Raw genomic sequence first — 45,690 nt, forward strand, 5'->3', positions numbered from 1 at the left:
GTCGTGGTCGGGGCGTCGTCGGCGGTGGCGTCGTCGGCGGTGGCGTCGTCGGCGGTGGCGTCGTCGGCGGACGCGGACCTGTCGGACGGGGTGGTCTCGGCCGGGCCGCCCGGGCTGACCGGCTTGTCGACCGCCTGTCCCGGCGACGTGGCCAGGTGCGGTGCCAGCTCGCCACGCGCGACCCGCAACACCTGGTCGTCGTCCAGGGGGCCGCTGCGCAGGATCTTGGGCTCGCGGCGGGTGAGGTCGACGATGGTGGACGGCTGGCTGTCGGCGCGGCGACCCGCGTCCACGTAGACCCGGACCTTGTCGCCCAACTGGCCGCGGGCAAGGCGGGCGGTCGTCGCCGCCGGCTGGCCCGACAGGTTGGCCGAGGTCACCGCGAGCGGGCCCACCGAACGGATCACGGCCAGGGTCACGTCGTCCATCGGCATCCGCACGGCGACCGTGTCCTCGTTGCGTCCGAGGTCCCAGGCCAGGTTCGGGTCGGTCCGCACCACGATGGTGAGCGGGCCCGGCCAGTAGGCCGCCATCAGGTTCTCGGCCGCGTCCGAGACCTCGGGCACCAGTCCCATCAGCTGCTTGGGGCTGCGGATCAGCACGGGCAGGGGGAAGCGCCGCTGGCGTCGCTTGGCGTCGAAGACCTTCATGGTCGCGCCGGGGTTGAAGGCATCGGCCGCCACGCCGTAGACCGTGTCGGTGGGCAGCACCGCGAGCTCCCCGGCCCGCAGGGCGCTCGATGCGGCGGCGACCGCGTCGTCGAGGTCGGCCGTCGCGTCGACGACCTCGGTCGTGGGGGTCTCGTCGCTCATCACTGTGCTCCGCTCGGCGGGTGCTCGGGTGACCGGTCGTGGTCGGTGCCGGCCCGGCGGGCCACCACCGCGCGGTCGCGGCCGGCGAGGTCGACGACCAGTGTGGCGTCGACCAGGCCCGCCGCGCCAGCCGCGGCCCGGGCATGGTCGCCGCGGCGCTCGTCGATCTCGACCACCACCGTGCCGCCCGGCGCCAGCCACGCGGGGGCACCGGCCAGGATCGCGTCGACCACCTCGTGGCCGTCCTCACCCCCGACCAGCGCGGCGTCGGGGTCGTGGTCGGCCACCTCCCGCGCCCACGTCCCGCGATCTGCGGACGGCAGGTACGGCGGGTTGGCGACGAGCACCGCCACGCGACCACGCCACGCACCGGGCAGGGGGTCGAACAGGTCGCCCCCCAGCACCCGGACGGAGGCCTCGGGGGCGAGGTGGTCCCCCGGCCGCCACGGGGACGGTCGGGGCCGGTCCACCAGCCGGGCCACGTTGGTCCGGGCCAGGTCCAGCGCGTCCACGTCGCGTTCGACGGCCACCACGTCCACGCCCGGCACCTCGCTGGCCACCGCCAGGGCGATCGCCCCGGTCCCGCTGCACAGGTCGACGACGCGCCGGTCGGTCATCGGCCACGCCGAGCCCGCGTCGATCGCCACGCCCGCCACCACCTCCGTCTCCGGTCGTGGCACGAACACCCCCGACCGACACGCCACCGTCACGAACCGGAACGCGGTCTCCCCGACCACCACCTGCAGCGGCTGGCCCGCCGCTCGCCGAGCCACCAACTCGTCCAGCCGCACCCGGTCGAGCCGACCGTCGTCGTCGGTCGCCGCCTCGACCAGCCAGTCTGCCTCACGTGGCACGGCGATCCCGGCCGACGCCAGGCGCGCCCGGACCTCGTGGACCACGTCGTCGATCGACCCGACCCGGCTGGACGTGGCCGCGGACGCACGATCGGAGGCCTCTTCCGGCCGTGCGCCCGGCGGGCCGGGCCGTCCGACGCCACGGGCCGGGTCCTGCACCTGCCCATCGTCACGAGCACTGCCGCCGGCCCTGCTCATCCTTCGAGTCGGTTGGCGCGTTCGACCTCGCGGAGGGCGCCGGTCACCTCGTCGAGGTCGCCGCCAAGGACGTCGGCGAGGTTGTGGACGGTCAGGTTGATCCGGTGGTCGGTGACCCGGGACTGCGGGAAGTTGTAGGTGCGGATCTTCTCGGACCGGTCGCCGGTGCCGATCTGGTCACGCCGCTCGCCGGCCCGCTCCGCTGCGGCCTTCTCCTGCTCGGCGGCGAGCAGGCGCGACCGCAGGATCCGCAACGCCTTGTCCCGGTTCTGGTGCTGGGACTTCTGGTCCTGGCACGACACGACCAGGCCGGTCGGCAGGTGGGTGATCCGCACGGCCGAGTCGGTGGTGTTGACGCTCTGGCCACCCGGGCCCGACGACCGGAAGACGTCGATGCGCAGGTCGTTGGGGTCGATCTCGACGTCGACCTCCTCTGCGGCCGGCAGCACCGCCACCGACGCGGTCGAGGTGTGGATCCGTCCGCCGGACTCGGTGACGGGCACGCGCTGGACCCGGTGCACCCCCGACTCGTGCTTGAGGTGGGACCAGGCCTTCGCGCCGACCAGCTCGAGGGTGACGTCGCGCACGCCACCGATGCCCTGCTCGGTCTGGGTCACGATGGCGGCCGACCAGCCGTGCCGGGACGCGAACCGCAGGTACATGTCGCGCAGTTCGGCGGCGAACAGCCCCGCCTCGTCCCCACCGGCCGCGGCGCGGATCTCCACGATCACGTCACGGCCGTCGTTGGGGTCACCGGGTGTCAGCAGGTCGGCCAACTCGGTCTCGGCCGTCGCCGCGACGAGTGCGGCGCGGTCGGCCTCGGCCTGCCACGTGACCCGGTCCTCGCCGTCGGCCTCGCGAGCCAGTTCGGTCGCGTCGGCCTCGGTCTGGCGTGCCTCGTCGAGCCGGTCGGCGACGTCCACGACCGCCCGCAGCTCGGCGTGTTCGCGTCCGAGGTCGGCGAACTCCTCGGGATCGGTCTGGGCGTCGGCCAGGCGTGCCTCGACGTCGGCCAGGCGGTCGCGGGCCATCGCGAGACGCTCGTGGACGACCTCACGGATCACGGCTGCCTCCCGGACGGTTCGAGCTCACCGGGTCGGGCGGGCGTCGCGACCGTCGGGTCGCTGGCCCGCACCCCCCGGACATGCGACCGGCGCCGACCCCACGGGGACCGGCGCCGGAACGACGTCGTCGGACTACTTGGCGTCCTGGGACTGCTGGAGACGACGCTTGAAGCGGTCGACCCGACCGCCCGTGTCCACCATCCGCTGCTTGCCGGTGTAGAACGGGTGGCACTCGTTGCACAGTTCGATGTTGACCGAATCGACGGTGCCGCCGGTGGTGAAGCTGTTCCCGCAGGAACAGGTCACCGTCATGGTCTTGTACTCGGGATGGATGCCCTGGCGCATGGTGATCGTCCTCGTCTCGTGGATGCGCGACGCCCGAAACAGCGTCGTCTTGGGTGCGGCAGCCGGACGAGCCGCCGCAGGAGTCCAACGTCGTGCCCCATGGGGATGTTCCCGGGACCGACGTGGCGAGTGGCCAGCGTACCCCAGGGGTCGAGGACGGGCCGCCGGGCCCCTCGGGGTCGAACCGCGGTGGTTGCGAGCGGTAGCATCTTCCCACCCGTCCGGAGGCTCGCCATGTCCGCGTCCCGTCCCGCTCCACCGGCCGCACCGGCCGCACCGGCCATCCCGGCCGCCCAGATGGGAGCCGCCGCCCAACGTGCCTTCATGGTGCGGGTCTACGCCCACCTGCTGGCCGCCATGGCCGCGTTCGTGGGGCTGGAGTACGTGCTGTTCACCACCGGCCTGGCCGAGGCCTTCACCGTCGCCATCGGCGGGGTCAACTGGCTGCTGATCCTGGGTGGCTTCATGGTCGCGTCGTGGGTGGCCCAGCGTGCCACCGCGTCGGGGAGCCGTGGGGTCCAGTACGCCGGGTTGTTCGGGCTGGTCGCCGCCTACGCACTGGTCTTCACGCCCCTGCTCTACATCGCCTCGATCGAGCAGCCGGGTGCGATCGGGCTGGCCGCGGTGATCACGCTGGCCGGGTTCGTCGCCCTGTCGGGCATCGCCATCACCACCGCGGTCGACTTCTCGTGGATGCGCTCCCTGCTGATGTGGGGCGGCGTCGCGGCACTGGGGCTGATCGTGGTCGCGGTCCTGTTCGGACTGGACCTGGGCGCATGGTTCTCGATCGGCATGATCGCCCTGGCCGGTGGCGCGGTCCTGCACGACACCCAGCGGATCCACCGCCACATGCCCGCCAACCGCGAGGTCGGGGCGGCGGCATCGCTGTTCGGCTCGGTCGCGATGATGTTCTACTACGTCCTGCGCCTGCTCCTGCGACGCTGAGCATGCTCGATCCGGCCACGCGGCAGGTCGCCGATCACGACCTGCTGGACCTCGACGTGCTGGAGGTCGCCGACGGGGACCTGCTGGCCGACTGGACCTTCGAACGCTGCCGGTTCGCCGGCGCCGACCTCCCGGGCCTGGTCACGCACCGGGTCACCTTCTCGGCCTGCGAGTTCACCAACACGGACCTGGCGGGGTCTCGTCACGACGGCAGCGCGTTCACCAACTGCCGGTTCCCCGGAGCCAACCTCGCCACCGCGTCGTTCTCCGGGTGCAAGCTGACCGGCACGGACCTCAGCGGGGCCCGGCTGCTTGCCCTGGAGGTGGACGGCGGCGACTGGTCGTGGACCAACCTGCGCCAGTGCGACCTGTCGGGCCGGTCGCTGGGCGGGGTCCGCCTCGCCCACGCCGACCTGGACGCGGCCGACCTGTCCGACGCGGACCTGTCCGGCGCCGACCTGTCGGACGCCAACCTGCGTCACGCCGACCTGTCCGGCGCCGACCTGCGCGGGGCCCGCATCGACCGAGCCGTGTTCGACGACGCGGTGCTCACCGGGACCCGGATCGACCTCGGGATCGCGGTCGCACTGGCCCGCGCACGGGGTGCCGAGGTCGACCCCACCGCGTAGACGGCCACGACACCGGGACGTGCTTGCCACGGCCGGCCCTCGCGGCGATACTCCACGACGGTGCAACGGCGCGGGGTGCCGGGGCAGGTGGCCGGGAGGTCGGGGATGTACCAGTTCTTCAAGTTCGTCCACATCGTGGCGGCGATCGCCTGGCTCGGAGCCGGGCTCACGTTCCAGGTGATGAACGCCCGTACCCGCGCGAGCGGCGACGAGGCCGGCATTGCGTGGTTGGCCGAGCAGGGCCAGTGGTTCGGCCGACGGTTCTTCTCGCTGGCGGCCATCACCACGCTGGTCGCCGGGATCGTCATGGTGGCGGTGTCCGACGGCATCGGCTTCGGCGACCTGTGGATCACGATCGGGTTCGCCGGCATCCTCGCCTCGATCCTGATCGGGGCGATCGCGATCAGCCGCACCACCGACCGGCTGGCCGAGGTCATCGAGACCGACGGCGCGACCTCGGCGACGGCGACGGGCCTGCGTCGGCGCCTGGACGTGCTGGGCTGGGTCGACCTCACCATCGTCTTCGCGGTCGTCGCCGTGATGGTCTACAAGCCCGGCTGAATCGTCGCCCGGGACTCATCAGCGGGTGCAGGATGGTGCGGAAGCCGCACTGATCTGCACCCGCTCGGGGTCGTCGACCGACCGGTCGGTGGTCGGTCAGGACGTGGGTCGGTCGTGGGGGTGGTCGAGGCCGGGGCGGACGGCCCAGGCGATCGGGAGGTGACAGGGACGATCGGAGCCGGGTGCCGGCACGGCAGGCGCCGTGGGCGGCTCGTCGGTGGACGGGGTCGCGGCGGGCTCGGGGCAGGTGGAGGTCGGCTGGTCGTTGCGGGCCAGCGGCGGATGGGTGGCGAGCGGGCTCGGGACACGTGCCATGACGACGTCCTTCGTGCGCGGGTCGCGGGGAGGGGCGGGGCGGACGGGACGTCCGTCCCGGCGGGGACAGCGTGCAGCGTCGGCATGTTGACGACGTCACGCGAGTGTTACGACCGGGCGAAGACTGCCGGACGGACGGTGCCGTCGATCGGACCCCGGCCACACGGCCCCTGCCCGTCGTGCCGGGCGGTGCTCAGTCGGCATCGAGCGCGACGAGGAAGTCCCGCACGAGCGGCGCGGCGGTGCCGCCGCCGGAGCCCCCGTCGGTGTCGGTGACCACCAGCGCGAACGCGAGGTCGTCGCGGTAGCCGGCGAACCAGGCGTGCTGGCGGAGGTCCCCGTCCTCGTCGCGGAAGTCGGCCGTGCCGGTCTTGCCGTGGACCTCGGGTCCGGGGAGGTCCTCCAGGGCTCGGCCCGAGCCGTCGGTGACGACCAGGCGGGTCAGGTCCTGGAGGTCGGCGAGCACCCTGGCGGGCGGCCCGTCGACCGGCTGGTCGTCGGTGGCCTCGCCGACGTCCGTGGCCCCGGGGTCGACGACCAGCCGGGGCAGCACGCGCTCGCCCTGCGCGACCGTCGCCATGACGGTGGCCATGGCCAGGGGGTTGACCAGCGTCCGTCCCTGGCCGAACGACGCGAGGGCGAGGTCGGTGGCGTCGGTGGTGGCGGGGACGTCCCCGGTGAACGCCGACATGCCCAGTGGCCAGGTGACCTCGGCGCCGATCCCGAACCTGGTCGCCGCGTCGTGCAGCGCCGTCGGCGGCAGGTCGCGCGACTCGTCGATGAAGACCGTGTTGCACGAGTTCGCGAACCCCTGGGCGAAGGTCGTCTCGCCCAGCGCCAGTGACCCGGCGTTGGCGATCGTGCGGTCCCCGACCTCGATCGTGTTGGGACACGCGACCGGGCTGTCGGGGGTGATGCCGGCGTCCTGTTCCAGCGCGGCGGTGGTGACCACCTTGAACACCGAGCCGGGCGGAAGCTGACCGGTCCGGGCGATGTCGAAGGTCGCGTCCGGCGAGTTCGCCAGGGCGAGCACGGCCCCGTCGGTGGGTCGGACCACCGCCAGGGCGGCCGGCGTCCCGACCTCGGCGAGCGCCTCGTGGGCCAGTCGCTGGACCCGGCGATCCAGCGTCACCGTGAGGTCCCGGCCGGCGGTCGGGTCGACCTCGTGCAGCACGGCCTCCTCGGCACCGTCGGCGTCGACCGCGAGGACGGTCCACCCGGGCGTGCCGGCCAGGTCCTCGTCCCGGTCGGCCTGCAGTCCCGATCGTCCGGCCAGGTCACCCGGTGCCCAGCGATCGGGCGACTCCTCGAGCTGCTCGGCGCTGACCTCGCCCACCGTGCCCAGCGTGAACGTGGCGAAGCCCCGGTCGGGACCCAGGAACAGGACGTCGTCGCGGAACGTCGTCCCGACGAGCGGGAACACGACCGGCTCGACCCGCCGGTAGTCGTCGTTGCGCAGGGTCACCACCGGCACGAAGTGTTCGGGGTCGGCCGCCGCGACGTCGGCCCGGATGGCGTCGGGGTCGAGCTGGACGTCGAGCGTGTCGTCCAGCTCGTCGACGAGGGTCGTCACCACCTCGTCGAGGTCGTCGACCCGGGCGGGGTGCAGGCCCACGACGGTGGCCCGCTCCGGTCCGACCAGCACCTCGCCGGACGCGTCCAGGATCCGGCCCCGCTCGGCCGTGGTGCGCCCGACCTCCAGTCGCTCCCCGACGGTGAGGTCCGGATGCACCAGCCGCGGGTCCCAAGCAACCTCCCAGTCCAGCGCCTCGTCGGCCCGCACGAGGGTCGCCGTGGTCCCGTGGGACCAGGTGCGTTCGGCGGGCAGCGTCCAGGTGACGGTGAGGTCGACCGCGACCCGTTGCTGCTCGGGATCGGGCTCGCCGAGTCGTTGGACGGTGACGGCCGGCGGATCGGCCAGGAGGTCGGCCGTGATGGCCGCGATCTCGTCGGGTGGTGGCGGTGGAGGGTCGGTGGCGAAGTCCACCGCGGCCAGGCCGGACGTCGACCAGGTCTCGGCCAGGGTCGTGGCCGCGAGCGCGGGATCCTCGATCCGCGGACGGGACTGCCACCACCAGGCGGCCCCCAGCAGCACGACGACCACCAGGGCCGCGAGCCACCCACGTCGGCCCGACGCGGGTGTCGCCGGAGCGTGATCGGGCGTGGGCGCGCGGGGCGGTGGCGGTGCTCCCACGACCTGGTCCGTGGTCACCTCAGCTCACCTCGCGTGGCCGCCCGAACGTCCCGGAGGTGACGATATCCCGGCTGCCGGACGATTCCCCGGAGGCCGGGCGCTCGCCCAGGAGCCACCCGGGAGGACGCCGACGCCATGTCGTGCGGTGGTCAGTCGGGGAGGTCGACCTCGCCGACGTCGCCCACGTCCGCCTGTTCGTCGGTCAGCCGTGCGCGCACCATCGCGACCAGCGTCGCGGCCCGGCCCGGGGTGTCCCAGTACTGCGCGCTGGCGGCCCGGACGTGCAGCAGGCGCAGGTCGGGGTCGGTCGGCCCGTCGGGGAACCACGCCTCGGCGGCGGTGTTCCACAGGTCGCGGGTCCGGACCTCGTCGGTGACGACCTCGACCCGGCCCGCCAGGGACACCCATGCGTCCGACGACGAGAACCCCAGGTTGACCCGGTTGTCGACGGCCAGGTCCTCGACCACCTCGGTCGTGGCGGACGCGAACATCCACGCGTCACCGGTGGCCTCGACCTCCTGGACGGTCATCGGCCGGCTGCGCAGGGACCCGTCGGTGCCGACGGTGGTCAGCAGGCAGATCGGCATGTCACGCATCAGGCCGACGACGGTGGCGACCGCCTCGGCGTCGACGGGGGCGTGGCCGGTGTCGTGGTGGGTCATCGGGCGTCCTTCACCTGGATTCGTGGTGGGATGGGACCGTACGACCGTCGGCGACACGGCCACTCCCCCCGTTCGTCCGGCAGACTGGCCCTCCGGCCACCCCCGGACCGGCACCCGATCCCAGGAGCGCCCATGGCCGACGACGCCACCCCACTGGACGTGCTCGTGTGGGGTGAGCACCGCCACGAGCGCGAGGAGCCGCAGGTCGCGGCGCTGTACCCGGACGGGATGCACACCACGATCGCCGCCGGCATCACCGAGCACCTCGGCCCTTCGGCCACGGTCCGCACCACCACCCTCGACGAGCCCGAGCACGGACTGACCCCGCAGGTGGTCGACGCCACCGACGTGCTGGTGTGGTGGGGCCATGCCGCCCACGACGAGGTCGCCGACCACGTGGTCGAGCGGGTCCACGATGCGGTCCTGGCCGGCATGGGGCTGGTGGTGCTGCACTCCGGGCACTGGTCGAAGATCTTCCGGCGGCTCATGGGGACGACCTGCGTGTTGCGCTGGCGGGCGGGCGAGGACCGGGAGCTGGTGTGGACGGTCGACCCGGCCCATCCGATCGCCCGCGGGGTGCCCAACCCGATCGTGATCGAGCGCCAGGAGATGTACGGGGAGCCGTTCGACGTGCCGCCGCCCGACGAGCTGGTGTTCGTCTCGGGCTTCTCCGGGGGCGAGGTGTTCCGGTCCGGTTGCACGTTCCGCCGGGGCCACGGTCGGATCTTCTTCTTCTCGCCGGGCGACCAGGGGTATCCGGTCTACCACCACCCGGACGTGCGCCGGGTCATCGCCAACGGGGTCGCCTGGGCCGGGGTCGAGGGCCCCCGCCGGCTCCCCCGGATCGAGCACCGGGAGGTCGGTGACTTCCGCCCGTCGGGCGACGACGTCTCGACCGGGCCACGGCGGTGACGCCGGGCAGCGCGACGAACCCGCAGCGGTCGGGCCGGCCGCCGACGCGACTGGTCCAGGTCGGCGTCGGCGCGATGGGGCGGACCTGGCTGGACGCGATCGCCCGCCACCCGGATGCCGAGCTGGCCGGGATCGTGGACCTCGACCGGACCGCCCTGGCGCAGGCGGCGACCGTCCACGACCTCCCGACCAACGCCACGGCCACCAGCCTGGCCGAACTGGACGTCGCCGCCGACGCGGTCGTCAACGTGACCGTCCCGGCGGCGCACCTGCCGGTCAGCGTGGCCGCGCTGCGTGCCGGACTGCCCGTGCTGTGCGAGAAGCCGGCTGCGCCCACCGTCGCGGACGCCCTGCGCATGGCTGCTGCGAGCCGGGCGACGGGCTGCCTGCTGGTGGTGTCCCAGTCTCGACGGTTCCTGCGGGGCGTGGCCGCGATCCGTCGGGTGCTGCCGGACCTCGGCGCCATCTCGAGCGTGTCGTGTGCGTTCCACCGGGCACCACGCTTCGGCGGGTTCCGCGAGGAGATGGCGCATCCGTTGCTGGTCGACATGGCGATCCACCACCTCGACCTCGCCCGACTGCTGGTCGACGATCGCCCGGCGACCGTGCAGGCGACGTCGTGGAACCCGCCCTGGAGCTGGTTCGCGGGGGACGCGGCCGCCGACGTCGTGGTCACGTTTGCTGCGGGCGCACGGTTCGACTACGCCGGCAGCTGGGTCGCCCGCGGTGCCCAGGGCTCGTGGAACGGGTCGTGGAGGATCAGCGCCGAGCACGGCTCGGTCACCTGGGACGGCGAGGACGCACCCGAGGTCGTCACTGCCGACGGCGAGCGCGTTGTCCCGACGCTGGGCGACGAGCCGGAGGAGGTCGACGGCTCGCTGGCCGCCTTCCTTGCCCTGGTCCGTGGCGAGACGGGATCCGAGGACGCCGGCCGGGGCGTGGTGCCCGCCAGCGACATCGACGACAACGTGACCAGTCTCGCCATGGTCGCCGCGGCCGTGACGGCGGCCGACACGTCTCGACCGGTCGACGTCGCGGACCTGCTGTCACGCAGCCGCGCCGAAGCCCTGGTCACCGAGCCCGATCCCGCCCTCCGCGCCGGGCTCTCTGACCCCTGAAGCCCTCGAGTTCCCCGACGCCGGGAGAACGAGCGGAGCGAGTTCTCCAACCCGCCCGAGGAACGAGGGCGGGCACTAGCCGATGTTGGAGTTGGCGATCGCCTGGAGGAACTGCTTGTTGGACCGGGTGGCCTTGAGCTTGTCGATGAGCAGCTCGAGCGCCGCCCCGGTGTCCATCTGGGCCAGCACGCGGCGCAGCTTCCAGATGACCTCCAGCTCGGACTTGCCCAGCAGCAGCTCCTCGCGACGGGTGCCCGACGCCTGGACGTCGATGGCCGGGAAGATCCGCTTCTGCTCCATGCGACGGTCCAGCCGCAGTTCCATGTTGCCCGTGCCCTTGAACTCCTCGAAGATGACCTCGTCCATCTTGGACCCGGTCTCGATGAGTGCCGACGCCAGGATGGTCAGCGAGCCGCCGTCCTCGATGTTGCGGGCCGCGCCGAAGAAGCGCTTGGGCGGGTACAGCGCGGCCGAGTCGATCCCGCCGGACAGGATCCGCCCGGATGCCGGTGCGGCGAGGTTGTAGGCACGTCCCAGTCGGGTGATCGAGTCGAGCAGGATCACCACGTCCATGCCACGCTCGACCAGGCGCTGGGCGCGCTCGATGGCGAGCTCGGCGACCTGGGTGTGGTCGTCGGCCGGCCGGTCGAAGGTGGACGAGATGACCTCGCCCTTGCAGGAACGCTCGAAGTCGGTGACTTCCTCGGGACGCTCGTCGACGAGCACCACCATGAGGTGTGCCTCGGGGTTGTTGGCCTCGATGGCCGCGGCGAGCTGCTTGAGGATGGTGGTCTTGCCGGCCTTGGGCGGCGAGACGATCAGCCCGCGCTGGCCCTTGCCGATCGGCGACATCATGTCCATGATGCGCATCGAGATCGGCGCCTTCTCCTCGGTCTCGAGGCGGAGCCGCTCGTTGGGGAACAGCGGGGTGAGGTCCTTGAACTGGGTCCGGGTGAGCTGCTTGTGCTCGTCGACCGACAGTCCCTCGATCTCGTCGACCCGTGCCAGGGCGGGGAACTTGTCGTTGCCCCGGTTGTTGGCCCGGATCGGACCCTTGACCTTGTCCCCACGCCTCAGGTTGAACCGCCGGACGTAGGACTGGCTGACGTAGACGTCGTGGTCACCGGTCAGGTAGCCGGTGGTGCGCAGGAAGCCGTAGCCCTCGGGCAGGAGGTCCAGGACGCCCTCGCGGACCTCGGCGTCCGACAGGTCCTCGTTGTTGCCCCCCTGGTTCTGGCCCTGGTTGCTGTTCTGGCCCTGGCCCTTGTTGCCGCCACCGCCACTGCTGCCGCGATTCTTGCCACGCCGCCGGTTCTTGCGTCGACGCCCCCCACCGCCGGAGTTGTTGCCTCCACCGTTGTTGTTCCCGCCCTTGCTGATGTCGTCGTCCTTGTCGCGGTTGCTGGGGTCGTCGTCGTTGGACCAGTCGTCATCGGACTGGTCGTCGTCGGACTGGTCGTCGTCCGACCGGTCACTGGGGCGCGCGTCGTCGTCGGACGACCCACCGGAGCGAGATCGCTCGCGGCGGCTGCGCGATCGGGCCCGGGCCGCCTCGCGGTGGTCCACCGCGCGGTGGGGTCCGGTCCGGGTGTCGGCGTCACCGTCGTCGGCCTCGTCGGCCTGGTCGGAGTCGTCGGCACGGGAGTCGTCGGCACGGGTGTCGGTGGCGTCGGTGGCGTCACCGTCGTCGGCCGAGGAGTCCTGGCCGTCGGCGTGCTCGACCGAGCCGTTGGCGCCGTTGCCGGTGCCGTGGTCGGTGTCGTTGTCGTTCTTCGGCGTCGAGCCGTTGGTCGAGGCGATCGCGGCACCGTCGGTGCCGATGATCAGGTCGACGAGGTCGGCCTTGCGCAAGCGCGTGTAGCCGGTGAGCTCGAGCGTGGAGGCGATCTCTCGCAGTTCCGCGAGGGCCTTCTTCTCGAGCAGGGAGCGATCCATCAGTGCTGTTCCTTGGGTCGGGCCATGTGCTGGCCACCGTGCCGTCGGTCGGAGACGGCGAGCCGTGTGAGACGGCGTGACGAACGTCGCGTCGGACGAGTGCGTGACAGGTGTCAGCGATCCGGAGCGACGAGCCATTGGATGGTCAAGGGCGCGGAGAGCGGCGAGGTGTTCCGTCCCGGCCCGACCGCGAGGTCGGCGGGGCGGCGCAGCCACTCACCACGTCCCCGCTGGCCGGAAGTCGGCTCACCGGTGTGGTGGAGCCTGTCAGGCCTGATCAGCCACGTGGCGGTTCCGGCGGCCGGAGCGGAATCGTGTCGGCGAGGTGCCGTACGGGTTTCCGGGTCTGGCCGGGAGGGGCCCGCGACCGATCGGTGCGGGAGACGTCCGCAATGATACTGCACGACGGGCGTGCGTTCCACCATCCACGTCACGACGAGACGTGGACGGGTCACCCGGATCGTGGCCGTGACCGCGCCCCGGCCAGGTCCCACGACAACGCCTCGACGTCGACGGCGTGGCCGGCCGTGGACGCGATCTCCCGCACGGTGTCGACGGCCGCGGCGATCCGGTCCGGCCGCGCGTCGACCAGCCCGACGACGGTGGGTCCGGCGCCGGACAGCACCGCGAAGGTCCCGGCCTCGCGCCAGCCCTCCAGCAGGTCGGCGGCCGCGGGCTGGCCGGCGGTGCGTGCCGCCTCGTGGAACCGGTCGCCCGCCAACGGCACCTGCAGGGGCCAGGCACCGACCAGCCCGCCCACGACGTGGGACAGCCGCCCGAGCTGGTCCACGAGGTCGTCGCGCCCGAGGCCGTCGGGCAGCACGCCGCGGGACTCGGCCGTCCGGCTGCGCTCGACCGGGATCGCCACGACCGGGGCCAGCGCCGGGGTGGGACGTGCCCGCTGGACGACGAGCCGGCCGTCGGAGCCGGTGGCGGTCGTCACCAGGCCGCCCATCACGGCCGGGGCGACGTTGTCGGGGTGACCTTCGAGCTCGGTCGCCCAGGTCACCAGGTCGTGGTCCGCCACCGACGCGCCAGCCACGGCCCGGGCCAGTACCAGTCCGGCCACGATCGCCGAGGACGACGAGCCCAGCCCGCGCTCCAGGGGGATGGCGTTGTCGACGTCCAGGCGCAGGTCGGGCACCGGGTGGCCGAGGTGGTCACACCCCTGCACGAAGGCGTGCCAGACGAGGTTGTCGTCCCCGGTCGCCAGGCCGTCGCGATCACCGGTGTGGGTCACGACCCGGTCACCCTCGTGCCGGCCGGTCGCGACCCGCAGGTGCCGCGCCAGGGCGACTCCCAGCGTGTCGAAGCCAGCGCCGAGGTTGGCGCTGGTGGCCGGCACGACGACGAGGTGGTCCATCCGGTCCGCTCCTGGTGCTGGTGGGTCGTGGGTCGGTGGGCGGGCAGCGTAGGCGCCGCCGCTCGGCCTCAGTCCGTCCCCGCATCCTCCGCGATGGTCAGCGGGTCGGCTGTGGCGCGCCACAGGTCCCGGGTCCACCACAGCCACGTCAGGCCGTAGACCAGCGCGACGCCCGCCATCAGCCGGGTCGCCGCCGCCAGCCCGACCGCCTCCGCCAGGATCGACCCCAGGACCGCCGAGCTGCCCATCGACAGCGTGGCCAGCGCGAAGTCCAGCGACATCACCCGCCCACGGACGTCGTCGGGGGTGGTGCGCTGGAGTCCCTCGGTGCTTGCGACCCACTGGTGGCCGGCGAACAGGTGGGCGACCAGCACGGCGCCGACGGCCACCCAGAACACGGGGGCCGCCGGCATGACCAGGTAGGTCAGTGCGAACCCGATGATCGAGATGCCCAGCGTCCCGACCAGGCGCTGACCGCGGCCGCGGACGATCCGGCGGCCCACCCAGGGGCCGACCAGCGCTCCCAGGCCCCGGGCGGCGAGCAGTGCGCCGATGCCGGCGTCCCCGGCGCCGTAGACCCCGATCGCGTAGGCCGGCAGCAATCCCACCACGCCGTTGCCGGTGCCCACGCCCGCCTTGGTCGTCATCAGTGCCCGGGTGGGCTTGCGGTCCCGCACGAAGGCCCACACGTCGGTGACGTGGGCGAGCACGCTCGCCCCGGTGGCACGCAGCCGCGCGATCGAGAACGGCGCCCGGATCCGCTGCACCAGCACGACCGCCACCACGAAGGTCAGGGCATTGAGCACGAACGACGCCTCGCGACCGAGCACGGCCGCGGCCAGTCCCCCGATCGCGGCGCCCAGGAACAGCATCGTTCCCCACACGCTGCCCAGGATGGTCTGCGCCAGCGACAGGTCCTCGGGCTCGACCAGGTTGGGCACGGCGGCGGGTGGGATCGGCTCCGAGAAGGCCGCCAGTGCCGAGATCGTGCCCACGCAGGCGAACGCCAACCACGCGGTCGAGGTGGTGGAGGCGACCACCAGCGCGAGTGCGGGCAGGACCCGAAGCGCGAGCGACGCCTGCATGAGTCGCCTGCGGTCGAACCGGTCCGCGAGGATCCCGGCCAGCGGGGCGAACAGGAACACCGGCAGGGTCTCGAAGGCGAACACCAGGGCGGTCGCACCGTCGGACCCGGTCACCTCCTTGACCAGGCCCGACACGGCCACGAGCGCGAACCAGTCGCCGAGGTACGACGTCGTGGCGGCGAGGAACAGGTTGCGGAAGTCGCGGTTGCGTCGGAACAGGTCGAGTGCCTCGCCGAGCTGGCTGCCCCGTGGCGCGGTCGGACCGCCGGTCCCGGGGTGGGTGGCCCCGGCCGCCTGCGCCTCGACCCCGTCCGGCGGGTCGCTCACGTGCTCACGACCGGCCCTCGGACTCCACCCGCAGGACGTTGGCCACCGACCGCACGCCCCCGGTGGCCGCCAGGGCCTCCACGGTGGAGCGCAGGTTGGACTCGCGGGCACGGTGGGTGATCAGGACCAGCTGGGCGTGGTCGCCCACCCCCTCCTGCCAGACCTGGGCGATCGACACGTCGTGCTGGCCGAAGGTCGCGGCGACGGCGGCGAGGACCCCGGAGCGGTCCTCGACGTCCAGCAGCACGTAGTACTGCGTGGTCAGGTCCTCCATCGGCCGCACGGTGGCGGCGCGGTGCGTGGACTCCAGTGGGCCACGGACGGTCTGCAGGAGGTTGCGCACGACGTCGACCACGTCACCGAGCACGGCCGAGCCGGTCGGCTCGCTGCCGGCGCCGGGACCGTAGAACATCAGCTCGCCGGCCCCGTCGGCCTCGACGTAGACCGCGTTGAACGCCAGCCGGACGCTGGCCAGCGGGTGGGTCTCGGGCAGGAAGGTTGGGTGCACGCGGACCGCCACGGCGCCGTCGACCTCGGAGGCGATCCCGACGAGCTTGACGACGTAGCCCAGCCGGCGGGCCACGGCGATGTCGGTGGCGGTGACCCGCTCGATGCCCTCGCGGAACACGTCCGGGTCGGTCACGGCCGAGTCGAAGGCCAGCGACGCCAGGATGGCCGTCTTGGCCGCGGCGTCGTGGCCACCGGTGTCGGCACTGGGATCGGGCTTCTCCGCGTAGCCCAGTTCCTGGGCCTCGGCCAGCACGTCGTCGTAGGACGCGCCCTCCTCGGTCATCCGGGTGAGGATGTAGTTGGTCGTCCCGTTGAGGATCCCGATGACCCGGCGGATCCGGTCCCCGGCCAGCGACTCCTTGAGCGGACGGATGATCGGGATGGCGCCGGCCACGGCAGCCTCGTACATCAGGTCGACCCCGGCCTCGGCCGCGAGCGCCCGCAACTCCGGGCCCTCGTGGGCGATCAGCTGCTTGTTGGCGGTCACGACGGGCTTGCGGTTGGCCAGGGCGCTGCGGACCAGGTCGCCGGCTCGGCCCCGGCCACCCATGACCTCGATGACCAGGTCCACGTCGTCGGCCGCCACCACGTCCTCCGGGCGGTCGGTGAACACGTCGGCCGACAGCGGCAGGCCGCGGTCGCGGGCCAGGTCGCGGACCGCGACACGGACGATCTCGAGTCGCACCCCGGCCCGTGCCGCGATGTCGTCACCGGACCGCGCCAGGATGGTGACCACGCCGCTGCCGACCGTCCCACAGCCCAGCATCCCGATCCGGATGGTGTCCACGCCGTCCTCGATGTCGCCCGACCCCGGACCGCCCGCAGGCTACTGCCCGTGCCCGCGGGCCTCGTCGCCGCCGGGACGGCTCACGAACCCCGAGTCGGCCGGGTCACCACCACGTCGGTGGCGACCGGGACGAAGCCGAGGCGTTCGTAGATCCGTCGCGCCGCCCCGTCGGCGTCGGCCCGGATCACGACCCGGTCGCGCGGTCGAGCGGCGAGGTGGTGGTCGAGGGCGTGCACGACGATCGCCGAGGCCAGGCCACGCCCGCGGTGCAGGGGGTGGGTCACGACGTCCTCGACGATCGCCAGCCCGGCCCGATCGTGCATCACGCTGACCCGACTGGCCGGGATGCCCATGACGGAGGCGACCCAGACGTCGCAGCGGCCCGCCACCATCAGGTCGAGCTGCTGGGCGGTGTGCCAGCGCCAGTAGTCGACGTCGTCGCCCCAGCCGGCCTGCAGGTACAGCGCCCGGGCGCCGGCCAGCACCTTCTCGTCTCGCCCCGACCGGATGTCCAGCCCGGCCGGGTCGCGGACGTCGAGCCCGGCCAGCACCGCGCGGCGGTCGGGATCGTCCCCGGAATCGTCCCCGGACTCGTCCCCGGGCAGGTCGGGGCGCCACTCGAGCACCGAGACCCGGTCGACGCCCGCGTCCCGGGGCAGGTCGCCGGGCGCGGCGACCCGCGGCTCGGTGCCCGCGAGGTCGTCGTCGACCTCCCAGCAGACGACGGCCCGCGTCACCCCGGGCACGGCCCCGACGGTGGTGGCGTGGCGTTCGAGCCACGGCCGGATCGCCTCCGGGGGGTCGTACAGGTGCAGGGCGTTGCCGGAGACGTGGTCGGGCCGGGTCGGCGTGCGCAGCGCGACGTGGTCCGACGTCGTCGTGACCAGCACCTCGGGTCCGTGTCCGAGGCGCTCGGCGGCCAGCCCCACGCCGCCGCGGACGGCCCCGGTCGCACGCATGGTCGTCACCTCGTCGTCGGCGGCGGGCGGCCGGTCGGTCGTCCCGGGACCGGCCAGTGGACCACACCGTCGGGCTGGCGCGGATGGTCGTCCACCCGGGCGCGGTCCGGCTGACGGCGCCGCCACCTAGTCTCGTGGGCCCGGCCGGCCGTCGTGCCGCCCACCCCGAACCCGCGCCACGACCAAGGCGACGACCGAGCATGAGCGACTTCGACCCGGGCCTGCTGCCCGACAACGCCACGGTCGAGCCCGACGGGATGCTGGCGATCGCGGGCTGCCGCATCGACGACCTGGCGGCGACCCACGGCACCCCGCTGTTCGTCTACGACGAGGACCACCTCCGGGCGCGCTGTCGCGAGGCGGTGCAGGCCTTCGGCCCGGGCGGGGTCATCTACGCGGCCAAGGCGTTCCTGTGCCGGGCGATGGCCCGGCTGGCCCACGAGGAGGGGATGCTGCTCGACGTGGCCTCGGGTGGCGAGCTGCACGTCGCGCTCGCGGCCGGCGTGCCCGCCGACGACTGCGTCCTGCACGGCAACAACAAGTCGGTGGCGGAGCTGCGCCGCGCGCTGGAGGTCGGCGTGCGCCACGTCGTCGTGGACTCCTTCGACGAGCTGGACCGCATCGAGGACCTGGTCTCGGGGGGAGCCGGCGAGCCGCCGTCGGTCCTGCTGCGCATCACCCCGGGCGTGCACGCCCACACCCACGAGTTCATCGCCACCGGGCAGGACGACTCGAAGTTCGGCTTCAACCTCGCCAACGGCGACGCGGCACGGGCCGTCGAGCGTGCGCGGGGCTCCGCCGCGGTCCGGCTGTCGGGACTGCACTGCCACATCGGCTCCAACGTGTTCGATGCGGCGTCGTTCGCACGCGCCGCGGCCGTCATGGCCGACTTCGCCGTGCCGCTGGACCTGCCCGAACTGGTGCTGGGCGGTGGGCTGGGTGTCGCCTACGTCACCGGGGAGGAGGCTCCGACCATCACCGCGTGGGCAGACGCCGTGCTGGGCGCGTGCCGCGACCTGGGCGTGACCGCCCGGATCCGGGTCGAGCCCGGACGCGCGATCGTCGCCGACGCCGCCGTCACCGTCTACCGGGTCGGCACGATCAAGGAGATCCCGGGGGTGCGGACCTACGTGGCCGTCGACGGGGGGATGAGCGACAACCCGCGGCCGGTGCTGTACGGGTCCGGCTACGAGGCGGTCCTGGCACGCGACGTCGGTGCCGACCGGCCACTGCGCGCGCGCGTGGTCGGCAAGCACTGCGAGAGCGGCGACGTGCTGCTGTTCGCGGCGGCGCTGCCTGCCGACACCGCCGTCGACGACCTGCTGGTCACGCCCGTGACCGGTGCGTACGGCCACTCGATGGGCTCCAACTACAACAAGCTGCGTCGGCCGCCGGTGGTGTTCGTCCGCGACGGTGACGCCCGGGTGGTGGTGCGACGCGAGACCCACGACGACCTGCTGGCGACCGACGTCGGCTGACCCGACAGGTCCGGCGCGCCGGGCCCCGGCTCACCCGGACGCGGTCAGGACGAGGGGGCCGTCGTCGGTGACCGCGATCGTGTGCTCGCTGTGGGCGGTGCGCGAGCCGTCGGCCGACCGGATGGTCCACCCGTCGGGGTCGTAGACGATGTCGCGCGTGGACGCGGCGAACCAGGGCTCGATCGCGAAGGTCAGCCCGGCGCGGAGCCGGGGTCCCCGTCCCGGCTGGCCGGCGTTGGGGATGGACGGGCCCTCGTGCATGGTGCGACCGACGCCGTGGCCCCCGAACTCGACGTTGGGCTCGTAGCCGTGGGCGGCGGCGACCTCGGCGATCGCGTGGGAGACGTCCCCGACCCGGTTGCCGACCCGGGCAGCGTCGATCCCGGCCGCCAGCGCCTCCTCGGTCGCGCGCACGAGCCGCAGGTCCTGCTCGCGGGGCGTGCCGGCGATCACGGTGATCGCCCGGTCGCCGACCCAGCCGTCCAACGACACGGCGAGGTCGAGGGTGAGCACGTCACCGTCACCCAGGTCGACGTCGTGGGGCAGGCCGTGCAGCACGGCGTCGTTGAGGGACAGGCAGACCACGTTGCGGAACGGGCCGCTGCCGAAGGGTGGCGCGTAGTCCCAGTAGCACGAGACCCCACCGCCGTCGGCGATCAGCTCGCGACAGCGGTGTTCGATCTCGAGCAGGTTCACGCCGACCCGGACCAGTGACCGGAGCTCGTCCAGGATGTCCGCGACGAAGCGTCCGGCGCGCTGCATCCTGGCGATCTCGTTCGGGGTCTTGACGTGGATCACGCCCGGTCCTCCACGACGGGGTGCAGCGGGTTCACATCCGGTCCGGGGCGGACACCCGCAGCAGGCCCAGCACGTCGGCGAGGACCTGCCGGGCGGCGGCGGCGAGGTGGTAGCGCGCGCGGCCGAGTTCGACGTCGTCGACCAGCACGCGGCACTCGGTGTAGAAGCGGTGGAAGGTGGCCGCCAGGTCCTCGGCGTACCGGGTGAGCCGCTGGGTGGCCCGCAGTTCGGCCGCCGCGGCGACCACCTCGTCGACCTTGTCCAGCTCGCGGAGCAGGTCGGCCTCGGCCGGGTGGACCAGGCGCGTGAAGTCGGCCTCGCCGGGCGTGCCGTGGTCGAAGCCCCGCTCGTCGGCCGTGCGCAGCAGCGACGAGATCCGGGCATGAGCGTACTGCACGTAGTAGACCGGGTTGTCCATCGACTGCTCGGCCACGCGTGCGAGGTCGAAGTCGAGCGCGGTGTCCAGGCCGGACCGCAGGAAGTGGTAGCGGGTGACGTCGGCCCCGACCTCGTCGACCACCTGGGACAGCTCCACGAACGTGCCGGCACGCTTGGACATCTTCGCCGGCTCGCCGTCACGCAGCAGGTTGACCATCTGGCCGATCCTGGCCTCGAGCGCGTCGGGCGGATGGCCCAGGCAGGCGGCCGCGGCCTTGAGCCGCGCGACGTAGCCGTGGTGGTCCGCGCCCAGGATGTAGACGAGGTGGTCGGCGCGGGCGAACTTGTTGCGCAGGTAGGCACAGTCGGCGGCGAAGTAGGTGGGCACGCCGTTGGCCCGCACCAGCACCCGGTCCTTGTCGTCGCCGTGCTCGGCCGTGCGCAGGAAGACGGCCCCGTCCTCGACGTAGGTGGCACCGGCAGCCTCGAGGTCGGCCAGGGTGTCGGCCACCGCGTCGGTGTCGTGCAGCTCGCGCCGCTCCGAGAACCACGTGTCGAAGTCCACGCCCAGGTCGTGCAGGGTGCCCTCGAGTCGTTGGCGCATCACCTCGGCACCGAGGATCCCGACCCGCAGCGCCAGCCGGTGCGACATGCGCCCGGTCCCGTCGCCGGCACTCCCGTGCGGTGCGTCGGTGTCGTCGACGGCCTCCCCGCCGAGCGCCGCCACCCAGCCCGGCAGGTCGCCGGGGCCCTCCTCCTCGAAGATCTCGTCACCCCAGTCGGCGCGGAGCTGCGTGGCCACCCGGGTGACGTAGCGGCCCTGGTAGTGGTGGTCGTCGAGCACCTCGCCGCGGGCCGTGAGCACCAGTGTCTCGCCGAAGGTCACGACCTGGCCCCCGGCGTCGTTGACGTAGTACTCGCGCACGACCTCGTGGCCGACCGCCGCCAGCAGCTCGGCCACCGCGTCGCCGACCGCGGCCCAGCGCCCGTGGCCGATGTGGAGCGGACCGGTCGGGTTGGCCGACACGAACTCGACGTTGATCCGTTCCCCGGTCCGCTCGACCGGCCGCAGCGCCCGGCCCCGCGCCAGGATGTCGCGGACCATCGTCGCGTTGTGGTCGTCCGACAGCCGGAAGTTGAGGAAGCCCGGTCCGGCGATCTCGACCGAGGCGACCGCGTCGGGCAGGTCGAGGTGGGCCACCACCGCGTCGGCGATCGCGCGCGGCGCCATGCGGGCCGGCTTGGCCAACCGCAGGGCCAGCGTCGACGCCCAGTCCCCGTGGTCGGGATCACGCGGACGCTCGAAGGCGGGATCGTCGACGGGGGGGAGGTCGGCCGCGGCCAGGGCAGCGTCGATGGCGGCGCCCAGGTCGACCAGGACGGGGTCGGAGGAGGTCATGGGGACTCACGGTCGGCGACGGTGCGGGAACCGCGGACGACCCCGCGGCGGGAGCGATCCGACGCGACGCCGGATCCGGCCCGAGTGTAGATGCCCCCGTGCCCGCCTCGTCCGCCGACCTTGCCCCGACGAGGGCGACCGACCATCATGGTCCCTGCAGCCATCGTCCCTCCGCCGTCAGGATCTCGCCATGCCCAGCCCCGTCGTCGTCGGAGTGGACGGATCGCAACCTGCGCAGGACGCGCTCGCGTGGGCGGCCGGGTACGCCGCGGAGCGCGACGCGCCCCTCCACGTCGTGACGGTCTACGGGCCCACCGAGGAACGCAATCCCCACAGCATGGCGCAGGGCGGGGGCATCGCCGGTGCCGAAGAGCTCAAGGCGCAGGCCCAGCTCGCGGCCCAGTGGCGCGAGCAGCAGGACAAGTGGACCTACGACCGCGCGATCGGGCGGATCCATCGGATGCTGGACGCGCTCGAGGGCGGGCGGCCGACCGACGTCACGCCGGTCGCCGTCGAGGGCACACGTCCGTCACGGGTCCTCATCGAGGCGGCCAGGGGCGCCGACCTGCTGGTCGTCGGGGCGCGTGGCCGTGGCGGCTTCGCCGGGCTGGTGCTCGGATCGGTCTCGCAGCAGCTGGCCAGCCACGCGCCGTGTCCCCTGACGATCGTGCGGGGCGTCGACACGCCCTAGGGTCGGTACGGCACTGCGGACCAGGAGCCGCGCCTCATGGACAGCCTGCCCGGCATGGACGGATCACGTCCTCGGCGACCCCGTTGGGTGTACGCCGTGGGCACCGAGCCCGATCCCCGCTTCAGCCTGGCCAACGAGCGCACGCTGCTGTCGTGGATCCGGACCTCGACCGGCTTCGCGGCCGGCGGCGGTGGTGTCCTGCTCGTGCGTGAGCTGATCGGCCCGCTGTCACTGCTGCTGTCGATCTCGGCCTTCGGGCTGTCACTGGCGATCGTGCTCGGGGCGCTGTTGCGCTGGGCCGTCACCGAGCGGGCCCTGCGCCTGGACCGGTCCCTGCCCAGCCCCGCCATGGCACTGGTCGTCACGGCCGCCGTCGCCACCGGTGCGATCCTGGGGCTGGCCTTCAACGTCGTCCTGCGCTGACGATGGCGGACACGACACCGGCCCCGAGTGCCCGCAGCACGTTGGCGGACCAGCGCACGTCGTCGAGCCTGATCCTGGTCTCACTGGCGGTGCTCGTGAGGACCGCGCTGGACGGCTTCCCGATCGTCATGGTGGTCCTGCCGGTCGCCTCGATCCTCCTGTCGCTGTTCGCGATGTGGCTGTCCCGGGTGAACTACACCGAGCGCGAGGGTCGCGACGTCGGGTGGCGCCATCCGCGGTCGATGTTCGTGTGCGCCACGGCGGCCCTGTTCACCTCCACGGCGGGGCTCCTGCTGGCCTTCGACCTGCACTGAGCACGACCCGGGGCACCCGCGCCCGGCGCCGTCACGGCAAACCGGCGCCGGGGCCCCTGCGAACCACCACACATGGACACACACCGAGACACCCTCCCTCCCCCGCCCCTGCGCGTTGCCATCGCCGGCGTGCTGGCTGCGCTGGCCGGCGTCGCGGCCGGCGAGCTGGTCGCCGGCCTCTCGCGCCGGCTCACCTCCCCCGTCGTCGCGATCGGCGACCGCGTCGTGGACGCCGTTCCCCAGCCGGTCAAGCAGCTGGCGATCGACCTGTTCGGGACCAACGACAAGCTGGTCCTGCTCGGCAGCATCCTGCTGGTGCTCGTCGTGGTCGCCGCCGGCATCGGGCTGGTGGCGCGCCGCCACCTGATCGCGGCGATGGTCGCCGCCCTGCTCCTGGCCGGGGCCGCCACCCTGGCGACGGCACTGGGCCCGACGACACCACTGCCACTGGGCCTGCTGCCCGGGGTGGCGACCGCGGTCGTGGCACTGCCCACGCTGTGGCTGCTGGTCGACCGTGGCCGGGTCCCGGTCGCCACGCCAGCCGCGGACGACGAGCCGGTCGGGCTGGTCGTGCCGACCACGACCGCGTCGGGCCCGGTGGAGCCCGACGTCGGCCCCACGCGTCGACGCTTCGTGCTGGCTGCGACGAGTGTCCTGGCCGGCAGCGTCCTGTCCGCCGGTCTCGGTCGGCTTCTGGGGCGTCGCTTCTCGGTCGCCGACGAGCGCGCCGACCTGGCACTGCCGGAGCCCGCGGACGTGGCGGACGCGGTGCCCGCGGGCGCCCATCCCGACGTCGAGGGCCTGTCGTCCTTCGTGACCTCCAACCGGGACTTCTACCGGATCGACACGGCCCTGGAGGTGCCCCAGCTGTCGGCGGCCGACTGGACCCTGCGCGTGCACGGCATGGTCGACGAGGAACGGACCTGGAGCTACGGCGAGCTGCTGGCGATGCCCTCCGTCGAGCGGGTCATCACGATGACCTGTGTGAGCAACGAGGTCGGGGGCGGCCTGGTCGGGACCGCCCGGTGGCAGGGAGTACGGCTCGCGGACCTGCTGGAGACGGTGGGGGTGGACCCCGCAGCGACCCAGGTCGTCGGGCGCGCCCACGACGGGTTCACCGCGGGGTTCCCGGTCGAGGCCGTGGGTGACCGGGACTGCCTGGTCGCCTGGGGCATGAACGACGAGCCGCTGCCGGCCGCGCACGGCTTCCCGCTGCGACTGGTGACCCCCGGTCTGTACGGCTACGTGTCGGCCACCAAGTGGCTGTCCGAGGTCGAGCTGACCACCTTCGACGCCCTCGACGCCTACTGGGTCGAGCGCGGCTGGGCGGAGCGCGCCCCGATCAAGGTCTCCAGCCGGATCGACACGCCGGAGCCGTTCGCACGCCTGGGCCGCTCCACGGTCGCGGTGGCCGGCGTGGCCTGGGCCCAGACCCGCGGCATCGACGCGGTCGAGGTCCGGGTGGACGACGGCGAGTTCCGCGAGGCACGACTGGCGACGGCCGTCGGCACCGACACGTGGCGCCAGTGGGTGTTCGAGTGGGACACCACCGACGTCGAGCCCGGGCGCCACCAGCTGACGGTTCGGGCGACCGACGCGGACGGGACCGTGCAGCGCGAGGAGCGCACGCCCCCGTTCCCCGAGGGCGCCACCGGGTGGCACAGCCAGGCCGTGTTCGTCGACGGATGACCCCCGCCACGCCCGGCCCGACGGCCGGGCGACCGGAAGGGCACTGGGCACCAAACCACCACCGCCACCGCAACGAACCACGCGTGCAACGACAACCCACGTACGACACCGGTCGTACGACCCTCCACCAGGAGCTGACACCATGCGTTCCATTCGTTTCCGCACCGGCGCCGTCGCCGTCGTGGCCGGCCTCGGGCTCGTCCTGGCCGGCTGCGGGTCCGACGACCCCGCCGACACCGCCACCGAGGACACCGCCGAGACCATGGCCCCCACCGAGGACATGACCGAGTCGATGGCCCCCACCGAGGACATGACCGAGTCGATGGCCCCGACCGAGGACATGACCGAGTCGATGGCCCCCAGCGAGGACATGACCGAGTCCATGATGATGGAGCCGGTCGGGCCCGCCTGTGACCAGATCCCCACCGAGGGTGAGGGCTCGTCCGCCGGCATGGCCGACGACCCGGTCGCGACGGCCGCGTCCAGCAACCCGCTGCTGTCGACCCTGGTCACCGCAGTCACCGAGGCCGACCTCGTCGACACGCTGAACTCGGCCGAGGCGCTGACCGTCTTCGCCCCGATCAACGCGGCGTTCGAGGAGATCCCCGCCGACACCCTGGAGGCCGTGCTGGCCGACCAGGAGGCCCTCACCGGCATCCTGACCCTGCACGTCGCCGAGGGCCAGATGGACGCCGAGGCGCTGACCGAGGCCGGCACCGTGCCGACCCTCGCCGGTGGCGAGCTGGAGTTCGACGGGGAGGCCATGACCGTGACCTCGCCGGACGGCACCACCGCCAACGTGGTCTGCGGCAACGTCCAGACCGCCAACGCGACCGTCCACCTGATCGACGCGGTCCTGATGCCCGCCAGCTGACCACCGCGCGAACGATCCCCACGACGGGGGCGGCCCACCCGGGCCGCCCCCGTCGTTCGTCGTGTCGGGATCGGTCAGGACCGCTCGGCGTCCTCGTCCGGGTCCGCGATGGTCACGACGTGCCCGCGGGCCTCGTCGACGGCCGCGGGATCCTGGCCGAAGAAGTCGACGAACACCTCGTGCAGGTCGGGATGGACGTGGCGCAGGTCCAGCGGCCGCACGAAGAAGGCCTCGGTGGCGACGGCGAAGAACTCGGTGGGGTTGGTCGCGGCGTAGGACCGCAGGACCGGGTCCGGTGCGCCACGCCGCAGGTCCCGGTGGATCCGGGTGCAGACCCGGACCCAGCGTTCGAGGTGGGCGGGGGTGTCCATCCGCGGTGTCCCGTCCAGCAGGTGGGTCGCCGCGTCGAGCTTGTGGGCGAACTCGTGGAGCACCACGTCGCCGGCCCCGGTGGCGCGATCACGTCGCACGGCCGCCCACGACACGAACACCGGGCCGTTGGCCGTGGTGTGCCCGAGCAGGGCCCGAGGTGCCTCGGTGACGACCCCGCGCATCGGGGTCGGTCGTGGTCGGCGGTCGACCATCGTGGACGGGTGGACGACGATCGACTCGACGTTGGCGAACGGGTCGGGCTCGTCGATGCCGACCCCCAGCACCGCCGCGTGGGCGGCGACGTGCAACTGCATCCGGGCGGTGAGGTCGAAGCCCCGGGCCGGGGTCCAGTCGCGCCGGTGCACCAGGGCGGCGGTCAGCGACTCGAGCCGTTCCCGCTGGCCGGGGTCGAACCGATCGAGGCGGCCGAGCAGCGTGGGCAGCTCGGCTCGCTGGGAGTCGTCCAGCGTGGCCGGTCGACGGAACCAGTTCACGGTGACCTCCGGGCGGCGTGCCGAGCGTGCGCGGGCGTGGCGATCCCCGCCGGGGACGGGGGGCGGGACGGTGGACAACCCGTCCCCGGCCACCAGTGTTCCCGGGTGCGCGTGGCGGCGGGTGTGCCCGTGCACGCTGGTACCGTGGGTGGTCGTCCCGAGCCCCCGTAGCTCAGTGGATAGAGCACCGGCCTCCGGAGCCGGATGCGTAGGTTCGATTCCTACCGGGGGTACCACGACCGCCCGCGCCCCCTCGGCGCGGGCGCACGCCGTCCGGACGGCTCCGCGGTCGCACCAGACCCTACGATGGAGCGCCCGGTCGCACGGCGACCGACGACCCGATTCCCCGGTGGTGGCATGTCCGCGTTCGACGTCAACGACCCGTCCAACTACGACCGGTTGATCGGGCGCCACCACGACCTGGCGGACGCTCCCCGGCGCAATCGTGACGCGCTCGGTCGCGAGGTCGCCCCGGACCTGCTGGCACTCATGGGCGACACCCCGCTGCTGGCCCTCGAGCGCTTCTCGGCCGACATCGGCCCGACCCTGCTCGCCAAGTTGGAGATGCTCAACCCGGGCGGGTCGGTCAAGGACCGCATCGGCATCGCGATGGTCGAGGCGGCCGAGGCAGCCGGCGAGCTCGCGCCCGGTGACACCATCGTCGAGCCGACCTCCGGCAACACCGGCGTGGGCCTGGCGATCGCCGCGGCGCTCAAGGGCTACCGCTGCATCTTCGTGGTCCCCGACAAGGTGGCGGAGGACAAGGTGGCGTTGATGCGCTCGTACGGCGCCGAGGTCGTGGTCTGCCCGACGGCGGTCGAGCCGGAGGACCCCCGCAGCTACTACTCGGTGTCGGACCGGCTCGCCGGTCGCCCGAACCACTTCAAGCCCAACCAGTACTTCAACCAGTCCAATCCCCTAACCCACCGGTGGTCGACCGCACCGGAGATCTGGCGCCAGACCGCCGGCCAGGTCGACGCCTTCGTCTGTGGCGTGGGGACCGGTGGAACCGCGACCGGGGTGGGCGGCTGGCTCAAGGAGCGCAAGCCCGAGGTCCAGGTCGTGGGCGCCGATCCCGAGGGCTCGCTGTACTCCGGCGACGAGGTCCACCCCTACCTGGTCGAGGGGATCGGCGAGGACTTCTGGCCGCCCACCTTCGACCCCGACGTGGTCGACCGGTGGTACCGGGTCTCCGACGAGGACTCGTTCGCGACGGCGCGCCGCTGCACCCGCCAGGAGGGACTGCTGGTCGGCGGCTCGTGCGGGACGGCCCTGTGGGCGGCCCGCGAGTACGCCCGCGAGCAGCCCGACGACGCCACCATCGTCGTCCTGCTCCCCGACTCGGGGCGCGGCTACCTCTCCAAGCTCTACGACGAGAACTGGATGGCCGAGCACGGCTTCCTCGACCGTTCCCGTGGCGGGGTGGACGACGCCCTGCGCACCAAGGACAGCGAGCTGCCGTCGCTGGTGCACGTCCACCCGGAGGAGACGGTGGCCGACGCCATCGCCATCCTCAAGGAGTTCGGCGTCTCGCAGATGCCGGTCTTCCGCAGTGGCGTGCACGACGACGCCCGGACCGACGACGTGATCGGGTCCATCCGCGAGAACGCCCTGCTGGACGCGGCCCTGTCCGACCCGGAGGTCATGCGCTCACCGGTGGGCGACACGATGCAGCCACCCCTGCCCCAGATCGCGCCGGGCGCCCGCGTCGACGAGGTGTTCCACCGCCTCACCGGCACCGACGCCGCCGTGATCGTCGTCGACGACGACCGACCCGTCGGCGTGCTCACCCGGTCCGACCTGCTGGGCTACCTCGCCGGCATCCGCTGACCAGCCACCCGTCGGGGTGCCGTGTCACCCCGACGCCGACCCCAGGACCTCCCCGATGCACTTCGTGACCCGCGCGATCCATGCCGGCCAGGAGCCGGAGCCGCGCACCGGCTCGGTCAACGTCCCGATCTACCAGACGTCGACCTACGCCCAGGACGGCGTGGGCGAGCACCGTGGCTGGGACTACGGCCGCAGCGGCAACCCGACCCGGGACGCCCTGCAGACCGCCCTGGCCAGCCTCGAGGAGGCCGACGACGCGGTGGTGTTCGCGTCCGGCCTGGCCGCCGAGGACGCCGTGTTCCGGACGCTGTCCCCCGGGGACCACGTGGTCATGGGTGACGACGTCTACGGCGGGACCTGGCGCCAGGTGGCCCAGGTGCACGTCCCGGCCGGCCTGGAGGTGTCGACCGTCGACATGGGCGACCTCGACGCGGTCCGTGCGGCCGTGCGGCCGAGCACCCGGCTGGTGTGGGTGGAGACGCCGACCAACCCACTGCTGAAGGTGGTCGACATCGCCGCGACGGCGGAGATCGCGCACGAGGCCGACGCACGGCTGGTCGTGGACAACACGTTCGCCACCCCGTGGCTGACCCAGCCCCTGGGGCTGGGCGCGGACCTCGTCGTCCACTCCACCACCAAGTACCTCGGCGGGCACTCCGACGTCGTCGGGGGCGCCGTGTGCACCGACGCCGAGACCGCCGAGCGCCTGCGCTTCCTCCAGAACGCGGTGGGGGCGGTCGGCGGACCGTTCGACAACTACCTGACCCTGCGGGGGATCAAGACCCTGGGCGTGCGGATGCAGGCCCACTGCGCCAACGCCGGCGCGATCGCCACCCACCTGGCCGAGCACCCCGCGGTCGCGGCCGTCCACTACCCGGGGCTGCCCGACCACCCGGGGCACGAGATCGCCGCCCGCCAGATGCGCGACTTCGGGGGGATGGTGTCGGTCCAGCTCGCCGGTGGCCGGGCGGCCGCCGAGGTCGTCGCCACGTCGACCGAGCTGTTCTTCCTGGCCGAGTCGCTGGGCGGGGTGGAGTCGCTGGTGGAGCACCCGGGCGTGATGACCCACGCCTCGGTGGCCGGGACGCCGCTGGAGGTGCCCGACGACCTGCTGCGGCTGTCGGTCGGCATCGAGCACGTCGACGACCTGCTGGCCGACCTGGACGCCGCCCTCGCCCACGCGGCCTGATGCGCGCCGTCCTGGTCTTCAACCCCAACGCCACGACGACCGACGCCGGTGTGCGCGACGTCATCGCGGCCGCCCTGGCCTCGACGATGGACCTGGACGTCCAGCCCACCAAGATGCGTGGCCACGCCACCCACATCGTCGCCGGTGCCATCCATGACGGGGTCGATGCCGTGTTCGCCCTGGGCGGCGACGGCACGGCCAACGAGGTGATCCAGGCGATGGCCGGTACCTCGGCCGTCCTCGGGGTGATCCCCGGCGGCGGCACCAACGTCTTCGCGCGGGCGCTGGGCCTGCCCAACGACCCGGTGCACGCCACGTCGGCGCTGCTGGAGTCCGTGCGCCACGGTCACGACCGCCACATCTCCCTGGGCCGGGCCGCCGGACGCTACTTCGCGTTCCACGCCGGGTACGGGTTCGACGCCGCGGTGGTCCGGGCGGTCGAGCAGGCCCCGACCATGAAGCGGCGTCTGCGACAGGGCGCGTTCGTGTGGCAGGCGACCCGGACCTACTTCGCCGACGCCGACCGGGCCGCGGGGACGTTGCAGGTCCGCACCGGTGACGGCACCACCGTGGGCCCGGGCTCGATCGCGATCGTCGGCAACACCACGCCCTACACCTGGCTGGGCACCCGGCCCCTGCACGTCACGCCCGACGCGGGCTTCGACACCGGGCTGGACCTCGCCCTGATCGGACCGGTGTCGGCACTGCGGCTGCTGCGGCTGGTCAAGGGCCTGCTGGACGGAGACGGCCTGCCGGCCGGCGACGACGTCACCCTGCTGCACGATCGCCACTTGCTCACCCTGACCAGTTCGGTCCCACGACCCCTCCAGGTGGACGGTGACTACGCCGGGGAGTTCACCGAGTGTCGGCTGGAATCCATCCCCCGAGCACTCAGGGTGTTCGGTCAGCGCACGTTTTTGGGTCCAGAGTTGGCATCGGACGGATTCGCTGAGTAACGCCAGATCTCCCGCCTGTGGCAGTCCCGGGGCACATCCCGGCCATTCCGCCACTGGATTCGGCCGGAATGCCGACAAACCCGTCCCGGCCATTTTCGCCAAGGGTCTTGTCAGCCTCACCACCCCTCGTTACGATTTTCACAAGTGGTTGTGATGTTCTTCACAACCTCCCCGGGACAGCCCCGACGACCTCACGAACTGACACCGCGACGAGCAGCACGCAACCACCTCGCTGCCTCGCACGACCACCCAGGAGTCACCATGGACTGGCGCAACCAGGCGGCCTGCCGCAACGAAGACCCCGACCTCTTCTTCCCCATCGGCTCGACCGGCCCCGCCGTCGAGCAGGCCGACGAGGCCAAGCAGGTCTGCATGACCTGCTCGGTGCGCGAGGAGTGCCTCGAGTACGCCCTGGCCTCCAACCAGGACGCCGGCATCTGGGGCGGCCTGACCGAGGACGAGCGTCGGACCCTCAAGCGCGCCCGCCAGCGTCGCCGCCGCATGGCCAGCTGACGCCACCACCCCCACCTCTTCTCGACGGCCCGCCGGACTCCCGGCGGGCCGTCGTGCGTCCCGCCCCACATCTCGAGCGTGACCGGATCGTGCAACAGTCCGCACCGATCCATCACGCTCGGCGGGAAGCGGTCGGGCGAGGAGTGGTGGTCAGCGCGTCCGAGCGGAGCCATGATCCGCGGTGCTAGCCGGGGAGGGGCAGGTCGACCACGCAGCGGGTGCCGGGGCCGTCGCTGTGGAGGGTGAGCGTGCCGGCCAGCTCCGACTCCACCAGGGTCAGCGAGATCTGCAGGCCGAGGTTGGCGTCCCGGCGCAGGTCCCAACCCTCGGGCATTCCCACCCCGTCGTCCACCACCTCCATGACCAGCCGCGCCGGGCGCCGGTCGAGCCGGACCAGCACCTCGCCACCCCGGTCGGGGAAGGCGTGCTCCACCGCGTTCTGCAACAGCTCCGACAGCACCAGGGCCAGCGGCGTGGCGACGTCCGGCCCGAGCTCGCCGGCGAGCCCGTCGATGACGACCTGGACCGGTCGCTCGGGATCGGTCAGGCCCGTGGTCAGCATGTCGGCCAGCCGTGAGGCGACCTTGTCGAACGACACGCGCTGGCGTGCGTCCTGAGACAGGGTCTCGTGGACCAGTGCGATCGACGAGATCCGTCGCACCGACTCGGCCAGGGCCTCCACGGCCTCGGGCGACGACAGCCGCCGCCCCTGCAGCCGCAGCAGTGACGCCACGGTCTGGAGGTTGTTCTTGACCCGGTGGTGGATCTCGCGGATCGTGGCGTCCTTGTAGAGCAGCAGTCGCTCGTGGCGACGCAGCTCGGTGACCTCGCGGACCAGCATCAGCCCGCCGAGCACCTCGTGGTCACGGGTCAGCGGCAGCAGCCGGCGCAGCACGACCGCCCCACGTGCCTCGACCTCGGACTCCAGCGCGTCGCCGTCACCGAGCGCCCGCAGCACCGCGACGTCGTCCATGTCGAAGTCCCCGACGTTCTGGCCGATGACGTTGCCCACGACACCGAGACGTCGGTAGGCACTGACTGCGTTGGGCGAGGCGTAGGCCACGTGCCCGTCGGGATCCAGCCGCAGCATCCCGTCCCCGACACGCGGTGCGAGCTCACGCTCGTGGGACTCGCCGGGGTACGGGAACGCGCCGACCGCCAGCATGTCGGCGAGCTCGTCGGCCGTGCCCAGGTAGGCCCGCTCGAGCGCCGAGACCGAGCGGGTCGTGGCCGGGTTGATCTGGCGCGTGACGACGGCCACCACGGCGCCGTCGAACCAGATCGGGATCGCGTCGTTGCGATAGGCGACAGGCACCTCGTCGTGGCGCGGATCCGGGTCGCCACTGGTCCCGTCCGGGGCGTCGGCGTCGTCGGTCGCCATGCGGTCCACCTCGACGTGACCGCGCGACCTGGGGGGCGCGGTGGGCGGGACGTCGCCCTGCCCGTCCACCTCGGGTGGGTCGTCGGTGAAGGCGGTGGGCACGGCCCCACGGACCATCCGCTGGATCCGGCCACTGCGGAACGCCTCGGCGACCCGGGGGCGTTCGTCGGGACCCCACACCGAACCGACCAGGTCCTCGTGGTGCATGGTCGGGGCCGTGTAGGGCCGCATCTGGGCCAGCACGACGAACTGGTCGGCATCGTCGAGTGCGAACATCAGCAGGTCGGCGAACGACAGGTCGGCCAGGATCTGCCAGTCGGACACGACCGCCTGGAGGTGGTCGACCGCGGCGTCGGGCAGCGTGACGTGCTCGTGGACGAGCTCGTGGAGCGTGGACATCAGGGGTGCCGTCCACGAGCCGGTGCGCGCCGCGGTCGGGTCACTTCCCGAGCAGCTTCCCCAGGCGGTCGAGCGGGATCACCTCGCGGATGTGGTCGAAGGCTCGCGCCTCGATCTCGCCCGCCTCCGTCATGCCGAGGTTGAGCGCACGCGCGGTGTCGGCCAGGTCGTGCGGGTGGCCGTCCACCAGCCCCATCCGGTACTCCAGCACCCGGCGCTGGGTCTCGGGCAGGCGATCCAGGACCTGTCGCAGGGGGCCGCTGAGCTCGGCGACGGGGTCGGACTCGCCACCACGACGTCGCCCTCCCCCACGGGACGGGCGACCGGAGCGCGACTTGGAGGCCATGCGCGGCAGGGTAGACGACGGCCGGTCGGTCGGGCGCCGAGGTTCCGTGAGGTCTCGAGCGCCCGCTGGCACCCTCGCGCCCGGACCTGTCCACCACCGGGAACCGGCGGCGTGGAGGTGTCCCGCAACGCCCTGCCCCCGACCGGAGCACCCGCATGCTGCTCGGCGCGCTCACGGTCGGGATCGCGCTCGCCGTCGCCCTGGCCCGGGGACGCGGACGGGGACTGCACCCACGGGTCCCCCTCGTCGCCTGGACCCCGGTGTTGGGCATGGGACTTGCAGGACTTGCGCTGGCCGGGTGGACCGACCCGGTCGGCAGCGGTGCGGTCGCGTTGGCCCTGGTCTCGCACGCGGCGCTCGTGGCCGTCGGCATCGTGAACTTCCGCCTGCCCGGGGCCGCCGCCCTGACGGCAGGCGTCGCCGCCAACGGCATGGTCGTCGTTGGCAACGGCGGGATGCCGGTCGATCCGGCGGCGGTGCTGGCCCTGGGCGGCGACCCGGCGATGCTGCCCGTCGCCGGCCCGCACCAGCTCATGACCGAGGCCACCGTGCTCCCCTGGCTGGGCGACGTGGTGGGCATCGGCTGGCTCGACCGGGTGGTCTCGCCGGGCGACGCGCTGCTGGTGGCCGGGGCGGTCCTGCTGCTCACCCACGCCCTGGTCGGCGAGGTGGACTGAACCGGGGTCCGAGCGCGCGAGGTCCGACGACTCGTCGGACCGGGCTCGCGTCGGCTCAGGACCCGCGGCGTGACGCGAGCCACTCCAGGGTCGTGGCCAGGCCCTCCTCGAGGGTGGTCCAGGGCTTCCAGCCCAGGTCCTCGGCGGCCCGGCGGCCCGACAGCGCGGTGTGGGCGACGTCGCCGGGCTGCTCGGGGAGCCTGGTCGGACGATGCGTGAAGCGCGTGGCGGCGGCCAGGGCGCGGAACAGCTGGTTGAGGCTGGTCTGCTGGGCGGTGCCGATGTTGTAGCGCCGCCCGTGGCCCCGGTCGGCCGCCAGTGCCATCGCGTGCACGACGTCGTCCACGAACACGAAGTCGCGGGTCTGCTCCCCGTCGCCGTGGATCGTCACGTCGTGGTCGGCCAGCATCGCCTCGGCCATCGCGGTGACGATCCCGCCCTCGCCGGTGCCGGACTGGCGCGGGCCGTAGACGTCGGCGATCGCCAGCGAGGTCCACTCGAGGTCGTGCAGGAGGGCGAAGACCCCGAGGTAGTGCTCGGCGGACAGCTTGGCGGCGCCGTAGGGCGACGTGGGGACGGTTGGCGACGTCTCGGTCGCGGGGAGGTCGTCGGGGTCGAGCCTGCCGTGGAGCCCGGACCCGGAGCTGGCGAACACGACCTTGCGCACGCCGTGGTCGACCGCGCCCTGCAGGAGGTTGACGGTGCCCAGGAGGTTGACGCGGGCGTCGCCGACCGGGTCGGCGACGCTGCGCGGGCCGGGCCCACGGGCGGCGAGGTGGTAGACGACCTCGGGCCGGTGGCGGCCGATGAACGGCCCCAGGGCATCCGAGGTGACGTCGAGACGCTGGAAGTCCAGTTGGCCCGCGTGCTCACGACGGGCCGTGTCCAGGTTGGCCAGCCGGCCGCTCGACAGGTCGTCGACGACCACGACGCGTCGTTCCTCGGCGAGCATCCGGTCGACGAGCGTGGAGCCGACGAAGCCGGCTCCACCGGTCACCATCACGGTGTCGGCCACGCGATCCTCCGGTCACGTCGAGGCGTGGCCGCCGAGGATAGGTGACCGCCCGCACGGGGCCGGGCAGGCAGTGCAGGCCGGCGCGGCGTGGTCCTGGGGTCGGGTGCCCAGCTCGGGCTAGGCGCTCGGGCCCGGGTCGCCGGACATCACGTCCAGCCGCTCGCGGATCGCGGCGTGCAGATCCGGTGGGGTGCGCTCGACACACCGCTCCCGCACGATCGCCCGCAGCTGCTCTTCGAACGTGGCGCGGTCGGCACACGGATAGCAGGCTGCGAGGTGGTCACGGATCGACCCCAGGTCGGACTCGGGCAACTCACCGTCGAGGTAGCGCTCGAGGTCGCGGAGTGCCTCCGAACAGTTGCCGGAGCCCTCCGCACAGTTCCCACCCACGGCGTCCTCGGTCGTGCCGTCCGTCTGCGCCCCGCTCATGCTTGGCCTCCTGGCGAATCGATCAGGCCATTGTCCTCGGCATAATCCCGCAACGCCTTCTGGAGCGCCTTTCTTCCACGGTGCAGCCGGGACATCACCGTGCCGATCGGCGTGTCCATGATCTCGGCGATCTCCTTGTAGGCGAACCCTTCCACGTCCGCGAGGTAGACCGCCATGCGGAAGGCCTCCGGCAAGTCGGCCAACGCCTCCTTGACCTGCTCGTCGGTGATCGTCTCGAGCACCTCGTACTCGGCGCTGTCGCCGGTGCGGGCCTCGTCGTAGAACGAGAAGTCGTCGATCGACTCCTGCAGGGCTTCCTGGGGCCGGCGCTGCTTCTTGCGATACATCGAGATGTAGGTCGTGTGCAGGATGCGGTACAGCCACGCCCGCAGGTTGGTGCCCTGCTGGAACTGGTGGAAGCTCTGGAAGGCCTTGGCGACCGTCTCCTGGACGACGTCCTGGGCCTCGGTCGGGTCGTGGGTGTAGCGCATGGCGGCGCCGTAGAGGCGATCCACCTCCGGCATCACCTGCTGCTCGAACAGGTCACGCCGCTGGGCATCGGTCAGTTCGGTGCGCAGCAGGGTGCCGTCCACCTCGCGAGCGGGGTCGACCTCGATCCGCTCGGTGGTGTCGGACGCGTCGGCCACCTCGCTGCCAGTTCCGCTGGTCATCGGATCCCATCCTCATCGGTTCGGCCCCGCACCGGACCCGACAGCCTACTGGGACGGCTGCGACGCCCGATCCGGCCGGACGCCGGCAGTCGGCCCCCGCCGGCTCGGCGCGCGACGTCCTCCACATGCCCACGGGTCGCGCACTTGACAGCGGCGCCTCGGTCGACCATGCTGCACCGTAGTGAATGAAAGTTCATGAGATGCATGACGACATCACGACCGCCCGCTCCGGCGGGCACCCCGAGGGGCCCCTCGCACCGTCGCCCCCGCGAGGGGCTCCTCCCGGGAACCGTGCCAGGCTCTGGTGGCTGCTGGCGGCAGCGGCGACCCCGTGGCTGGTGGCCGGGGCCCTCGTCGGGACCCGCCTGCTGGCGGACGCCCGACCGGGGGGTGCGCCATGACCGGGCGCCGGCATCCGGCACCGGCGGACGCGCCCCGGCTGCAGCGGCACGTGCGCTCACGCCAGCCGCTGGAGCTGGCCGTGCTCGGCGCGACGGCGCTGCTGGAGGTCCGCGACGGGTGCCGTGACGCGACCCAGCTCGGGGACCTGGTCGACGGCCGGGTCGCCCGCCAACTGGCCGCGCTGGTCCGACGGCGACGACGGGTCCCGGCCCGGGGGCGTGCCCTGACGCTGCGCCGGGTCCTGCTGGACGCCACCCGGGCGGACCGGGTCAACGTCGTCGTGGTCCTGGACCACCACCCGCGCGTGGTCCCGGTCAGCGTCGAGGTCACCTGCACCGCCGACGGCTGGCGAATCACCTCGCTGGCCACGCCCGACGACCACCACCCCGCACCGCTGGACCCCGAGCGGCCCGACTGGGAACAGCCCGACAGCGCCGAGCCCTGGTGAGGGCTACTTCAGGTGGCACTTCTTGAACTTCTTGCCGGAACCACACGGGCAGGGGTCGTTGCGGCCCACGTCGGCGAACTCGTCGTCGTCGGTCGTGTAGGTGGTCCCGGTGGCCACGCGGCGCACGGTGGTGCCGTCGTCACGCTTGTTCGGGGACGCTCCCACGCCGGCCGGCCGGCGACCGGTCGACGTGCCGTCCGCCGAACCGACCTCGTAGTCGGCCGAGCCACCCGACGTCGCGGCCGAGTAGGTCACCTCGCCCGGCTCGTCGGGCTGCTCGTCGAAGACCACCTGGGGACTGTCCTCGGCGTCGTCGGCGACGCCCTCGTCGTCCGGTCCGGTCTCCACGACGTGGGTCGCGTCGGCCACGTCTTTGTCGTCGCCCGCGTCGTGGCGAGCGTCGACGTCCTCGACCTTGCCGATGGAGGCGCCGCCGACCGTGATCGAGGCCGCCGCACGTCCGTCGGCGACGCCCTCGGCCTTCGCGGCCTCCTCCTGGCGCTCCTGGGCGGTCTGGACCGGCAGGTGGAAGAAGTAGGCGCTGGACTCCTGCTTCACCGACGACATCATGTGGGTGAATGAGGCGTAGGCCTCGCGCTGGTACTCGGTCAGCGGGTCCCGCTGGCCGACCGCGCGCAGCCCGATGCCGTCCCGCAGGGCGTCCATCTCGTACAGGTGCTGGCGCCACTTGCGGTCGACCACGCTCAGGATCACGCGTCGCTCCACCTGGCGCATGACCTCGGGCCCACCGACCTCGTCGGTGCGGGTCTCGTAGGCCCCGTGGATGTCCTCGACCAGCTCGTCGACCAGCCGATCGCGGTCGACGGTGTCCCAGTCGAGGCCGTAGAGGTCGACCTCGGGCTCGTAGACCTCGGTCAGCTCCTGGTGCAGCGACTCGATGTCCCACTCCTCGGGGAACACCCCGGGCGGTGCGTAGGCGTCGAAGGCGTCCTCCACCACGTCGGTCAGGTAGGTGTCGGCCAGGGCGGCGACGGCCTCGTCGTCCCCCTCGACCAGGTCCTGGCGCGAGGAGTAGACGACCTTGCGCTGCTCGTTGAGCACGTCGTCGTACTTCAGGACGTTCTTGCGGATGTCGAAGTTGCGCGACTCGACCTGGCGCTGGGCGTTGCCCACCGCCCGCGTCACCATCTTGGCCTCGATCGGGACGTCGTCGGGGATGTTGAGCCGCCCCATGATCGAGTCGACCGCCGAGGCGTTGAACAACCGCATCAGGTCGTCCTCCAGCGACAGGAAGAACCGGGACTCGCCGGGGTCGCCCTGGCGGCCGGACCGACCACGCAACTGGTTGTCGATGCGTCGGGAGTCGTGACGCTCGGTGCCGATGACGTACAGGCCGCCGGCCTCCAGCACCTTCTGGCGGTCGGTCTTGGTGCCGGCGAGGTTGTCGGCCAGCGCCTCGTCGTAGCGGGCCCTCAGGTCCTCGGCCGTCAGCTCCTCGTCGTCGCTGGACGCGATCACCAGCGCGATCGCCTCGTCGACGGAGTTGCCGCCCAGCGGGATGCCGGAGGCCGCCCGGGCGAGCTCCTCGGGGTTGCCGCCCAGCAGGATGTCGGTGCCGCGCCCGGCCATGTTGGTGGCGACCGTCACGGCCCCGGGCTGGCCGGCCTGGGCGACGACGTGGGCCTCACGTGCGTGCTGCTTGGCGTTGAGGACACGGTGGGGCACGCCCACGCGGGTGAGCATCGTGGACAGTCGCTCGGACTTCTCGACCGACGTGGTCCCCACCAGGACCGGCTGTCCCTTGGCGTGGCGGCCCTCGATGTCGCGCACCACCGACTCGAACTTGGCCTGCTCGGTCTTGTAGATCTGGTCGGACTTGTCGTCGCGGATCACCGGCTCGTTGGTGTCCACCTCGACCACGCCGAGCTCGTAGATCTCGAGGAACTCGACCTCCTCGGTCTTGGCGGTCCCGGTCATGCCCGCCAGCTTGTCGTACTGGCGGTAGTAGTTCTGCAGCGTGACGGTGGCCAGGGTCTGGTTCTCCTCCTTGACCCGCACGCCCTCCTTCGCCTCGATCGACTGGTGGAGGCCCTCGGAGTAGCGCCGACCCTCAAGGACGCGGCCGGTCTGCTCGTCGACGATCCGGACCTCGCCGTCCGTGACGATGTACTCGCGGTCGCGCTTGTACAGCTCCCGGGCCTTGATGGCGTTGTTGAGGTGGTGGATCAGCGGCGTGTTCACCGACTCGTAGAGGTTGTCGATGCCCAGCAGCTTCTCGACCTTGGCCACGCCCTCCTCGGTGACGCCCACCGTCCGCTTGGCCTCGTCGACCACGTAGTCGTTGGTGGTCCGGCCCTCGCCGAGGTCCTCCCCGATCCGCAGGTTGGGGACGACCCGCTTGGCGAAGATCTGGTACCACTGCGCCGACTGGGTGGGCTGACCGGAGATGATCAGCGGTGTGCGCGCCTCGTCGATGAGGATCGAGTCGACCTCGTCGAGCAGCGCGAAGTGGTGGCCACGCTGGACCTGGGAGTCGCGGTCCCAGGCCATGTTGTCGCGCAGGTAGTCGAACCCGAACTCGTTGGTGGTGCCGTAGGTGACGTCGGCGTCGTAGGCCCGCCGCTTGGCGGCCTTGTCCTGGTTGGAGTGGACCACGCCCACCTCGATGCCGAGGAACTCGTGGATGCGGCCCATCCACGCCGCGTCACGCTTGGCGAGGTACTCGTTGACCGTGACGACGTGCACGCCCCAGCCCTCGAGGGCGTTGAGGTACACCGGCATCGTCGAGGTCAGGGTCTTGCCCTCACCCGTCTTCATCTCGGCGATGTTGCCCCGGTGCAGGGCGATGCCCCCGAAGACCTGCACGTCGTAGGGCCGCTGCTTGAGCACGCGCCAGGCGGCCTCGCGCACGGTCGCGTAGGCCTCGGGGAGCAGGTCGTCGAGGGTCTCGCCGGCCTCGAGGCGGCCACGGAACTCGTCGGTCCGCGCCGCCAGTTCGGCATCGGAGCGGGCGGCCGCGTCGTCGGACTGGGCGTTGACCTCGTCCACGACGTTCCAGATCTTGCGCGCCTTGCGCCCCTCGCCCCAGCGCAGCGGATTCAAACTCACCATGATGCTTGCCTCGACTTGTCGACGCTTGGCGCTTGGCGCCAAGTTGGAGTTTGCAGGCAACTCCGGCCATCGGGCCGCCGGAGTCCGCGCCTGGCACGCCAGGTGGAGCGCGCGGGGCCAACCCCCACACGTGGAGTCCGACGGCTCCATGGCATGACGATGGTACGGGCTGACGCCAGTCGTGGATTCCCGATGGACGTGACCTGCGACCACCGCCGTCGACGACGCCGCAACGGACCACGGGGACAGTCCCGGACCACCCCGGGGACCAGTCCTACAGCTGCAGCAACCCACGTTGGTGGGCGACCACGACGGCCTCGGTGCGGGACTTCGCCGACATCTTGAGCAGGATGCTGCGCACGTGGTTCTTCACCGTGTTCTCGGCGATGTAGAGGGTCTCGGCGATCTCGAGGTTGGTCGCGCCGCGACCCATCTGCTCGAGCACCTCGAACTCCCGCTGGGTCAGGCGCCCGACGTCGTCGCGCACGACCGCCTGCACGCGGACCACCAGGTCGGCGTCGCCGTCCCCGTCCACCAGGCGGACGCGACCCCGTCGGAGTGCCCGGGCCAGGCGTCCGTCGTCACCGAGCAACTGGACGCTCAAGGCCTCGTCAGCCATCACTCACCCCTCGTCGCAGCGTCCGGCGCGGTTCGCGCCCGCCGGGCGGGCGCGCCCGACGGATCGGGCCTCGCCCCGGCACGGACGTCACCGGGCGCGATCAGGCCGGTCCGCGACCGTCGACCGCGGCGAGTCGGGGCTTGTCGACCAGGCGGGTCTTGAGCTTGCGTGCCTGGCGTGCGAGGCGGGCCTCGGCCTGGTCCGCGGCCGCGAGCGGGTCGGCGCCCGTCCCGGTCGCGCGGAGGTACTGGCCCTTGGCGTGGAGGACGACGTCGCACTGGACGCGATCCTCACCGCTGCCGGGGGCCTCGGCGAAGGTGATGTCCATGTCGATGAACCGACCGAACACCCGTTGCACCCGGGTGAGCTTGCGCACGGCCTGGTCCCGTGCGTCCTCGCTGAGCTCCACGTCCCGCGTCGTCACGCTGATCTGCATCGTGCCTCCGTCGCATCGGCCCCGGATCGCTCCTCGTTCGTGCCCGTTCCGGGGATCGCACCCGCCGCCGGTCGGCGACCGGAAGGTCGCGCCGACAGGGGCCGACGCGGCCCGCGACGACCCTAACACGCAGGGGGGTGGCCATCAGCCCGGGGGACGAATCGGTCCGGATCCGTCACCGCCGCCATGGCCACCTGCACGGGCGACGGCGGCGACCCACACGGTTGCCGCCCCACCGGCCCGCAGACCGGCCGCCGCGGCTCGCACGGTCGCCCCGGTCGTGACGACGTCGTCGACCAGCAGCACGCCCGGGGGCGCGGGTCGTCGTGGGTGCATGGCGGCGACCGGTCCCGACGACCGGCCGGTCGCGCCGCGGTCGACGGCGCGGGGGTCGGCGAGCAGGAGGCCCCTCCGGGGGACACCGAGCCCGGCGGCCACCCCGCGTGCCAGCAGGTCGGCATGGTCGAAGCCCCGCCGGCGGCGACGCGCGGCGGGCACGGGGACCCCGGTGACGACGTCGGGCCGCGGCCAGTGCCTGGCCTGCACGGCCTCGACGAGCTGTGCGGCCAGGCCGGGGTAGGCCGCGGTGCGCCCCGCGAGCTTGGCCGTCCGCACCGCGGTCGCCACCACGCCGCGGTAGTCGTGGGCGGCCACCGTGGCCTCGACGACGTCGCGCAGTGGGCAGGCCACCGGGTCGGGCCGGACACCGTCGATCGCCGGGGCAGCACAGGTCGGACAGCCACCGACCACGGGCAGCGGGTCGGGGGCGCAGTCGGCACACCACGGCATCGCTCCACGTCGCCCGCAGCCCAGGCAGCGTGGTGGCGCGAGCAGGTCGAGGACGAGGCGCAGCATGCGTCCAGCATGTCGGATGGACAGCGGCCGCCGGTGGGTCGATCGCCCGGGCTGGGGACGAGGTGTGACCGCGCGGACTCAGCCGGCCAGGCGGGCCAGGATCCCCGACACCAGCGCCGTGACGTCGGCCGCGACGGCGGCCCCGACCTCGATCACCTCGTCGTGGGTCGTCTCGACCCCCTCACCGTGGACGTTGGTGATCGTCGACATCCCCAGCACCTGCATGCCACGGGCACGTGCGGCGACCACCTCCAGCACGGTCGACATCCCGACGGCGGTCGCACCGAGCGTCCGCAGCATCGCCACCTCTGCCGGGGTCTCGTAGGAGGGCCCGAGCAGCCCGGCGTACACACCTTCGCGCAGGGAGAGGTCGTGCTCGCCGGCCACGGCGTGGGCGAGGGCCCGCAGCTCGGGGTCGTAGGGGGTGGCCATGTCCACGAACACCGGTCCCCCGTCACGCACCACGCCGACCAGTGGTGACGTGCCGGTGAGGTTGAGGTGGTCGTGGAGCAGCATGACGTCGCCGGGCGTCCACGAGGGCTCGAGCCCCCCGGCAGCATTGGTGACGACGAAGGTCGACGCACCCAGCAGTGCGGCAGCGTCCACCATCCGGGTCACGTCCTCGCCGCGATGACCCTCGTACAGGTGGATGCGGCCGACCTGGGCGAGCACGCGCAGGTCACCGATGCGCCCGTAGCGCAGCATCGAGGTGTGGCCCGGCACGGTCGAGTCCGGGATCCCCACGAGGTCGGACGTCGCCACCTCGACGGTGTCGTCGAGGACGTCGGCGACCCCGGCGAGCCCGGACCCGAGCGTCACGAGCACGTCGACGTCGCCCCCCAGGGCGGCACCGAGCGAGTCCGCGGTGGCGGCGGCGCGGGCGTCGGGCGAGTCGGTCACGGTGGGCTCCCTCGGTCGTGGCGGTCGTCGCGGGGTCAGCGGCGGCGGGAGGGCTTGGCCTGCTCGACCAGCATCACGGGGATGCCGTCCACCACCGGGTACTGCAGACCGCAGTCCTCGCACACCACGACCTTGCGGCGGTCCTTGTACTCGATGTGGCCCCGGCAGTCCGGGCACACCAGGACCTCGAGCAGGACCTCGTCGACGTAGGGCATCTTCGCGGACCTCCGGGATGTCGCGACCGTGGGCTCCGGGCTGCCTCGCGGCGTGCCCGGGCGCACCCGGTCAGGCGTGGTGCGGGTCCGCCACGATAGCCGTCACGCGATCCAGCAGGTCCTGCATCGCGGCCCGGTCGTCGCCCTCCACGTTCAGCCGGAGCACCGGCTCGGTGTTGGACGGACGCAGGTTCGCCCAGGCGGCCCCCACGTCGACCGTCAACCCGTCGAGCCGGTCCACGGCGGCCGCGTCGTCGGCCAGGGCCGAGGCCACCCGTTCGACGGTCTCGGCAGGGTCGTCGACGACCAGGTCACGCTCGCCCGACGCGACGCGCCGGTCGTGGGGGGCGACGACCTCGGACAGTGGCCGGTCCTGCTCGGCGACGGCCTCGAGCAGCACCAGGGCCGCCACCAGGCCCGAGTCGGCCCGGTAGAAGTCGCGGAAGTAGTAGTGACCGCTGTGCTCGACGGCGAAGACGGCATCGGTCTCGGCCATGCGCGCCTTGATGAACGAATGCCCGACCCGGGTCCGCACCGGGACCCCGCCGGCCGCCTCGATGACCTCGGGCACGGTGCGCGAGCAGATCAGGTTGTACAGCACCGTGGCGCCCGGGTTGCGGGCCAGCAGTCGCTCGGCCACGACCGCACCGACCAGCGAGGACGACACCGGTCGGCCGGTCTCGTCGACGGCGAAGACCCGGTCGGCGTCGCCGTCGAAGGCCAGCCCCAGCGGCAGGTCGTGGTCCACGACGTGGCGTGCCAGGTCGGCGAGGTTCGCCGGATCGAGCGGGTTCGCCGGATGGTTCGGGAAGCTCCCGTCCAGTTCGAAGTACAGCTCGTCGACCTCGACCGGGAGGTCGGCGAAGACCAGGGGCACGACCCGGCCGGCCATCCCGTTGCCGGCATCCACCGCGATGCGCACGTCGCGGAGGACGGAGGTGTCGATCATCCGGTGCACGTGGGCGACGAAGGCGTCGTCGATCCGGTCGTGGTGGACCGCGCCGGGCGGATCGACCGGAGGCGGCGTCCCGTCGACCAGCACGCGGCGCGCGACGTCGCGGACCCGCGCCAGGCCGGTGTCGATGGCGACCGGGACGGCCCCCGCCCGGCACAGCTTGATCCCGTTGTGGCCGGCCGGGTTGTGGCTCGCGGTCACCATCGCCCCGGCGCGGTGCAGGTGCCCGGCGGCGAAGCTCAGGGCGTCGGTCGAGACCAGCCCCAGGTGGCGGACGTCGACGCCGCGGGACGTGATCCCCGCGGTCAGTGCCTCCACGACCACGGGGGAACTCGGTCGCATGTCGTGGCCCAGCAGGACCTCGCCCTGTGGACCGGGTGCACCGAGCTCCTCGGCGATGCCCACGCCGAGGGCACGCGCGACCTCGGGATCGAGGTCCTCGTCGGTCCCCCGCACGTCGTAGGCCTTGACCACGCGGTCGAGTCGTTGCACTGCGGACGCCACGGTGCCTCCTGGTCGAGACCGCCCACCACGCGATGGTCGGTCGTGGAGGCGCACGGTAGGGAGTGCTGCCGGGACCTGCCGTCGCAGGATCCCGTCCGGCTCAGTCGTCGAGCGCGGCCGGCACGGGGCGCCCGCGACGGTTGTCGTCGCCGTCGAGACGCAGTTGGCGCTGGTCGGGCAGCGGGCCGGTCGAGCCCGGCTGCGAGATCCGCCCGCTCGGAGGCGTCGGCGCAGGCGCCGGCTCCGGAGTCGGGTCCGCGTCCGGGCCTGGGTCTGGGTCGGGGCCTGGGTCTGGGGTGACGTCGACGTCGGGCTCGATCCGCTCCGACGCGAGCGCGAGCCCGACCGGCTCGTGCAGGTCGTCGGCAAGGGCGTCGTCGGCGAGGGCGTCGTCGGGTCGGCGCAGGGCCTCGGCCAGGACGGCCACGGTGGCACTCGACCCCATCTCCCGGGCCGACGGTGGCCCGTCGGGCTCGTCGACGTCCTCGCGCTCGTCGACGAGGTCCCAGCCACGTGGCACGTCCATGCTGGCCGCATGGGTCGGACAGACCTCGAGGAAGCGCGGGTCGGCCTCGGCGAGCAGCGGCACGAGGGTGACCTGCTTGCCCGCGTAGTCCAGCACCATGCTGGCCCGGGCGGGGGCGGGGCATCCGTTGCGACGACATGGTCGCGTGACCTTGCGAGCCATCGACTGGACCACGCGGTCCTGGCGATCGGCTCGTCGGGCCCCGCCGGGTCGGGCCGCCCAGAGGGCGGGATCGTCCCCGGCGGACGGGTCGGAGCGGTCGTGGTGGAGGGGTTCGGCAGCCATGGCGGGGAGTCAATCACACGACCATCGCGAAGTCCCGCAACCTCGACACGGCGGGTGGGACGGCGGGTGGGACGCACCGGGCCTACCCTCGGCGGCGATGGACGACCGCCATGCACGACACCGCCGACGCCCACCGGACCGCCGACGGCGACCCTGGGCCGGGTGGCGCGCGACCAGTCTCGAGGAGTTCGTCGCGATGGTCGACCGGGCGATGGCCGACCTGCCCGCCGAACTGACGGACAAGCTCGACAACGTCGAGATCGCGATCGAGGACGTCCCACCCGAGAGCCACGGCGACGAGGTGCTGCTGGGCCTCTACGAGGGTGTGCCCCTACCCGAGCGTGGCTGGGGACAACCGCTCATGCCCGACCGGATCCGGCTGTTCCGTGGACCGCTGCAGGTCCGGGCACGTGATCCCCAGGAACTGCGCGACCTGGTCGCCTCCACCGTCGTGCACGAGGTCGCCCACCACTTCGGGATCGACGATGACCGGCTCGACGAACTCGGCTGGGGATAGCCGGTCCCGGTCTGCCAGGGCAGGGTCAGGTGTCGTCGGGGGGTGAGGTGCTTGGGGTCGGGGAG

At 72.7% G+C, this 45,690-nt stretch carries 46 protein-coding genes and 1 tRNA gene; 19 read left to right on the forward strand and 28 right to left on the reverse strand.

The genetic code is table 11. From position 1 onward, the window contains the following. The 4 genes from KR546_RS15140 to rpmE form a co-directional block, all read right to left on the reverse strand. A partial coding sequence (locus KR546_RS15140; protein ID WP_238445560.1) for an L-threonylcarbamoyladenylate synthase occupies window positions 1-812 on the reverse strand: 812 nt, incomplete at its 3' end. Then, window positions 812-1,864 (reverse strand): N5-glutamine methyltransferase family protein, encoded by a 1,053-nt coding sequence (locus KR546_RS15145; RefSeq protein ID WP_238445561.1) that lies wholly within the window; start codon window positions 1,862-1,864, stop codon window positions 812-814. The genes KR546_RS15145 and KR546_RS15140, both read right to left, overlap by 1 nt. After that, on the reverse strand, window positions 1,861-2,928 hold the full coding sequence (gene prfA / locus KR546_RS15150) for a peptide chain release factor 1 (protein WP_338019167.1): 1,068 nt from the start codon (window positions 2,926-2,928) through the stop codon (window positions 1,861-1,863). Before prfA ends, KR546_RS15145 begins: the two co-directional genes overlap by 4 nt. Window positions 2,929-3,060: 132 nt before the next feature. Then, window positions 3,061-3,273 (reverse strand): 50S ribosomal protein L31, encoded by a 213-nt coding sequence (rpmE, locus tag KR546_RS15155; protein WP_238445562.1) that lies wholly within the window; start codon window positions 3,271-3,273, stop codon window positions 3,061-3,063. 234 nt (window positions 3,274-3,507) lie between these two features. Here rpmE and KR546_RS15160 point away from each other — a divergent pair, with 234 nt between their 5' ends. From KR546_RS15160 to KR546_RS15170, 3 genes are all read left to right on the forward strand, one after another. Then, complete coding sequence (locus KR546_RS15160; protein WP_238445563.1) at window positions 3,508-4,218, forward strand: Bax inhibitor-1/YccA family protein; 711 nt, start codon at window positions 3,508-3,510, stop codon at window positions 4,216-4,218. A gap of 2 nt (window positions 4,219-4,220) precedes the next feature. Then, window positions 4,221-4,847 carry a pentapeptide repeat-containing protein gene (locus tag KR546_RS15165; protein WP_238445564.1) on the forward strand — a complete coding sequence of 209 codons (627 nt, stop codon included), beginning with the start codon at window positions 4,221-4,223 and terminating at the stop codon, window positions 4,845-4,847. Between the two features lie 105 nt (window positions 4,848-4,952). Then, a complete protein-coding gene (locus KR546_RS15170) occupies window positions 4,953-5,408 on the forward strand; it encodes a DUF2269 family protein (RefSeq protein ID WP_238445565.1) in 456 nt (151 codons plus the stop codon). A gap of 96 nt (window positions 5,409-5,504) precedes the next feature. Here the strand turns inward: KR546_RS15170 and KR546_RS15175 are convergent, their stop codons facing one another. The 3 genes from KR546_RS15175 to KR546_RS15185 form a co-directional block, all read right to left on the reverse strand. Then, window positions 5,505-5,723, reverse strand: a complete 219-nt coding sequence (locus tag KR546_RS15175) for a hypothetical protein (RefSeq protein WP_238445566.1) — start codon at window positions 5,721-5,723, stop codon at window positions 5,505-5,507. 193 nt (window positions 5,724-5,916) lie between these two features. Continuing rightward, a complete protein-coding gene (locus KR546_RS15180; RefSeq protein WP_238445567.1) occupies window positions 5,917-7,935 on the reverse strand; it encodes a penicillin-binding transpeptidase domain-containing protein in 2,019 nt (672 codons plus the stop codon). A gap of 131 nt (window positions 7,936-8,066) precedes the next feature. Further along, a complete protein-coding gene (locus tag KR546_RS15185; RefSeq protein ID WP_238445568.1) occupies window positions 8,067-8,579 on the reverse strand; it encodes a pyridoxamine 5'-phosphate oxidase family protein in 513 nt (170 codons plus the stop codon). Window positions 8,580-8,711: 132 nt separating this feature from the next. On the opposite strand from KR546_RS15185, the gene KR546_RS15190 reads away from it, so the two are divergent. Next, entirely contained in the window at window positions 8,712-9,491 is a 780-nt protein-coding gene (locus KR546_RS15190) for a ThuA domain-containing protein (RefSeq protein ID WP_238445569.1), read from the forward strand. Next, window positions 9,488-10,609 carry a Gfo/Idh/MocA family protein gene (locus KR546_RS15195; RefSeq protein ID WP_238445570.1) on the forward strand — a complete coding sequence of 374 codons (1,122 nt, stop codon included), beginning with the start codon at window positions 9,488-9,490 and terminating at the stop codon, window positions 10,607-10,609. Before KR546_RS15190 ends, KR546_RS15195 begins: the two co-directional genes overlap by 4 nt. A 75-nt stretch (window positions 10,610-10,684) precedes the next feature. On the opposite strand, the gene rho is transcribed toward KR546_RS15195, so the two are convergent. The 5 genes from rho to KR546_RS15220 all read right to left on the reverse strand — a co-directional run bounded on the left by rho (window position 10,685) and on the right by KR546_RS15220 (window position 17,575). After that, window positions 10,685-12,544, reverse strand: coding sequence for a transcription termination factor Rho (gene rho, locus KR546_RS15200; protein WP_238445571.1), 1,860 nt, complete (start codon window positions 12,542-12,544; stop codon window positions 10,685-10,687). A gap of 451 nt (window positions 12,545-12,995) precedes the next feature. After that, on the reverse strand, window positions 12,996-13,907 hold the full coding sequence (gene thrB / locus KR546_RS15205; protein WP_238445572.1) for a homoserine kinase: 912 nt from the start codon (window positions 13,905-13,907) through the stop codon (window positions 12,996-12,998). Window positions 13,908-13,975: 68 nt separating this feature from the next. After that, on the reverse strand, window positions 13,976-15,319 hold the full coding sequence (locus KR546_RS15210) for an MFS transporter (RefSeq protein WP_238445573.1): 1,344 nt from the start codon (window positions 15,317-15,319) through the stop codon (window positions 13,976-13,978). A 4-nt stretch (window positions 15,320-15,323) separates the two neighbouring features. Continuing rightward, window positions 15,324-16,607: a homoserine dehydrogenase gene (locus tag KR546_RS15215; RefSeq protein ID WP_238445604.1), complete on the reverse strand. Its 1,284-nt coding sequence runs from the start codon at window positions 16,605-16,607 to the stop codon at window positions 15,324-15,326. An 89-nt stretch (window positions 16,608-16,696) separates the two neighbouring features. After that, window positions 16,697-17,575 carry a GNAT family N-acetyltransferase gene (locus tag KR546_RS15220; RefSeq protein ID WP_238445574.1) on the reverse strand — a complete coding sequence of 293 codons (879 nt, stop codon included), beginning with the start codon at window positions 17,573-17,575 and terminating at the stop codon, window positions 16,697-16,699. A 200-nt stretch (window positions 17,576-17,775) separates the two neighbouring features. Here KR546_RS15220 and lysA point away from each other — a divergent pair, with 200 nt between their 5' ends. Beyond that, window positions 17,776-19,053 carry a diaminopimelate decarboxylase gene (gene lysA, locus KR546_RS15225; RefSeq protein ID WP_238445575.1) on the forward strand — a complete coding sequence of 426 codons (1,278 nt, stop codon included), beginning with the start codon at window positions 17,776-17,778 and terminating at the stop codon, window positions 19,051-19,053. A 30-nt stretch (window positions 19,054-19,083) separates the two neighbouring features. On the opposite strand, the gene map is transcribed toward lysA, so the two are convergent. Together map and KR546_RS15235 are read right to left on the reverse strand one after the other, a co-directional pair. After that, a complete protein-coding gene (gene map, locus KR546_RS15230) occupies window positions 19,084-19,851 on the reverse strand; it encodes a type I methionyl aminopeptidase (protein ID WP_238445576.1) in 768 nt (255 codons plus the stop codon). Between the two features lie 31 nt (window positions 19,852-19,882). Continuing rightward, entirely contained in the window at window positions 19,883-21,628 is a 1,746-nt protein-coding gene (locus KR546_RS15235) for an arginine--tRNA ligase (protein WP_238445577.1), read from the reverse strand. 190 nt (window positions 21,629-21,818) lie between these two features. Between KR546_RS15235 and KR546_RS15240 the strand changes: the two genes are divergently transcribed. The 5 genes from KR546_RS15240 (at window position 21,819) to KR546_RS15260 (ending at window position 25,619) form a co-directional block, all read left to right on the forward strand. Further along, window positions 21,819-22,319 (forward strand): universal stress protein, encoded by a 501-nt coding sequence (locus tag KR546_RS15240; RefSeq protein ID WP_238445578.1) that lies wholly within the window; start codon window positions 21,819-21,821, stop codon window positions 22,317-22,319. 36 nt (window positions 22,320-22,355) lie between these two features. Beyond that, a complete protein-coding gene (locus KR546_RS15245) occupies window positions 22,356-22,742 on the forward strand; it encodes a YidH family protein (protein WP_238445579.1) in 387 nt (128 codons plus the stop codon). Window positions 22,743-22,744: 2 nt separating this feature from the next. Further along, on the forward strand, window positions 22,745-23,056 hold the full coding sequence (locus tag KR546_RS15250; RefSeq protein WP_238445580.1) for a hypothetical protein: 312 nt from the start codon (window positions 22,745-22,747) through the stop codon (window positions 23,054-23,056). A 72-nt stretch (window positions 23,057-23,128) separates the two neighbouring features. Further along, a complete protein-coding gene (locus KR546_RS15255; RefSeq protein WP_238445581.1) occupies window positions 23,129-24,745 on the forward strand; it encodes a molybdopterin-dependent oxidoreductase in 1,617 nt (538 codons plus the stop codon). 142 nt (window positions 24,746-24,887) lie between these two features. After that, a complete protein-coding gene (locus tag KR546_RS15260) occupies window positions 24,888-25,619 on the forward strand; it encodes a fasciclin domain-containing protein (protein WP_238445582.1) in 732 nt (243 codons plus the stop codon). Window positions 25,620-25,693: 74 nt separating this feature from the next. On the opposite strand, the gene KR546_RS15265 is transcribed toward KR546_RS15260, so the two are convergent. Beyond that, window positions 25,694-26,485, reverse strand: coding sequence for a M90 family metallopeptidase (locus KR546_RS15265; protein ID WP_238445583.1), 792 nt, complete (start codon window positions 26,483-26,485; stop codon window positions 25,694-25,696). Between the two features lie 161 nt (window positions 26,486-26,646). On the opposite strand from KR546_RS15265, the gene KR546_RS15270 reads away from it, so the two are divergent. The 5 genes from KR546_RS15270 to KR546_RS15290 all read left to right on the forward strand — a co-directional run bounded on the left by KR546_RS15270 (window position 26,647) and on the right by KR546_RS15290 (window position 30,973). Further along, window positions 26,647-26,721: transfer RNA gene (locus tag KR546_RS15270), tRNA-Arg, on the forward strand. Window positions 26,722-26,842: 121 nt separating this feature from the next. Beyond that, window positions 26,843-28,315, forward strand: coding sequence for a cystathionine beta-synthase (locus KR546_RS15275; protein ID WP_274388180.1), 1,473 nt, complete (start codon window positions 26,843-26,845; stop codon window positions 28,313-28,315). Window positions 28,316-28,370: 55 nt separating this feature from the next. Continuing rightward, entirely contained in the window at window positions 28,371-29,504 is a 1,134-nt protein-coding gene (locus KR546_RS15280; RefSeq protein ID WP_238445584.1) for a cystathionine gamma-synthase, read from the forward strand. Further along, the gene (locus KR546_RS15285; protein ID WP_238445585.1) at window positions 29,504-30,460 is read left to right on the forward strand and encodes a diacylglycerol/lipid kinase family protein; all 957 of its coding nucleotides are present in this window, start codon (window positions 29,504-29,506) and stop codon (window positions 30,458-30,460) included. Before KR546_RS15280 ends, KR546_RS15285 begins: the two co-directional genes overlap by 1 nt. Window positions 30,461-30,721: 261 nt before the next feature. After that, window positions 30,722-30,973, forward strand: a complete 252-nt coding sequence (locus KR546_RS15290) for a WhiB family transcriptional regulator (RefSeq protein ID WP_238445586.1) — start codon at window positions 30,722-30,724, stop codon at window positions 30,971-30,973. Between the two features lie 184 nt (window positions 30,974-31,157). On the opposite strand, the gene KR546_RS15295 is transcribed toward KR546_RS15290, so the two are convergent. Together KR546_RS15295 and KR546_RS15300 are read right to left on the reverse strand one after the other, a co-directional pair. Next, window positions 31,158-32,753: a sensor histidine kinase gene (locus tag KR546_RS15295; protein WP_238445587.1), complete on the reverse strand. Its 1,596-nt coding sequence runs from the start codon at window positions 32,751-32,753 to the stop codon at window positions 31,158-31,160. 40 nt (window positions 32,754-32,793) lie between these two features. Continuing rightward, window positions 32,794-33,099: a sigma factor-like helix-turn-helix DNA-binding protein gene (locus KR546_RS15300; RefSeq protein ID WP_238445588.1), complete on the reverse strand. Its 306-nt coding sequence runs from the start codon at window positions 33,097-33,099 to the stop codon at window positions 32,794-32,796. Window positions 33,100-33,254: 155 nt separating this feature from the next. Here KR546_RS15300 and KR546_RS15305 point away from each other — a divergent pair, with 155 nt between their 5' ends. Beyond that, window positions 33,255-33,776, forward strand: coding sequence for a DUF5317 family protein (locus KR546_RS15305; protein ID WP_238445589.1), 522 nt, complete (start codon window positions 33,255-33,257; stop codon window positions 33,774-33,776). Window positions 33,777-33,831: 55 nt separating this feature from the next. Here the strand turns inward: KR546_RS15305 and KR546_RS15310 are convergent, their stop codons facing one another. From KR546_RS15310 to KR546_RS15320, 3 genes are all read right to left on the reverse strand, one after another. Continuing rightward, the gene (locus tag KR546_RS15310) at window positions 33,832-34,791 is read right to left on the reverse strand and encodes an NAD-dependent epimerase/dehydratase family protein (protein WP_238445590.1); all 960 of its coding nucleotides are present in this window, start codon (window positions 34,789-34,791) and stop codon (window positions 33,832-33,834) included. A gap of 117 nt (window positions 34,792-34,908) precedes the next feature. Then, window positions 34,909-35,220: a mycothiol system anti-sigma-R factor gene (gene rsrA, locus KR546_RS15315; protein WP_238445591.1), complete on the reverse strand. Its 312-nt coding sequence runs from the start codon at window positions 35,218-35,220 to the stop codon at window positions 34,909-34,911. Further along, on the reverse strand, window positions 35,217-35,891 hold the full coding sequence (locus tag KR546_RS15320; protein ID WP_238445592.1) for a sigma-70 family RNA polymerase sigma factor: 675 nt from the start codon (window positions 35,889-35,891) through the stop codon (window positions 35,217-35,219). Before KR546_RS15320 ends, rsrA begins: the two co-directional genes overlap by 4 nt. 397 nt (window positions 35,892-36,288) lie before the next feature. Here KR546_RS15320 and KR546_RS15325 point away from each other — a divergent pair, with 397 nt between their 5' ends. Then, a complete protein-coding gene (locus tag KR546_RS15325) occupies window positions 36,289-36,741 on the forward strand; it encodes an Rv3235 family protein (protein WP_238445593.1) in 453 nt (150 codons plus the stop codon). A 3-nt stretch (window positions 36,742-36,744) separates the two neighbouring features. Here KR546_RS15325 and secA read toward each other — a convergent pair whose 3' ends face one another. The 8 genes from secA to KR546_RS15365 form a co-directional block, all read right to left on the reverse strand. Further along, window positions 36,745-39,813 carry a preprotein translocase subunit SecA gene (gene secA, locus KR546_RS15330; protein ID WP_238445594.1) on the reverse strand — a complete coding sequence of 1,023 codons (3,069 nt, stop codon included), beginning with the start codon at window positions 39,811-39,813 and terminating at the stop codon, window positions 36,745-36,747. A gap of 274 nt (window positions 39,814-40,087) precedes the next feature. After that, window positions 40,088-40,432, reverse strand: a complete 345-nt coding sequence (locus KR546_RS15335; RefSeq protein ID WP_238445595.1) for a helix-turn-helix domain-containing protein — start codon at window positions 40,430-40,432, stop codon at window positions 40,088-40,090. 100 nt (window positions 40,433-40,532) lie between these two features. After that, complete coding sequence (gene hpf, locus KR546_RS15340; RefSeq protein WP_238445596.1) at window positions 40,533-40,868, reverse strand: ribosome hibernation-promoting factor, HPF/YfiA family; 336 nt, start codon at window positions 40,866-40,868, stop codon at window positions 40,533-40,535. A gap of 144 nt (window positions 40,869-41,012) precedes the next feature. Then, entirely contained in the window at window positions 41,013-41,723 is a 711-nt protein-coding gene (locus tag KR546_RS15345) for a ComF family protein (protein WP_238445597.1), read from the reverse strand. Window positions 41,724-41,801: 78 nt separating this feature from the next. Beyond that, window positions 41,802-42,623, reverse strand: coding sequence for a purine-nucleoside phosphorylase (locus KR546_RS15350; RefSeq protein WP_238445598.1), 822 nt, complete (start codon window positions 42,621-42,623; stop codon window positions 41,802-41,804). A gap of 35 nt (window positions 42,624-42,658) precedes the next feature. Beyond that, complete coding sequence (locus KR546_RS15355) at window positions 42,659-42,838, reverse strand: Trm112 family protein (RefSeq protein ID WP_238445599.1); 180 nt, start codon at window positions 42,836-42,838, stop codon at window positions 42,659-42,661. Window positions 42,839-42,908: 70 nt separating this feature from the next. Further along, window positions 42,909-44,297 (reverse strand): phosphohexomutase domain-containing protein, encoded by a 1,389-nt coding sequence (locus tag KR546_RS15360; protein WP_238445600.1) that lies wholly within the window; start codon window positions 44,295-44,297, stop codon window positions 42,909-42,911. A gap of 100 nt (window positions 44,298-44,397) precedes the next feature. Beyond that, on the reverse strand, window positions 44,398-45,108 hold the full coding sequence (locus tag KR546_RS15365; RefSeq protein WP_238445601.1) for a DUF3499 family protein: 711 nt from the start codon (window positions 45,106-45,108) through the stop codon (window positions 44,398-44,400). A gap of 196 nt (window positions 45,109-45,304) precedes the next feature. Here KR546_RS15365 and KR546_RS15370 point away from each other — a divergent pair, with 196 nt between their 5' ends. Then, window positions 45,305-45,625 carry a metallopeptidase family protein gene (locus tag KR546_RS15370; RefSeq protein ID WP_238445602.1) on the forward strand — a complete coding sequence of 107 codons (321 nt, stop codon included), beginning with the start codon at window positions 45,305-45,307 and terminating at the stop codon, window positions 45,623-45,625. The last annotated feature ends 65 nt before the right edge of the window (window positions 45,626-45,690 follow it).

Origin of the sequence: Salsipaludibacter albus (assembly GCF_019798055.1) — a bacterium.
In the GTDB taxonomy this organism is placed as follows: domain Bacteria; phylum Actinomycetota; class Nitriliruptoria; order Nitriliruptorales; family Nitriliruptoraceae; genus Salsipaludibacter; species Salsipaludibacter albus.

Bases quoted from the DNA above. Each gene is read 5' to 3' on its own strand.
- KR546_RS15145 (WP_238445561.1), bottom strand. From the start codon at position 1,864: ATGAGCAGGGCCGGCGGCAGTGCTCGTGACGATGGGCAGGTGCAGGAC.
- rpmE (WP_238445562.1), bottom strand. From the start codon at position 3,273: ATGCGCCAGGGCATCCATCCCGAGTACAAGACCATGACGGTGACCTGT.
- KR546_RS15160 (WP_238445563.1), top strand. From the start codon at position 3,508: ATGTCCGCGTCCCGTCCCGCTCCACCGGCCGCACCGGCCGCACCGGCC.
- KR546_RS15165 (WP_238445564.1), top strand. From the start codon at position 4,221: ATGCTCGATCCGGCCACGCGGCAGGTCGCCGATCACGACCTGCTGGAC.
- KR546_RS15170 (WP_238445565.1), top strand. From the start codon at position 4,953: ATGTACCAGTTCTTCAAGTTCGTCCACATCGTGGCGGCGATCGCCTGG.
- KR546_RS15175 (WP_238445566.1), bottom strand. From the start codon at position 5,723: ATGGCACGTGTCCCGAGCCCGCTCGCCACCCATCCGCCGCTGGCCCGC.
- KR546_RS15185 (WP_238445568.1), bottom strand. From the start codon at position 8,579: ATGACCCACCACGACACCGGCCACGCCCCCGTCGACGCCGAGGCGGTC.
- KR546_RS15190 (WP_238445569.1), top strand. From the start codon at position 8,712: ATGGCCGACGACGCCACCCCACTGGACGTGCTCGTGTGGGGTGAGCAC.
- rho (WP_238445571.1), bottom strand. From the start codon at position 12,544: ATGGATCGCTCCCTGCTCGAGAAGAAGGCCCTCGCGGAACTGCGAGAG.
- thrB (WP_238445572.1), bottom strand. From the start codon at position 13,907: ATGGACCACCTCGTCGTCGTGCCGGCCACCAGCGCCAACCTCGGCGCT.
- KR546_RS15220 (WP_238445574.1), bottom strand. From the start codon at position 17,575: ATGCGTGCGACCGGGGCCGTCCGCGGCGGCGTGGGGCTGGCCGCCGAG.
- lysA (WP_238445575.1), top strand. From the start codon at position 17,776: ATGAGCGACTTCGACCCGGGCCTGCTGCCCGACAACGCCACGGTCGAG.
- KR546_RS15235 (WP_238445577.1), bottom strand. From the start codon at position 21,628: ATGACCTCCTCCGACCCCGTCCTGGTCGACCTGGGCGCCGCCATCGAC.
- KR546_RS15240 (WP_238445578.1), top strand. From the start codon at position 21,819: ATGCCCAGCCCCGTCGTCGTCGGAGTGGACGGATCGCAACCTGCGCAG.
- KR546_RS15245 (WP_238445579.1), top strand. From the start codon at position 22,356: ATGGACAGCCTGCCCGGCATGGACGGATCACGTCCTCGGCGACCCCGT.
- KR546_RS15250 (WP_238445580.1), top strand. From the start codon at position 22,745: ATGGCGGACACGACACCGGCCCCGAGTGCCCGCAGCACGTTGGCGGAC.
- KR546_RS15255 (WP_238445581.1), top strand. From the start codon at position 23,129: ATGGACACACACCGAGACACCCTCCCTCCCCCGCCCCTGCGCGTTGCC.
- KR546_RS15260 (WP_238445582.1), top strand. From the start codon at position 24,888: ATGCGTTCCATTCGTTTCCGCACCGGCGCCGTCGCCGTCGTGGCCGGC.
- KR546_RS15275 (WP_274388180.1), top strand. From the start codon at position 26,843: ATGTCCGCGTTCGACGTCAACGACCCGTCCAACTACGACCGGTTGATC.
- KR546_RS15280 (WP_238445584.1), top strand. From the start codon at position 28,371: ATGCACTTCGTGACCCGCGCGATCCATGCCGGCCAGGAGCCGGAGCCG.
- KR546_RS15285 (WP_238445585.1), top strand. From the start codon at position 29,504: ATGCGCGCCGTCCTGGTCTTCAACCCCAACGCCACGACGACCGACGCC.
- KR546_RS15290 (WP_238445586.1), top strand. From the start codon at position 30,722: ATGGACTGGCGCAACCAGGCGGCCTGCCGCAACGAAGACCCCGACCTC.
- KR546_RS15295 (WP_238445587.1), bottom strand. From the start codon at position 32,753: ATGTCCACGCTCCACGAGCTCGTCCACGAGCACGTCACGCTGCCCGAC.
- KR546_RS15300 (WP_238445588.1), bottom strand. From the start codon at position 33,099: ATGGCCTCCAAGTCGCGCTCCGGTCGCCCGTCCCGTGGGGGAGGGCGA.
- KR546_RS15305 (WP_238445589.1), top strand. From the start codon at position 33,255: ATGCTGCTCGGCGCGCTCACGGTCGGGATCGCGCTCGCCGTCGCCCTG.
- rsrA (WP_238445591.1), bottom strand. From the start codon at position 35,220: ATGAGCGGGGCGCAGACGGACGGCACGACCGAGGACGCCGTGGGTGGG.
- KR546_RS15320 (WP_238445592.1), bottom strand. From the start codon at position 35,891: ATGACCAGCGGAACTGGCAGCGAGGTGGCCGACGCGTCCGACACCACC.
- KR546_RS15325 (WP_238445593.1), top strand. From the start codon at position 36,289: ATGACCGGGCGCCGGCATCCGGCACCGGCGGACGCGCCCCGGCTGCAG.
- secA (WP_238445594.1), bottom strand. From the start codon at position 39,813: ATGGTGAGTTTGAATCCGCTGCGCTGGGGCGAGGGGCGCAAGGCGCGC.
- KR546_RS15335 (WP_238445595.1), bottom strand. From the start codon at position 40,432: ATGGCTGACGAGGCCTTGAGCGTCCAGTTGCTCGGTGACGACGGACGC.
- hpf (WP_238445596.1), bottom strand. From the start codon at position 40,868: ATGCAGATCAGCGTGACGACGCGGGACGTGGAGCTCAGCGAGGACGCA.
- KR546_RS15345 (WP_238445597.1), bottom strand. From the start codon at position 41,723: ATGCTGCGCCTCGTCCTCGACCTGCTCGCGCCACCACGCTGCCTGGGC.
- KR546_RS15355 (WP_238445599.1), bottom strand. From the start codon at position 42,838: ATGCCCTACGTCGACGAGGTCCTGCTCGAGGTCCTGGTGTGCCCGGAC.
- KR546_RS15365 (WP_238445601.1), bottom strand. From the start codon at position 45,108: ATGGCTGCCGAACCCCTCCACCACGACCGCTCCGACCCGTCCGCCGGG.
- KR546_RS15370 (WP_238445602.1), top strand. From the start codon at position 45,305: ATGGTCGACCGGGCGATGGCCGACCTGCCCGCCGAACTGACGGACAAG.